This window comes from Marinovum sp. E3, from assembly GCF_055755275.1.
On record NZ_CM146908.1, the window covers coordinates 2621824 to 2676705 of the forward strand.

At 65.3% G+C, this 54882-nt stretch carries 55 protein-coding genes and 1 riboswitch (2 of these 56 cut by a window edge); of the genes, 23 read left to right on the plus strand and 32 right to left on the minus strand.

Going from position 1 to position 54882, the window contains the following annotated elements:
* Nucleotides 1-480, plus strand: partial view of a ribosome modulation factor gene (locus AC0J5K_RS12805; protein WP_244526474.1) — the 3' portion only. The gene continues 78 nt to the left of window position 1, outside the view; the window shows 480 of its 558 coding nt (coding positions 79-558); the start codon falls outside the window, past its left edge; it ends in the stop codon at nt 478-480.
* Nucleotides 481-483: 3 nt separating this feature from the next.
* Here AC0J5K_RS12805 and AC0J5K_RS12810 read toward each other — a convergent pair whose 3' ends face one another.
* A complete protein-coding gene (locus AC0J5K_RS12810; RefSeq protein WP_274565958.1) occupies nt 484-966 on the minus strand; it encodes a DUF2938 domain-containing protein in 483 nt (160 codons plus the stop codon).
* Between the two features lie 75 nt (nt 967-1041).
* Nucleotides 1042-1464: a thioredoxin family protein gene (locus tag AC0J5K_RS12815; RefSeq protein ID WP_274565959.1), complete on the minus strand. Its 423-nt coding sequence runs from the start codon at nt 1462-1464 to the stop codon at nt 1042-1044.
* A 162-nt stretch (nt 1465-1626) separates the two neighbouring features.
* On the opposite strand from AC0J5K_RS12815, the gene AC0J5K_RS12820 reads away from it, so the two are divergent.
* The 4 genes from AC0J5K_RS12820 to AC0J5K_RS12835 all read left to right on the plus strand — a co-directional run bounded on the left by AC0J5K_RS12820 (nt 1627) and on the right by AC0J5K_RS12835 (nt 4264).
* The gene (locus AC0J5K_RS12820) at nt 1627-1830 is read left to right on the plus strand and encodes a hypothetical protein (RefSeq protein WP_074836394.1); all 204 of its coding nucleotides are present in this window, start codon (nt 1627-1629) and stop codon (nt 1828-1830) included.
* Nucleotides 1831-1948: 118 nt separating this feature from the next.
* The gene (locus tag AC0J5K_RS12825; RefSeq protein WP_074836392.1) at nt 1949-2509 is read left to right on the plus strand and encodes a L,D-transpeptidase; all 561 of its coding nucleotides are present in this window, start codon (nt 1949-1951) and stop codon (nt 2507-2509) included.
* Between the two features lie 66 nt (nt 2510-2575).
* A complete protein-coding gene (locus AC0J5K_RS12830; protein WP_274565960.1) occupies nt 2576-3739 on the plus strand; it encodes a geranylgeranyl reductase family protein in 1164 nt (387 codons plus the stop codon).
* A gap of 318 nt (nt 3740-4057) precedes the next feature.
* The gene (locus AC0J5K_RS12835) at nt 4058-4264 is read left to right on the plus strand and encodes a cold-shock protein (RefSeq protein WP_048532637.1); all 207 of its coding nucleotides are present in this window, start codon (nt 4058-4060) and stop codon (nt 4262-4264) included.
* Between the two features lie 62 nt (nt 4265-4326).
* Here AC0J5K_RS12835 and AC0J5K_RS12840 read toward each other — a convergent pair whose 3' ends face one another.
* Nucleotides 4327-5001: an arylesterase gene (locus tag AC0J5K_RS12840; RefSeq protein WP_274565961.1), complete on the minus strand. Its 675-nt coding sequence runs from the start codon at nt 4999-5001 to the stop codon at nt 4327-4329.
* Between the two features lie 19 nt (nt 5002-5020).
* Between AC0J5K_RS12840 and AC0J5K_RS12845 the strand changes: the two genes are divergently transcribed.
* The 3 genes from AC0J5K_RS12845 (at nt 5021) to AC0J5K_RS12855 (ending at nt 9265) form a co-directional block, all read left to right on the plus strand.
* Nucleotides 5021-5713 (plus strand): ABC transporter ATP-binding protein, encoded by a 693-nt coding sequence (locus AC0J5K_RS12845; protein ID WP_048532641.1) that lies wholly within the window; start codon nt 5021-5023, stop codon nt 5711-5713.
* The gene (locus tag AC0J5K_RS12850; RefSeq protein ID WP_074836383.1) at nt 5710-8226 is read left to right on the plus strand and encodes an ABC transporter permease; all 2517 of its coding nucleotides are present in this window, start codon (nt 5710-5712) and stop codon (nt 8224-8226) included. The genes AC0J5K_RS12845 and AC0J5K_RS12850 overlap by 4 nt, the downstream gene beginning before the upstream one ends.
* Before the next feature lie 139 nt (nt 8227-8365).
* Nucleotides 8366-9265: an inositol monophosphatase family protein gene (locus tag AC0J5K_RS12855; protein ID WP_274565962.1), complete on the plus strand. Its 900-nt coding sequence runs from the start codon at nt 8366-8368 to the stop codon at nt 9263-9265.
* A 96-nt stretch (nt 9266-9361) separates the two neighbouring features.
* Here AC0J5K_RS12855 and gcvP read toward each other — a convergent pair whose 3' ends face one another.
* The 4 genes from gcvP to AC0J5K_RS12875 form a co-directional block, all read right to left on the minus strand.
* Complete coding sequence (gene gcvP, locus AC0J5K_RS12860; RefSeq protein ID WP_274565963.1) at nt 9362-12211, minus strand: aminomethyl-transferring glycine dehydrogenase; 2850 nt, start codon at nt 12209-12211, stop codon at nt 9362-9364.
* A gap of 91 nt (nt 12212-12302) precedes the next feature.
* Nucleotides 12303-12665: a glycine cleavage system protein GcvH gene (gcvH, locus tag AC0J5K_RS12865; protein ID WP_048532646.1), complete on the minus strand. Its 363-nt coding sequence runs from the start codon at nt 12663-12665 to the stop codon at nt 12303-12305.
* Between the two features lie 18 nt (nt 12666-12683).
* Nucleotides 12684-13820 carry a glycine cleavage system aminomethyltransferase GcvT gene (gene gcvT / locus AC0J5K_RS12870; protein ID WP_274565964.1) on the minus strand — a complete coding sequence of 379 codons (1137 nt, stop codon included), beginning with the start codon at nt 13818-13820 and terminating at the stop codon, nt 12684-12686.
* 164 nt (nt 13821-13984) lie between these two features.
* A riboswitch (glycine riboswitch) is annotated at nt 13985-14071 on the minus strand.
* A gap of 44 nt (nt 14072-14115) precedes the next feature.
* Nucleotides 14116-14565 (minus strand): RrF2 family transcriptional regulator, encoded by a 450-nt coding sequence (locus AC0J5K_RS12875; protein ID WP_074836376.1) that lies wholly within the window; start codon nt 14563-14565, stop codon nt 14116-14118.
* Between the two features lie 92 nt (nt 14566-14657).
* Here AC0J5K_RS12875 and AC0J5K_RS12880 point away from each other — a divergent pair, with 92 nt between their 5' ends.
* Both AC0J5K_RS12880 and AC0J5K_RS12885 read left to right on the plus strand, forming a co-directional pair.
* Nucleotides 14658-15230, plus strand: coding sequence for a gamma-glutamylcyclotransferase (locus AC0J5K_RS12880; RefSeq protein WP_074836374.1), 573 nt, complete (start codon nt 14658-14660; stop codon nt 15228-15230).
* Entirely contained in the window at nt 15227-16417 is a 1191-nt protein-coding gene (locus AC0J5K_RS12885) for a DUF2254 domain-containing protein (RefSeq protein ID WP_074836372.1), read from the plus strand. The genes AC0J5K_RS12880 and AC0J5K_RS12885 overlap by 4 nt, the downstream gene beginning before the upstream one ends.
* Here the strand turns inward: AC0J5K_RS12885 and AC0J5K_RS12890 are convergent.
* On the minus strand, nt 16414-17007 hold the full coding sequence (locus AC0J5K_RS12890; protein ID WP_274565965.1) for a thymidine kinase: 594 nt from the start codon (nt 17005-17007) through the stop codon (nt 16414-16416). The two genes, AC0J5K_RS12885 and AC0J5K_RS12890, sit on opposite strands and share 4 nt — an antisense overlap.
* A 280-nt stretch (nt 17008-17287) precedes the next feature.
* On the opposite strand from AC0J5K_RS12890, the gene AC0J5K_RS12895 reads away from it, so the two are divergent.
* Nucleotides 17288-17746 carry a hypothetical protein gene (locus tag AC0J5K_RS12895; protein ID WP_048532651.1) on the plus strand — a complete coding sequence of 153 codons (459 nt, stop codon included), beginning with the start codon at nt 17288-17290 and terminating at the stop codon, nt 17744-17746.
* Here the strand turns inward: AC0J5K_RS12895 and rimO are convergent.
* From rimO to AC0J5K_RS12930, 7 genes are all read right to left on the minus strand, one after another.
* Nucleotides 17743-19116, minus strand: coding sequence for a 30S ribosomal protein S12 methylthiotransferase RimO (gene rimO / locus AC0J5K_RS12900; protein ID WP_048532652.1), 1374 nt, complete (start codon nt 19114-19116; stop codon nt 17743-17745). The genes AC0J5K_RS12895 and rimO overlap by 4 nt on opposite strands.
* Nucleotides 19117-19157: 41 nt before the next feature.
* Entirely contained in the window at nt 19158-20684 is a 1527-nt protein-coding gene (locus AC0J5K_RS12905; RefSeq protein ID WP_048532653.1) for an ATP-dependent DNA helicase, read from the minus strand.
* Nucleotides 20685-20816: 132 nt separating this feature from the next.
* Nucleotides 20817-21449 carry an acyl-homoserine-lactone synthase gene (locus AC0J5K_RS12910; RefSeq protein ID WP_274565966.1) on the minus strand — a complete coding sequence of 211 codons (633 nt, stop codon included), beginning with the start codon at nt 21447-21449 and terminating at the stop codon, nt 20817-20819.
* Nucleotides 21450-21533: 84 nt separating this feature from the next.
* Entirely contained in the window at nt 21534-22229 is a 696-nt protein-coding gene (locus AC0J5K_RS12915; RefSeq protein WP_048532655.1) for a helix-turn-helix transcriptional regulator, read from the minus strand.
* Entirely contained in the window at nt 22192-22407 is a 216-nt protein-coding gene (locus AC0J5K_RS12920) for a hypothetical protein (RefSeq protein ID WP_048532656.1), read from the minus strand. The genes AC0J5K_RS12915 and AC0J5K_RS12920 overlap by 38 nt, the downstream gene beginning before the upstream one ends.
* A gap of 211 nt (nt 22408-22618) precedes the next feature.
* Entirely contained in the window at nt 22619-23911 is a 1293-nt protein-coding gene (gene ccrA / locus AC0J5K_RS12925) for a crotonyl-CoA carboxylase/reductase (protein ID WP_074836364.1), read from the minus strand.
* Between the two features lie 132 nt (nt 23912-24043).
* On the minus strand, nt 24044-25384 hold the full coding sequence (locus AC0J5K_RS12930) for a 1-acyl-sn-glycerol-3-phosphate acyltransferase (RefSeq protein ID WP_074836362.1): 1341 nt from the start codon (nt 25382-25384) through the stop codon (nt 24044-24046).
* A 137-nt stretch (nt 25385-25521) separates the two neighbouring features.
* Between AC0J5K_RS12930 and AC0J5K_RS12935 the strand changes: the two genes are divergently transcribed.
* Entirely contained in the window at nt 25522-27489 is a 1968-nt protein-coding gene (locus AC0J5K_RS12935; RefSeq protein WP_274565967.1) for a protein meaA, read from the plus strand.
* 9 nt (nt 27490-27498) lie between these two features.
* Here AC0J5K_RS12935 and AC0J5K_RS12940 read toward each other — a convergent pair whose 3' ends face one another.
* Nucleotides 27499-28953 carry a putative bifunctional diguanylate cyclase/phosphodiesterase gene (locus tag AC0J5K_RS12940; protein WP_274565968.1) on the minus strand — a complete coding sequence of 485 codons (1455 nt, stop codon included), beginning with the start codon at nt 28951-28953 and terminating at the stop codon, nt 27499-27501.
* Between the two features lie 148 nt (nt 28954-29101).
* Between AC0J5K_RS12940 and deoD the strand changes: the two genes are divergently transcribed.
* Entirely contained in the window at nt 29102-29809 is a 708-nt protein-coding gene (deoD, locus tag AC0J5K_RS12945; protein WP_274565969.1) for a purine-nucleoside phosphorylase, read from the plus strand.
* Between the two features lie 47 nt (nt 29810-29856).
* Here the strand turns inward: deoD and AC0J5K_RS12950 are convergent, their stop codons facing one another.
* Nucleotides 29857-30309 (minus strand): SH3 domain-containing protein, encoded by a 453-nt coding sequence (locus AC0J5K_RS12950; protein WP_244526479.1) that lies wholly within the window; start codon nt 30307-30309, stop codon nt 29857-29859.
* A 176-nt stretch (nt 30310-30485) separates the two neighbouring features.
* Here AC0J5K_RS12950 and AC0J5K_RS12955 point away from each other — a divergent pair, with 176 nt between their 5' ends.
* The 4 genes from AC0J5K_RS12955 (at nt 30486) to AC0J5K_RS12970 (ending at nt 34582) form a co-directional block, all read left to right on the plus strand.
* Entirely contained in the window at nt 30486-31472 is a 987-nt protein-coding gene (locus tag AC0J5K_RS12955; protein ID WP_048532665.1) for a 2-hydroxyacid dehydrogenase, read from the plus strand.
* A 123-nt stretch (nt 31473-31595) separates the two neighbouring features.
* Nucleotides 31596-32465, plus strand: coding sequence for a DUF4339 domain-containing protein (locus AC0J5K_RS12960; protein WP_074836354.1), 870 nt, complete (start codon nt 31596-31598; stop codon nt 32463-32465).
* 107 nt (nt 32466-32572) lie between these two features.
* Complete coding sequence (locus tag AC0J5K_RS12965) at nt 32573-33145, plus strand: hypothetical protein (RefSeq protein ID WP_074836352.1); 573 nt, start codon at nt 32573-32575, stop codon at nt 33143-33145.
* 81 nt (nt 33146-33226) lie between these two features.
* Nucleotides 33227-34582: a serine hydroxymethyltransferase gene (locus tag AC0J5K_RS12970; RefSeq protein ID WP_074836351.1), complete on the plus strand. Its 1356-nt coding sequence runs from the start codon at nt 33227-33229 to the stop codon at nt 34580-34582.
* A 36-nt stretch (nt 34583-34618) separates the two neighbouring features.
* On the opposite strand, the gene AC0J5K_RS12975 is transcribed toward AC0J5K_RS12970, so the two are convergent.
* From AC0J5K_RS12975 to AC0J5K_RS13040, 14 genes are all read right to left on the minus strand, one after another.
* Nucleotides 34619-35467 (minus strand): urea carboxylase-associated family protein, encoded by an 849-nt coding sequence (locus tag AC0J5K_RS12975; RefSeq protein ID WP_074836349.1) that lies wholly within the window; start codon nt 35465-35467, stop codon nt 34619-34621.
* A gap of 147 nt (nt 35468-35614) precedes the next feature.
* Nucleotides 35615-36814, minus strand: a complete 1200-nt coding sequence (locus AC0J5K_RS12980; protein WP_274565970.1) for a type III PLP-dependent enzyme — start codon at nt 36812-36814, stop codon at nt 35615-35617.
* Between the two features lie 248 nt (nt 36815-37062).
* Nucleotides 37063-37191, minus strand: coding sequence for a hypothetical protein (locus AC0J5K_RS12985; RefSeq protein ID WP_274565971.1), 129 nt, complete (start codon nt 37189-37191; stop codon nt 37063-37065).
* 105 nt (nt 37192-37296) lie between these two features.
* Nucleotides 37297-38001 carry a hypothetical protein gene (locus AC0J5K_RS12990; protein ID WP_274565972.1) on the minus strand — a complete coding sequence of 235 codons (705 nt, stop codon included), beginning with the start codon at nt 37999-38001 and terminating at the stop codon, nt 37297-37299.
* A gap of 415 nt (nt 38002-38416) precedes the next feature.
* Complete coding sequence (locus tag AC0J5K_RS12995; protein WP_048532678.1) at nt 38417-39196, minus strand: succinate dehydrogenase iron-sulfur subunit; 780 nt, start codon at nt 39194-39196, stop codon at nt 38417-38419.
* Nucleotides 39197-39206: 10 nt separating this feature from the next.
* Nucleotides 39207-39539 (minus strand): hypothetical protein, encoded by a 333-nt coding sequence (locus AC0J5K_RS13000; RefSeq protein WP_048532679.1) that lies wholly within the window; start codon nt 39537-39539, stop codon nt 39207-39209.
* Between the two features lies 1 nt (nt 39540).
* Nucleotides 39541-39801, minus strand: a complete 261-nt coding sequence (locus tag AC0J5K_RS13005) for a hypothetical protein (protein ID WP_074836343.1) — start codon at nt 39799-39801, stop codon at nt 39541-39543.
* Nucleotides 39801-41609 carry a succinate dehydrogenase flavoprotein subunit gene (gene sdhA, locus AC0J5K_RS13010; RefSeq protein ID WP_048532683.1) on the minus strand — a complete coding sequence of 603 codons (1809 nt, stop codon included), beginning with the start codon at nt 41607-41609 and terminating at the stop codon, nt 39801-39803. The genes AC0J5K_RS13005 and sdhA overlap by 1 nt, the downstream gene beginning before the upstream one ends.
* A gap of 26 nt (nt 41610-41635) precedes the next feature.
* Nucleotides 41636-42007 carry a succinate dehydrogenase, hydrophobic membrane anchor protein gene (gene sdhD, locus AC0J5K_RS13015; protein WP_274565973.1) on the minus strand — a complete coding sequence of 124 codons (372 nt, stop codon included), beginning with the start codon at nt 42005-42007 and terminating at the stop codon, nt 41636-41638.
* Nucleotides 42008-42018: 11 nt separating this feature from the next.
* Entirely contained in the window at nt 42019-42408 is a 390-nt protein-coding gene (gene sdhC, locus AC0J5K_RS13020) for a succinate dehydrogenase, cytochrome b556 subunit (RefSeq protein WP_048532686.1), read from the minus strand.
* Nucleotides 42409-42737: 329 nt separating this feature from the next.
* Nucleotides 42738-43784 carry a MaoC family dehydratase gene (locus AC0J5K_RS13025; protein ID WP_048532688.1) on the minus strand — a complete coding sequence of 349 codons (1047 nt, stop codon included), beginning with the start codon at nt 43782-43784 and terminating at the stop codon, nt 42738-42740.
* Complete coding sequence (locus AC0J5K_RS13030) at nt 43784-43987, minus strand: DUF1737 domain-containing protein (RefSeq protein WP_048532691.1); 204 nt, start codon at nt 43985-43987, stop codon at nt 43784-43786. The genes AC0J5K_RS13025 and AC0J5K_RS13030 overlap by 1 nt, the downstream gene beginning before the upstream one ends.
* A 4-nt stretch (nt 43988-43991) precedes the next feature.
* The gene (locus tag AC0J5K_RS13035; RefSeq protein ID WP_074836333.1) at nt 43992-44540 is read right to left on the minus strand and encodes an NnrU family protein; all 549 of its coding nucleotides are present in this window, start codon (nt 44538-44540) and stop codon (nt 43992-43994) included.
* A gap of 4 nt (nt 44541-44544) precedes the next feature.
* Nucleotides 44545-45402, minus strand: coding sequence for an HpcH/HpaI aldolase/citrate lyase family protein (locus AC0J5K_RS13040; protein WP_274565974.1), 858 nt, complete (start codon nt 45400-45402; stop codon nt 44545-44547).
* A 203-nt stretch (nt 45403-45605) separates the two neighbouring features.
* On the opposite strand from AC0J5K_RS13040, the gene AC0J5K_RS13045 reads away from it, so the two are divergent.
* On the plus strand, nt 45606-45926 hold the full coding sequence (locus AC0J5K_RS13045) for a hypothetical protein (protein WP_274565975.1): 321 nt from the start codon (nt 45606-45608) through the stop codon (nt 45924-45926).
* 17 nt (nt 45927-45943) lie between these two features.
* On the opposite strand, the gene AC0J5K_RS13050 is transcribed toward AC0J5K_RS13045, so the two are convergent.
* Entirely contained in the window at nt 45944-46699 is a 756-nt protein-coding gene (locus AC0J5K_RS13050) for a sulfite exporter TauE/SafE family protein (RefSeq protein WP_048532698.1), read from the minus strand.
* Between the two features lie 160 nt (nt 46700-46859).
* Here AC0J5K_RS13050 and mdh point away from each other — a divergent pair, with 160 nt between their 5' ends.
* From mdh to odhB, 5 genes are all read left to right on the plus strand, one after another.
* Nucleotides 46860-47822 (plus strand): malate dehydrogenase, encoded by a 963-nt coding sequence (mdh, locus tag AC0J5K_RS13055; RefSeq protein ID WP_048532699.1) that lies wholly within the window; start codon nt 46860-46862, stop codon nt 47820-47822.
* A 339-nt stretch (nt 47823-48161) separates the two neighbouring features.
* Nucleotides 48162-49355: an ADP-forming succinate--CoA ligase subunit beta gene (sucC, locus tag AC0J5K_RS13060; RefSeq protein WP_048532700.1), complete on the plus strand. Its 1194-nt coding sequence runs from the start codon at nt 48162-48164 to the stop codon at nt 49353-49355.
* Between the two features lie 85 nt (nt 49356-49440).
* Nucleotides 49441-50328, plus strand: coding sequence for a succinate--CoA ligase subunit alpha (sucD, locus tag AC0J5K_RS13065; RefSeq protein WP_074836327.1), 888 nt, complete (start codon nt 49441-49443; stop codon nt 50326-50328).
* Nucleotides 50329-50425: 97 nt separating this feature from the next.
* A complete protein-coding gene (locus tag AC0J5K_RS13070) occupies nt 50426-53398 on the plus strand; it encodes a 2-oxoglutarate dehydrogenase E1 component (RefSeq protein ID WP_048532704.1) in 2973 nt (990 codons plus the stop codon).
* Nucleotide 53399: 1 nt separating this feature from the next.
* Nucleotides 53400-54882, plus strand: the 5' portion of a protein-coding gene (gene odhB / locus AC0J5K_RS13075; RefSeq protein ID WP_274565976.1) for a 2-oxoglutarate dehydrogenase complex dihydrolipoyllysine-residue succinyltransferase. Its footprint extends 68 nt past the window's final position; the window shows 1483 of its 1551 coding nt (coding positions 1-1483); it begins with the start codon at nt 53400-53402; the stop codon falls past the right edge of the window.

The window sequence follows — 54882 nt, forward strand, 5'->3', positions numbered from 1 at the left end:
GCCGCCGCCAAGGGCCCGGTGACCCTCGACAGCTGTTCCGACCGGCTCGACGCGCTGTTTCGCCAGGCCGGCAAACCGCCCGGCCTGCCCGAGGACGAACGAAGGGTCAAACTCGCCCGCCAGCTCGACCACCTGCGCATCGCGCGCATTCTCGAGGCCGGAGAAGACGGCGCCCTGCACCTGACGGATCGCGGCCGGCAGGCGTTCGAGGATTACCCCGACGGGCTCGACCAGACCGTGCTGGTGAAATACCGCGAGTTCGCCGAGCACCTGCAAAAGACGGCGCATCATTCCGCCGGCATGGACCCGCGGATGGGCTCTTATGACGAAGGCTACATTGCCCGGCAGGAGGGCATCTCGTTCCAGGCCAACCCCTATTCCGAGAACACCGTCGACCATCAATCCTGGGAAAACGGCTGGATGCAGGCGCAGGAACAGGACACCCGCGCCGCGCCGCTGCGGCCGGCCTCGGAGCGCTGAGCCTCAGGGCGCCGCCAGAAGCGCCACCGCATACATGCCGAGGCCAAAGACCGTATGGCCGATGAGGCCCATCAGCCGCACCTTCCAGGGGTTCGGCGTGCGGGCGGCGGCCCACCCAAGCCCCATGCCGGGCTGCAACAGGAACCAGCCGGCTCCGACGGTGACAATCGCGAAAATCCACAGCGGCAGGAAGCTCGGCGCATCCAGCCAGGCCGCGCCGGCGAGCAGCGCGAAGATCACGCCATAAGCGATCCCCACGAAATAATGCACACCCCAGCCCAGCGCCTCTTCGCGGCGCACCGGAGCAACCGCGCCGATATCGTCGTGAAAGACCTGCCCGGCCGGAAGCTGTGCCGCCCAGCGGCCGATCCGCCCCCAGGCCGGGCGCGGCTGTCCAAAGCCGCGGGCCAGAACCTCGGACCAGATGTCCATCGCCAACGTGCCGCCCAGCCCCATGACGATACCGGCCCAGATCAATTCACTCATCACTGTCACTCCTGCCTTGCGCGCCGCGACGCTCGCAGAAGCCGCCGCGACCTGCAAGAAAAAGCGACCGGCGGGTCAGCCGATCCAGCGCAGGATCTGCTCGGACTTCATCATGCCCGACTGGCGCGCCGCCTCGCGGCCCCGATGAAACCGGATCATCGTCGGAATGCCACGAATGTTGTAGGCCCCGGCCGCCTGCGCCTCGTCCTGGGTGTTCAGCTTGACCAGCCGCGCCCGGGTGCCGGCCTGGCCGGCCGCACGGTCGAACTCGGGGGCCATCATCTTGCAGGGCCCGCACCAGGGCGCCCAGAAATCCACGACCAGCGGCACCTCGTCATGGCGCGCCGCCTTTCGCAGGGTGGCCGGGTCGATCGCCACCGCCTTGCCCGGCATCAGCCGGGCACCGCAGGTGCCGCATTTCGGCCCGGCGTCAAGCCGCGCCTCGGGCACCTTGTTCACCTGTCCGCAGTCGAGGCATGTCAGTTTCCGTGCCGTCATATCACCAACCTGTCCTTGATTTCGTGCTTGCGCCTATCTGGGGGCGGCGCGCGCTGGCGGCAAGCCCCGGCCGGCCCGTGCCCGAAATTGCACAGAAGGTGCCGCATTGCCGCCCCAATTTCCGCGCCTACTTGGTCCGATCCAGAGGGACAGGAGACCGTTATGGCCAGTATCGCACTCATCTGCGGCAGTACGCTCGGGGCGTTGACCGGTCTGCTCGGCTGGCTGGTCTTCGGAATGAGCGCCACCATGGCGCTCGAGCTTTACCTCGCGCTCGGCCTGATCGTTCCCGCCGTCGCAACCCTCGCGGCCCGGCCTCGCCGGCAGAGCGAGGACGCTGCCGGCACCGACCCCGTCACCGCCTGAGAGCCAAACGTTGCCCCCGGCCCACGCCTGCCCGACGCCTGCCCGGAGTAACGGATTCCTGACTCCCGCTTGCCGGGGGCCTGCCATATGATTCTTTTGCTCATCGCTGGAGGGACATATGAGGATTTCACGCCGCGCCTTTTTCGGCACTGCCGCCGCTGCCCTGGCCCTGCCGTCGCTTGCCCGGGCCCAGGTCCGACTCGATCCGAAATTCGCACCGCAATATGTGCGCGTCCGGGCCGACATGGCGCCGGGCCAGATCGTGGTGTTGCAGAAATCGCGCTTTCTCTACTTCATCGAAGACCCCGGCCGAGCGCTGCGCTACGGCATCAGCGTTGGGCGCACCGGGCTGGAATTTTCGGGCACCGGCGTGATCCAGGCCAAGAAGGAATGGCCGACGTGGCGCCCCACCGACGCGATGATCGAACGCGAGCCGCAGACCTATGGCCGCTTCAAGGGCAACGATTACGTCCAGCCCGGCGGGCCGGGCAATCCGCTGGGCGCGCGGGCGATGTACCTGTTCCAGAACGGCGTGAACACCTTTGCCGCCATCCACGGCACCGACAATCTCGCCTCGATCGGCAAGGCGGCCTCGAACGGCTGTTTCCGCATGGCCAATGACCACGTGATGGATCTCTATCCGCGCATCCCCCTCGGCACCACGGTCACCGTGCTCTGATCCGGGGCGCCGCGTGGTTTCGTTTTGCCCCTTGACCATGGGCAGGCCAGCGGGGAAAGAGCGCGCATGTTGTTCGATGTTATCGTCATCGGCGCGGGCCCTGCCGGCGCCGCCGCCGCCCGCACCGCTGCCAGCGCCGGGCTGCGCACCGCCTTGGTCGACAAGGCGCGCTTTCCGCGTGACAAGCTCTGCGGCGGCGGTTTCACCGGCCGCGCGGCGCGGTACTATCGCGAAATTTTCGAGACCGATCTGCCCGAGACCTTTGACAGCAAATCTGCGGTAACCCTTTATGGTTTCGGCGAAAAGCTTGGCGTGATCGAAAATATCCCGCCGGTCTACCTGACCATGCGCCTGTCGCTCGACGCCCATCTGGTGGCGCTTGCCCTGGCCGCCGGCGCGGAGGATTTCACCGGCACGCGGATTGCCGAACTGGCGCCCGAGGCCGGCCGCGTGACGCTGGCCGATGGCACCCGGCTCGAGGCGCCGGTGGTGATCGGCGCCGATGGTGTCACCAGCGCCACCGCCCGCGCGCTTTTTGGCCGGCCGTTCGACCCGGCCCGCATCGGCTTTGCGCTCGAGGCCGAGGGCCCCGCCCTGCCCGCCGACGCCCCGCTGCGCATCGACATGGGGGCGGCGAACTGGGGTTACGGCTGGTCGTTCCCGAAAAGTGGCAGCCACACGGTGGGCGTGGGCGGCGTGCACAGCCGCAATCCCGATCTCAAGACGATCATGCGCGCCTATATGGCCGATCTGGACGTGCCGGCCGAAACCCGCGTCAAGGGCCAGTACCTGCCCTTCGGCAAGGCCCGCCGCGCACCCGGGCGCGACAACGTGCTGCTGGCCGGCGATGCCGCCTGGCTGGTCGATCCGGTCACCGGCGAAGGCATCGCCTATGCGATGAAATCCGGCCAGCTTGCCGCCCTCGCGGCGCGCGACGCGCTGGCCCGTCACGAGCCGGATGCGGCGCTGCGGCTCTACCGCCAGCGGCTGCGGCCGATTCTCACCGCCATGCGCCACGCCAACATGGTGCGCCTGCTGCTCTACTGGGGGCCGTTCAAGACCGGATTCGTCCGGGCGGTGCGCAAGTCCGGTCATCTGCGCCACGATTACATGCGGCTTCTGGGCGGCGAGATCGAATATCCCGATCTGATGCGCGCGCTGGTGCGGCGATTGCCCAACTATCTGATGCGCGCACTCGGCAGCGCGAAAGTTCAAGGCGATTCCCCTTGAAACCCTTGCGATCGCTCCGGAACTGAGCCGCCTCCGTCATCGTCTGCTCGGCCTCAGGCGGTCCGCCTCGGGCGCAGCACACCGGGGGTCGCGCCGGGGTTTCATCGCGCCATCGGCCGGCCCGCCTGCCCCGGCGTGACCTTGCCGACGCCCCGGCAGATTGCGAAGAATTCCCCTTGAAATGGCGCCCGCTTCCCCGCATATCTTTCTTGCGAAGTTATCTATCGACCGCTGCTCCTCTACGGCTCAGTCCTTCGATCTGCACTGACTAAGCCGACCTGCCGCAATTCCGCGGGCAGTAACACTAGGAGTAGACACATGGCCACTGGCACTGTGAAATGGTTCAACACCACCAAAGGCTTTGGTTTCATCGCACCCGACGGCGGCAGCAAAGACGTGTTCGTGCACATCTCGGCCGTTGAGCGCTCGGGCCTGACCGGCCTCGCCGACAACCAGAAAGTCACCTTCGACATCAAGCCGGGCCGTGACGGCCGCGAAGCCGCCGAGAACATCGCGCTGGCCTAAGGCTTCTGCCTCGAAGAAATGGAAAGGCCCCGCCATCCGGTGGGGCTTTTTGCTTTCCGGGCTCAGGACGCGCCCGGAACCTCCGCGATCAGCCGTTCCACATGCGGGCCGATCCCCTCGACAATCCGCGCCACACCCTCCGCATTGGGATGGATGCCGTCGCCCTGCATCAGATCCGCGGCGCCGGAAGGATCGCCCCCGTCCGGCAGCAGGATGTCAAAGAACGCCGGCGCCTCCAGCGCGCCATGCTCGGCCGCCAGATCGGCATACATGCCGTCGAACGCCGCCTTGTAGTCGGGCCCGTAATTGCCGGGCGCCCGCATCGGCACAAGCAGCACCGGCATCTCGCGCGCCGCCGCCACCCTGAGAATCCCGTCGAGGTTGTCCCGCGACACCGCCGGATCGAGCCCGCGAAGCACGTCGTTGCCCCCCAGCGCCACGATCATCGCGTCCACCCCGGGGCTCAGGCTCCATTCAACCCGCGCCAGGCCGCCGGCGGTTGTGTCGCCCGACACGCCGCCGTTTATCAGCGTCACATCATGGCCTTGCGCCTCCAGCCAATCCTGCATCTGCGGCACAAACCCCTCATCGGCCATCAGCCCGTAGCCCTGGATCAGACTGTCGCCCAGCGCCAGGATCTCGAGTTCTTCCGCCGCCGCCGGCGCCGCCAGCGTCAAAACAATTGCGCACGCCTTGCTCAACCGCGCGCATACCCCATATGTGAAAAGCTGATACATTGCCCGAAAGGCCCTTTGCATGATTGATCCCGTCCTGTCGCTTAAAGATGTGCATCTGGCGCTCGATGGCAATGCCGGCAGGGTCGAGATCCTGCATGGTATTTCGCTTGATGTCGCCAAAGGCGCCTCGATCGGCCTCATCGGCCCTTCGGGCTCGGGCAAATCCTCGCTGCTGATGCTGATGGGCGGGCTGGAGCGCGCCACCGGCGGCAGCGTCACGGCCCTGGGCGAAGATTTCGGCGCGATGAACGAGGATGCGCTGGCGCGTTTCCGGCGCGATCACATGGGCGTGGTGTTTCAGAGCTTTCATCTGATCCCGACAATGACGGCGCTGGAAAACGTCGCCACGCCGCTGGAGTTGGCCGGCCACCGCGACGCCTTTGAGCGCGCCGAGGCCGAGCTCGAGACCGTGGGCCTCGGCCATCGCGCCGGCCATTATCCCGCACAGATGTCGGGCGGCGAACAGCAGCGGGTGGCGCTGGCCCGGGCCTCGGCGCCACGGCCGCACATCCTGCTGGCGGATGAGCCCACCGGCAACCTCGACGAGGCCAATGGCGGCGCGATCATGGATCTGCTGTTCCATCTCCGCGACCGCCATGGCGCGACACTTGTGCTGGTCACTCATGCCCCTTCGCTGGCCGCGCGCTGTGACCGCGTGGTGCGGCTGCGCGACGGACGGATCGACGCACAGGCCCGCGAGGCGGCGGAATGAGCCTCACCACGGCCGCCCGCTTTGCCCGGCGCGAACTGCGCGGAGGCCTGCGCGGCTTCCGCATCTTCCTCGCCTGCCTGGCGCTGGGTGTCGCCGCGATTGCCGGCATCGGCATGGTGCGCACCTCGATCGCGCTGGGGCTGGAGGAGAAAGGCGCCGAGCTTCTCGGCGGTGACGCCGAGCTGCGCTTCACCTACCGCTTTGCCACGCCCGAGGAACGCGCCTGGATGCAGGATCGCGCCACGAAGGTATCCGAGATCACCGATTTCCGCTCGATGGTGGTGGTCGACCGTAACGACAGCACCGAACGCGCCCTGACCCAGGTGAAATCCGTCGACAGCGCCTATCCGCTGATCGGCGCGGTCACGCTCGAGCCGCCGATGCCGCTGGATGCGGCGCTGGCAGGCACCGGTGCCGTCATGGCCCCGGTTCTGGCCGAACGGCTGGCCCTCTCGCCTGGCGACGATTTCCAGCTCGGCACCGAGACCTTCACGCTTTCTGCCTTGATCGCGCTCGAGCCGGATGATGCCGGCGGCGGCTTTGCGCTCGGACCCCGCACCCTGGTGCGCACCGAGGCGCTGGCAAACTCCGGCCTGCTTCAGCCCGGCACGCTCTTCGAAACCCATTACCGTCTGACCCTGCCCGCCGGCACAGATCTCGACAGTTTCCAATCCGAGGCCAGAGACCGCTTCACCGAAGTCGGCGGGCGCTATCGCGACGCCCGCAACGGCGCGCCGGGGATCGCACGCTTTGTCGACCGGTTGAGCAGTTTCCTGATCCTCGTCGGCCTGTCGGGGCTGGCGGTGGGCGGCGTCGGCGTCTCGGCGGCGGTGCGCGCCTATCTGGCCTCCAAGACCTCGGTCATCGCCACGCTGCGCACGCTGGGCGCCACGCGACAGGTGATCTTTCTCACCTACTTCCTTCAGATCGGCGCGCTGAGCCTGCTGGGCATTGCGCTGGGGCTCACCCTCGGCGCGCTGGTGCCGCTGGCCCTGGGACCGCTGCTGCAAGCGCTGCTGCCGGTGCCGGCGGTCTTTGCCATCCACCCCGGCCCGTTGCTGGAGGCGGCGCTTTACGGCGGCCTCACCGCCTTGATCTTTACCCTCTGGCCGCTGGCCCGCACCGAAGAGATCCGCCCGGCCGCGCTGTTCCGCGATGCCCTGGGCAGTGCCGGCCTGCTGCCGCGCTGGCCGCATGTGCTGGTGATCCTCGCGCTGATCGCCACTCTGCTGGGCGCGGCGGCGCTGTTTTCCGGCTCGTCGATGCTGACACTCTGGACCGCCGGCGGCATCCTCGTGGCGCTCACCGTGCTGGCGCTGGCCGCCGCGCTGATCCGCTGGGCCGCCCGCCGGTCGGGCCGCGCTGCGCGCCACCGGCCGGCGCTGCGCTGGGCCCTTTCGGCGATCTCCGGCGCTCAGGAAGGTGCCGCCTCGACCGTGCTCTCGCTGGGGCTCGGGCTGTCGGTGCTGGCCGCGGTCGGCCAGATCGAAGGCAACATGCGCGCCGCGATCCAGACAGACCTGCCCGACGTGGCGCCCTCGTTCTTTTTCGTCGACATCCAGAAAGACCAGATGCCGGGCTTCCGCGCCCGGCTCGGCGACGACCCCGCGGTGAGCAAGGTGCAGAGCGCGCCGATGCTGCGCGGCATCATCACCCGGATCAATGGCCAACCCGCGCGCGAGGTGGCCGGCGATCATTGGGTGATCCGGGGCGACCGGGGGGTGACCTATTCCGCCGCCCTGCCCGAGGACACGACGCTCACCGCCGGCACCTGGTGGGAACCCGACTACGCCGGCCCGCCGCTGGTCAGCTTTGCCGCCGAGGAAGCGGCCGAGATCGGCCTGCATCTTGGCGACGATATCACCGTCAACATCCTGGGCCGCGACATCACCGCAACCATCGCCTCGTTTCGCGAGGTGGATTTCTCGACCGCCGGGATCGGCTTTGTGATGTCGATGAACCCGGCCGCGCTCGAGGCCGCGCCGCACAGCTTCATCTCGACGGTCTATGCCGAAGAAGCGGCCGAAGCGACGATCCTGCGCGATCTCACCTCAACCTACCCAAATATCACCGCGATCCGCGTGCGCGACGCCGTCGACCGGGTGGCCGAGATCATGGGCGGCATTGCCCAGGCCACCGCCTGGGGCGCGGCGGCAACGCTGCTGACCGGCTTCCTGGTGCTGATCGGCGCGGCGGCGGCGGGCGAACAGGCCCGCACCTACGAGGCGGCAGTGCTCAAGACCCTGGGGGCGGCCCGCGCCCGCATCCTGCAAAGCTTCGCCCTGCGCGCCGCGCTGCTCGGCGCGGCGGCAGGGCTGGTGGCACTGGGGGCCGGGGTGGCCGGGGGCTGGGCGGTGATGACCTATCTGATGGAGGTGGATTTCGCGGTGCAATGGTCCTCGGCGCTGCTGATCGTGCTGGGCGGGGTGCTGGCCACGCTGCTGGCCAGCCTCGGCTTTGCCTGGCGGCCGCTGGCGGCCCGTCCGGCGCGGGTGCTGCGGGCGCGCGAGTGAGGCGCGCCCAGAACCCCTTCAGCCGCCGCTCCACCGCCCCTGGCCCGCGCCCGTACAGGCCGAGCTGCGCCAATCCTGCACTTGATCCCCCTCCCGTGGGCTGGCACACCCTGCGCAACCCCAATGACTCGGAGTTCCCATGTCGGACAACCTGCCCATGGCCGTGCACGCGCCGCTGACGCGCGCGCAGAAAACCTCGCTTCTGAACCTCGTCCGCCGCGCCGCCAAGGCCGAGATCCTGCCGCGGTTTCGGGCGCTCGATCCGTCGGAGGTGACCGAAAAGACATCCAAGCTCGATCTCGTCACCGCCGCCGACGAAGCGGCCGAGGCGATGATCACCCGCGGGCTGCAAATGGCCTTTCCCTCGGCGGTGATCGTCGGGGAAGAGGCGGCGTCGCGCGATCCCAGGATCCTCGACGCCTTGGGCGATGCCGAACTGGGCTTCCTGATCGACCCGGTCGATGGCACCTGGAATTTCGCCCATGGGCTGTCGCTCTTCGGCACGATGGTGGCGGCGACACGGTTTGGCAAACCGGTCTATGGCATGATCTACGACCCGCTCAACGATGACGTGGTGGTGGCCGACGAGGACAGCCTCACCACCTGGACCGGCCCGCGCGGCCGCCGCCGCACGCTCTCCACCGCCGACGCAAAGCCGCTGTCGGAGATGGTCGGCTACATCCACATGAAGCTGATGCCGGCCGAGGTCCAGCCGCTGGTCGCGGCGCTTTATCCCAAGATCGGACGGCCCGACGCGCTGCGCTGTTCGGCGCATGAATACCGACTGCTGGCCGAGGGCCATTGCGATTTCGTGCTGTCGTGCAAGATGACGCCCTGGGACCATGCCGCCGGCGTGCTGCTCTGCCAGAAGGCCGGCGGGCATATCGGTTTCCTTGACGGCCGAGAGTATTCCGCCGCCGAGAAAGAGGGTTATTTGCTCTGCGCCGGCTCCGAGGCCACCTGGAAAACCGTGGCCGACGAGCTTGGTTTCCTGCTCGGGCCGAAGCCCGAGAGCGAAACACTTTCCGACGAGGGATAGGATCAGACGCGGTGGGGTTTCCCCCCACCGCGCCCTCAGACAAGCCGGGCCGACGGCGGCCTGCGGCCTTGTTCCGGGCCGTGGCCGAGCCGGCCGCTACTCCGCCGCTTCGGCATATTCCTCCATCGGCGGGCAGGTACACACCAGGTTGCGGTCGCCAAAGACGTTGTCGACGCGGTTCACCGGCGGCCAGTACTTGTCCACCCGGAAGGCGCCGGGCGGAAAACACCCTTGCTCGCGGCTGTAGGGGCGGTCCCACTCGCGCACCAGGTCTTCCATCGTATGCGGCGCGTTCTTCAGCGGATTGTTGGCGCGGTCCATCCGGCCCTCCTCAATCTCGCGGATCTCTTCGCGGATCGCCAGCATCGCATCGCAGAACCGGTCCAGCTCGGCCTTGGTCTCGCTCTCGGTTGGCTCCACCATCAATGTCCCGGCCACCGGCCAGGACATGGTCGGCGCGTGAAAACCGCAATCTGCCAGCCGCTTGGCGATGTCGTCGACCGTGACATCCGCGCTCTCGGCAAAGGGCCGGGTGTCGATGATGCATTCATGCGCCACCCGGTCGCCGCGCCCGCGATAGAGGATGTCATAGGCCCCTTCCAGCCGCTTGGAGATATAATTGGCGTTCAGGATCGCCACCCGCGTCGCCTGGGTCAGCCCCTCGCCGCCCATCATCAGGATGTACGCCCAGGAGATCGGCAGGATCGAGGGCGAGCCATAAGGCGCGGCGCTCACCGGCCCCTCTTCGCCGCCCACCTCAGGGTGTCCCGGCAGATGCGGCACCAGATGCGCCTTGACGCCGATCGGCCCCATGCCGGGGCCGCCGCCGCCATGCGGGATGCAGAAGGTCTTGTGCAGGTTCAGGTGGCTGACATCGCCGCCCAGATCGCCGGGCCGTGACAGCCCCACCATGGCGTTGAGGTTGGCGCCATCGATATAGACCTGACCGCCGTGCTCATGGGTGATCTTGCAGACGTCCTGCACGGTTTCCTCGAATACCCCGTGGGTCGAGGGATAGGTGATCATGCAACCGGCCAGCGCTTCGGCATGTTTCTCTGCCTTGGCGCGGAAATCCTCGAGATCGATATCGCCGTTCCTGGCCGATTTCACCGGCACCACCTTCCAGCCGACCATCTGCGCGCTGGCCGGGTTGGTGCCATGCGCCGACATCGGGATCAGGCAGACATTGCGGTGCCCCTCGCCATTGGCGCGGTGGAAGGCCGCAATCGTCAACAGCCCGGCATATTCGCCCTGCGCGCCGGAATTGGGCTGCATCGAGAAATCGTCGTAACCGGTAATGGCACAGAGCTTTTGGCTCAGGTCACTCACCAGATGCGTATAGCCCAGCGCCTGATTGGCCGGCGCAAAGGGATGCAGCGAGGAAAACTCGCGCCAGCTCACCGGCATCATCTCGGCCGCCGAATTGAGCTTCATCGTGCAGGACCCCAGCGGGATCATTGCCCGGTCCAGCGCCAGGTCACGGTCGGCCAGCCGCCGCATGTAGCGCATCATCTCGGTCTCGGCCCGGTTCATGTGAAAGATCGGGTGGGTGAGATAATCCGAACTCCGAAGCATGTCCTCGGGCATCTTGTAGACCGGGGTGTAGTCGTCGTCCTTGCGGGTAATGCCGAAGGCGCGCCAGACCGCTTCGATGTTCGACGGCCGGGTGCATTCGTCGAGCGTGATGCCGACCCGGTATTCGCCGACGCGGCGCAGGTTCACGCCCTCGTCGCGGGCCGATTTCAGCACCGCCGATTGCAGCGTGCGCACATCGACGGTGATGGTGTCGAAATAGGCCTGCGGATCCACCTTGAAGCCGGCCTCCTCGAGCCCGCGCGCCAGCCGAACGGTCTTGCGGTGAATGCGCTGGGCAATCGCCTTGAGCCCCTCGGGCCCGTGAAACACCGCATACATGCCGGCCATGACCGCCAGCAGCGCCTGCGCGGTACAGACATTCGAGGTGGCCTTCTCGCGGCGGATATGCTGCTCGCGGGTTTGCAGCGAGAGCCGATAGGCGCGGTTGCCATGGCTGTCCACCGAGACGCCGACAATCCGCCCCGGCATGGCGCGTTTATAGGCGTCGCGACAGGCCATATAGGCGGCATGCGGCCCGCCATAGCCCATCGGCACGCCAAAGCGCTGGGTCGAGCCGACGGCGATATCGGCGCCCATCGCGCCCGGCTCTTTCAGGACCGTCAGCGCCAGCGGATCGGCGGCGACGATACCCACCGCATTGGCGGCGTGCAGCGCCTCCAACTGTTCCGTGAAATCGCGCACATGGCCATAGGTGCCCGGATATTGGAAGATCGCGCCGAAGACCGCCTCGGGGTCGAGCTTCTCGGGGTTGCCGACAATCACCTCGATGCCCAGCGGCTCGGCACGGGTCTTCATCACGGCGATGTTCTGCGGATGGCAGTCGCGGTCGACAAAGAACCCCTTGGCCTTGGATTTCGCCACCCGCTGCGCCATGGTCATCGCCTCGGCGCAGGCGGTGGATTCATCGAGCAGCGAGGCATTGGCCACCTCCAGCCCGGTGAGATCGCTCACCATGGTCTGGAAATTCAGCAGCGCTTCGAGCCGACCCTGGCTGATTTCCGGCTGGTAGGGCGTATAGGCGGTGTACCAGGCCGGGTTTTCCAGGATGTTGCGCTGGATCGCCGGCGGCGTCACCGTGCCGTGGTAGCCTTGGCCGATCATCGAGGTCAGCACCCGGTTCTTGGCCGCAACCTCGCGCATGTAGCGCAGCAGCTCGCGTTCCGACTTGGGCTTGCCGAAATTCAGCGGCGTTTCCTGACGGATCGCCTTCGGCACCGTCTCGTCGATCAGCGCGTCCAGGTCCGCCACCCCCAGCACCTCGCACATATCGGCCATTTCGGACGGCGAAGGCCCGATATGCCGCCGGTTGGCGAAATCATAAGGCAGATAATCGGTCGGTGTGAAAGTCATGCGAAGCCCCCTGCTTCATCTTGCCAAGAAATTGCCCGCCGAGGGCTGCGGCCCTTGCCCGCAACAACCGCAGCCACTCGGGCGGAAAAGCCTATCCGATAAAGGACTTGTAGGCCGCTTCATCCATGTAATCGTCCATCTGGCCAAGCTCTTCGGCCTTGATCTTGAAGAACCAGGCGTCGCCCTCGGGATCGTCGTTCACCTTGCCCGGCTCGCTGACGATGGCCTCGTTGACCTCGACGATCTCGCCGTCGATCGGGGCGAGGATGTCGCTGGCCGCCTTGACGCTCTCGATCACCACGATCTCGTCGTCCTTGTTGACCGATGTGCCGACCTCGGGCAGTTCGACAAAGACCACGTCGCCCAGCTGTTCGGCGGCATGGGCGGTGATGCCCACGGTTACCACGCCTTCGTCATCGGCCTCGAGCCATTCATGTTCTTCGGTGTATTTCATGGTCGTCTCCTGTTGGACCTATCTCTTGAAACCTTGCGCCACGAAGGGCAGCTTCGCCACCTTGACCGGCAGCCGCTTGCCGCGCACCTCGCCATAAAGCAGCGTGCCCTCGGCGGCGAGCGCTGTCGAGACATAGCCCATCGCCACCGGCCCGCCCACCGTCGGGCCAAAGCCGCCCGATGTCACCCGACCGACCGCCTCGCCACCGCTTTCCGCGGCAAATATCTCCACACCCTCGCGCATCGGCGCGCGGCCCTCGGGCCGCAGACCGACCCGGCGCTGCGCGGTGCTTTCGGCCAGATCGCCGAATATCTCGGCGGCACCGGGAAAGCCGCCTTCGCGGTCGCCACCGGGGCGGCGCACCTTCTGCATCGCCCAGACCAGCCCGGCCGAGACCGGCGTGGTGTCGGCGTCGATGTCATGGCCATAGAGGCACAGCCCGGCCTCGAGCCGCAGGCTGTCGCGGGCGCCAAGCCCGATCGCCTCCACCTCGTCATGCGCCAGCAGGGCGCGGGCCAGATCGACCGCCGCCGCCTCGGGCACCGAGATCTCGAAGCCGTCCTCGCCGGTATAGCCCGACCGCGAGATCCAGCATTCCGCGCCGGCGATCGGCAGCGTTTCGACATCCATGAACTTCATCTCGCGCACGCCCGGATGATGTTCGGCCAGCACCGCCTCGGCCGCCGGCCCCTGCAAGGCCAGCAGCGCGCGGCTGGTGATCTCCTTGACCGTCACCTCGGGCTCGAGCGCCGCGCGCATCCGCGCGATATCGGCTGCCTTGCAGGCGGCATTCACCACGACAAACAGGTGGTCGCCACGGTTGGCGATCATCAGGTCGTCTTCGATCCCGCCGTAATCATTGGTGAAAAACCCATAGCGCTGCCGGCCCTCGGCCAGCCCCAGCACATCCACCGGCACCAGCCGTTCCAGCGCGGCGCGGGCCATCTCGGGCGTCTTGGAGCGCAGCACCACCTGCCCCATGTGGCTCACGTCGAACAGCCCGGCGCGGGCGCGGGTGTGCTGATGCTCTTTAAGCACGCCCAGCGGATATTGCACCGGCATCTCATAGCCGGCAAACGGCACCATCTTGGCGCCGAGGCTCACATGCAGATCATATAGCGGCGTGCGCTTCAGCGCCCCATCCTCGTCAGACACTCATCCATCTCCCGTTGCGGGCCGGAGTGTCCTTGCTCGGATACATCCCGGCATCCCCATGAACCGACCCAACAGGTCAGCCCGGCGATGCCCCATCTGTCCTTCTGCCTGAGATCGTTATCCCTTCGGCGCCCCGGACATGGCCGGGATCTCTCCAGATTTTTGCGACATCGACGGTCCTCGGGGCCTGAGAGTTTCCGGGGCGGTTGCTCCTTCGGCACCGGCATGGCCGGTTCTCCCGTCGAGTCGCGGGGACTTTATGCGAAGGGCCAAGCAATTGACAATGGTAAAAATTTCAAGCGCGCGATGGCGATGTCGGCGCAATCATGTCCATCAATGGCCTGCTGTCGCCGACCAGCATGTCCAGCATGACCCCGTCAAGCTGTTCGAAAAACGCGGTATAGGCATCGTCCAGCGCAATTCGCAATTGACGGGCGGCAACCAAAGGGAAACTGGTGTCGGCCGCGGAAAAACTGTCGGACATCGGCACCGGTGCCTCGACCGCGCGAAACACTTCGCCAATACGGATGTCGGCGGGCGCGCGCGCCAGTTCCAGCCCGCCATTCCGGCCACGGTGCGTTTCAATAAAACCGAGCTGTCCCAATTGATTGACCACTTGGGCCACATGGTTTTCAGAGGAATTGCACTGCTTTGCTATTTCGGATTTTGTCACCAATCGGTCGGAATTGGAGGCGCAATACATCAATACACGTATAGCGATATAAGTACGCTTCGTAACACGCATAGATTTAATCCCCGATAACAATATGGCGCGACCCTGCCACAAAACTCGAAAGGAGAATTTGACATCCGTCACTGCGCGGGCACCTTTATGGCATGAACGATCCATTTTTTTTCGGATACGGGTCGCTGGTCAATACCGCGACTCACGACTTTCGACAGATCCGCCTCGCCCGGGCCCGCGGATGGCGCCGCGCGTGGCGGCACACCGATCTCAGACCGGTGTCGTTTCTCACCGCCGTGCCGGATAACGATTGCACCATCGACGGGGTGATCGCCGCCGTGCCGGGCGCCGACTGGCTCGCGCTCGACGAACGCGAACACGCCTATGACCGGATCGCGGCCAGCGCGCAGATCGACCATGACGCGCCGCATCCGCTCGATATCGCGATCTATGCCATACCGTCCGACCGTCATCGCCCGCCAAGCGACGCCAGCCCGATTCTGATGTCCTATCTGGAATGTGTGCTGCAAGGCTATCTGCATCGCTTCGGAGTTGAGGGTGTCACCGGCTTTGTCGCCACCACCGACGGCTGGGAGGCGCCGATCCTCGATGACCGCGCCATGCCGCGCTATCCGCGCCATCAGGTATTGGCCGCCGAAGAGCGCACGATGGTCCGCGATGTGCTCACCGATGCCGGGGCCCGTATCCTGATGAGCCTCGCATGATCTCGAAACTGCTGTACCTGGCCCAGCACATCTGGCGAACGCTCTGGGTTCGGGTGGTGCTGATCTCGGTCTTCTCGCTTCTGGCGCTGGCAATCGCGCCGCTGTTGACGCCCTTCATCCCGGAAAACATCCGGCTCCAGCTTGGCCGCGAGGCGGTGCTGCCGGTGCTGACGATCCTGGCCAGCGGCATGCTGGCGGTGACGACCTTTTCGCTCAACGTCATGGTCTCGGCCTATCGCGCCGCCTCGTCGATGGCGACGCCGCGCGCCTATCGCCTGCTGCTCGACGACACCATCACCCAATCGGTGCTGGCCACTTTTGTCGGCGGCTTCGTCTACAGCCTGAGCGCGGTGATCCTGTTTCACGCCAAGGTCTATTCCGAAGATGCCGCCGTGGTGGTCTTTGCCTTCACCATGGTGGTCGTCACGCTGATCGTGCTGGCGATCCTGCGCTGGATCGACCACCTGTCACATCTCGGCAGTATGGATCATACGCTGCAAATCATCGAGAAACGCGCCCGCGAGTCGATGCATGCCCGCGCCCGCCGCCCCTCGCTCGGCGCGCGCCGCATGCTCGACGACGACGTCGTGCCGGACACCGCCGGCAGCATCTGCTCGCGCAAGAGCGGCTATGTCCGCTTTATCGATGTCGCGCGGCTCAACGAACTGGCCGAGGACACCGACTCCCAGGTCTTTGTCACCAGCGTGCCGGGTGAATTCGTACTGCGCGGGTCTGTCATCGGCACGCTGTCGCGCAGCGACGCGGAACTGCGCTCACGTGCCGCCCGCGCCTTCGACATCGGCGACGTGCGCACCTTCGAGCAGGATCCGACGCTGGGGCTCACCATCCTCGCCGAAACCGGGCAGCGTGCGCTTTCGCCCGGGATCAACGATCCCGGCACCGCGATCGAGGTGCTCGGCCGGATCGAGCGGCTGCTCTGGGAGGAAGTCCCGAACGAGCCGCAATCCGAAACGGATTACACCCCGACCTTTGCCCGGGTCTCGCTGCCGGTGGTGCGGGCCCGTACCCTGCTCGATTGCGCCGTTCTGCCGATCTCGCGCGATGGCGCCGACAACCCCGACGTCACCCAGCGGATATACGAGCTGCTCAGCCGGATCTCGGCGCATCCGAATTCCGCCATGGCCAAGGCCGCCGCCGACATCCGGGATCAACTCGGAAGCCGCTAGCCGCGCGCCTGCCCCGCGCCGGTGGCGGCGCGCCAATGCTTGCGGCAGAGGCTCACATAGGTCTCGTTGCCGCCGATCTGGACCTGGGCCCCCTCGGTCAGCACCTTGCCCTGTTCGTTCTGCCGCACCACCATGGTGGCCTTCTTGCCGCAATGGCAGATGGTGCGCACCTCGCGCATCTCGTCGGCCAGCGCCAAAAGCGTGGCCGAGCCGGGAAAAAGCTGGCCCTGGAAATCCACCCGCAAGCCGTAGCACATCACTGGCACCTTGAGGTCATCCACCACATGCGCCAGCTGCCAGACCTGTGCCGGTTCGAGAAACTGTGCCTCGTCGAGAAAGATACAGGCCAGCGGCCCCTCGGCCAGACGCGCCTCGACATGCGCCAGCAGGTCCTCGCCCGGCGCATAGGTCACCGCGTCGCAGCCGATGCCGATGCGCGAGCCGATGCGCGCCGGGCCGGCGCGACTGTCAAGCTGCGCGGTCATCAGATAGACTTCCATGCCGCGTTCGCGATAGTTGTGCGCCGCCTGAAGCAGCAGGGTCGATTTCCCCGCGTTCATCGTGGAATAGTGAAAATAGAGCTTGGCCATGGCGCGATGCTATGCCGCGCCGCGGGGACGGAGGCAAGTGCCGGCCCCGCAGAAGCCACCGCGCAGACAAGCCGGGCGCCACCTCATCGGGCTGCCGGTTTCGCCGCCCGAACCGGCAGAGCTGTTGCGCTTTTCACATCGCCGGGGCTGCGCCTCCGGTTATGCGTGAAAGCCGATTGGGGTGTTTCATCGATGGCAAAAGCTGCTAAACCTCGTAATGGGAAAAAAGTCGGGGATTTCCCCGACTTCTGGGGCGAAGGCGGCAAAGCCAGGAGTGGGCATGGACAGTGTCGGAAGTTATCTCAAGAAGCACACCGAAGCGCTTGTAAAGGACGTGGGGATAGAACCCGCCTGCGAGGTGACCGGCAAGTCGAAGGCGACGCTGGGCCGTTATTATTCCGAGCACGAGGAACATTCCGACCGTTTCATGCCGGTCGACGCCGTGGCCGCGCTCGAGGCGGCCGCCTCCTATCCGCATGTCACCGCCGCCTTGTCAGAGCTGCGCGGCATCACCCTGTCGTTTGACAACCGCCGCGACAACGCCGAACGCAGCGGTGGCGTGAATGCCGACGTTGTGGCGCTGAGCCAGCGTTTTGCCATGCTGATGACCGAATATTCCCAGTCGATCGAAGACGGCATCATCACCGTCAACGAGGCCAAGCGCATGCTCAAGGAGACCATCGCCCTGCAACAGGTGCTGATCGACATGAAGCTGCACCTCGAGGATGGCTCGCTCTAGGCGGTCAGCCGCCCCCAGAGATCGTATTCGCCGGCCTCGTCGACCTCGACGGTGACGATATCGCCCGGCTTCAACGCCTCGGCCCCTTCGTCGATGAACAGGTTGCCGTCGATTTCCGGTGCGTCCGCCATGGTGCGGCAGGTGGCAATGCCGTCTTCGTCGAGGTCATCGACGATCACCGGCAGGGTCTTGCCCACCTTGGCGGCGAGCCGGGCCTCGGAGATTTCCTGCGCCTTCGCCATGAACCGGTCCCAACGTTCCTGCTTGACCTCGGGCGCCACATGATCTGGCAGATCGTTCGACCGCGCACCGGCAACATTCTCGTATTGGAAACAGCCGACCCGGTCGAGCTGCGCCTCGTCTAGCCAGTCGAGCAGATAGTCGAACTCGGCCTCGGTCTCGCCGGGGTAGCCCACGATGAAGGTCGACCGCAGGGTGATCTCGGGACAATCGGCCCGCCAGGCGGCGATCTCGTCCAGCGTCCGGGCCGAGGCGGCGGGCCGCGCCATGCGCTTCAACACCTCCGGGTGGCCATGCTGAAACGGGATGTCGAGATACGGCAGCACGCCGTTGGCCGGATCGGCCATCAACGGGATCAGCTCGCGCACATGCGGGTAAGGATAGACGTAATGCAGGCGCACCCAGGCGCCCAGGCTGCCGAGATCCCGCGCCAACGGCAGGATCGGCGCCTTGACCTCGCGGTCCTTCCAGTCGGTGCCAAAGGCCGAGGTGTCCTGAGAGATCACCAGCAGCTCCTTGACGCCGCTCTCGACCAGCTTCTCGGCCTCGCGCAGCACCGCGCGCGCCGGCCGCGACTGCAACCGCCCGCGCATGTCGGGAATGATGCAGAACTTGCACTTGTGATTGCAGCCCTCAGAAATCTTCAGATAGCTGTAATGTCGCGGCGTCAGCGTCACCCCCGAGGCCGGCAGCAGATCGACAAACGGATCGGGATCGGGCGGCACCGCCCCATGCACCGCATCCAGCACCTGTTCGTATTGATGCGGTCCGGTGACGGCCAGAACCTTGGGGTGTACCCCGGTGATATACTCGGGCTCGGCCCCGAGACAGCCGGTGACGATCACCTTGCCGTTCTCCTGCAAGGCCTCGCCGATCGCCTCTAGGCTCTCGGCCTTGGCGCTGTCGAGAAAGCCGCAGGTGTTGACGATCACCGCATCGGCGCCGGCGTAATCCGGCGAGATGCCATACCCCTCGGCGCGCAGCCGCGTCAGGATGCGCTCGCTGTCAACCAGCGCCTTGGGGCAGCCGAGCGAGACCATGCCGATGGTCGGCCCGCCCCGGCGGGCCTGCGCCTCCGGCAGGGTCATATGGGCAAGATCGGGGCGGAGGTTGGGCGGATTGGATGTCATCCGCGCGCTATAGCCGAGCGCGGCGGCCGTGGGAAGAGGCGCTACTCGCCCTGCATCTCCAGGGTCAGCGCCTGCTGCGGCACCGGCAGATCATCGATCCTGAGCGGATAAGTGGGCTTTGACAAGCGGTTGCGCACCACCCAGATCAGCCGCTCCTGCGCCCGGGTGATCGCCACATAGGCCAGACGTTTCCACAGGGGCTGGCCGGCCTCGACCCGGCCCATCCGCGCGGCGACAAAAAGATCGGGGGCAAAGACCTGCACCGAATCCCATTGCGAGCCTTGCGCCTTGTGGATCGTCACCGCTGCTCCGTGCAGAAAGGTGGCGCCCATCCGCGCGGCAAAGGGGATAAAGGGCTCTTCCTCGTCGAGCATCTCGATCTTGACGATCGAGGCGGCCGAGACCCGCGGATCCTCGGCCCCCATTACGTGCAGGCGCGAAAATCCGGGCCGCTTGCCCTCGCCCAGAAAAATCACCTGTGCGCCCTTGATCAGCCCGCGCGCCTCGAGGTCGAGCCGCTTCTTGCGGTGTTTCAAGGGCAGCTCGATACCGTCGCAGATCAACGGCTCGCCCTCGAGCAGCCGGTCCTCCGGCGCGTCATGCACTTTGCGAAAGGCGTTGATCAGTCGGATCCGCGTGGCATTGCGCCAGACCAGCACCGGCGAGCGCGCCATCAGATCCACCTCGACCCGCTGGCCCCAGACCACCCGCTCGTCGGCTCGCGCCTTATCCTCCACCATCCGCTCAAAATCGTGGAATTCGAGCTGCGGATCAGCCAGCGCATGCGCGAGATCGAGGATCGGATTGTCCGCCTCCTGACGGTGAATGCGGCGCAGCGACAGAACTTCCGGTTCGGCCAGCTTGTCGAATACCATCGTGCCCGACTGGTTAACCGGCGCCAGCTGCGCCGGATCGCCGAACATGCAGAGCGTGGGGAAAATCTCGCGCAGATCCTCGTATTGCCGGTCGTCCAGCATCGAGGCCTCGTCAACGAAACCGATGTCGAGCGGCTCGTCCCGCCGCTTCCAGCCGGTGATGAAATCCGAGCCGCGCAGCCCGGCCGCCGCCAGCGCCCCGGGGATCGAATTGTTCGACTGATAGAAGCTGTGGGCTCGGTCCAGTGCCGCCTCGGTCAGCCCCTCGATCTCGGGCCGCTCGCCCTGCCCGGCCAGCCATTCGGCAATGCGCTCGTACTCGGGGTCATAGACCGGGGTATAAAGGATGCGGTGGATCGTCGTTGCCGGCACGCCGCGCATCCTGAGCACGCTGGCCGCCTTGTTGGTCGGCGCCAGAATCGCCAGCGTGCGCCGGTCTTTCTTGCGCTTGCCCTCCCAGTCGCCCGAAACGATATCGACGCCGGCCTCTTTCAGCGCCTTGTAAAGCTCGGCCAACAGCAAGGTCTTGCCCGAGCCGGCCTTGCCGATCACCGCCAGCACGCCGGATCGCCCCTCGCGCGGCGGCGCCACATGGCCCGCGTCCAGATCCACACCCACCCCGCGCAGCGCGGCGCTGACGCGGTCAAAGGCTTCGGCCTGGTCTTCGGAAAATCTCAGCGCGGGCAAGGTCATGCGCGGACCCTACAAGCCCCGCCAAACAAGCACCAGAGCGATAGAGCCGCCGCTCCCCTGCTTCTTCCGCTCACAGCTACCGTGAAGGGCAACCGCGCGTCGGGGAACAGCGTTCCCCAAACGCTGCCCGCCTCAGGCGCTGACCGCCAGAGGTGGTGGGCCGCCAAAGGCCCGGTCGAACCAATGCGCCGATTGCGTCGTCGAAAGTCCCGCGCTCGTCGCCACCTGCGCCCGCGCGGCTTCCGAGAATTCCCAGAGCCCGACGCTGACCCGCTTCCGACCGGTGCCGGCGCTGCCCAGCACCTCGGGCGAGGCGCCGATCCGGCGATAGATCCGCACCATGCGCGCATCGAACACCCCGACAAAATGGCGCAGGCCAAAGTTACGCATGATCTCGCCGCCTGCCAGCATCAGCGCGGCCGCCACTTGCCCGCCCGCACCTTGCGACAGGCAGAAGCGGGTGCATTCCCAGATCAGCGGACTCTCGATCCGCCCGCCGCCGGTCAGATGGGAAAAATGATCGTTCACCATGGTTCGACCGGTGGTTGGCAAAAACCGCATTGAGCCGCCATGGCCACCATCGGCCGACTGCCAGAGCACGTAAAGCGGATGCTCGCCATCATAGGCATCGCGCTCCTCTCCCTGGCTATCCACCGTCACATTCCAGCCCAGCCTCCGGCCGAATTGATCGGCCCGGTCGCGGAACATCTCGTGCTGCAAGGCAGGCTCGCGGGCCAGCTGGTCGGCATAAAGGTAACGGATCATCGCGCCTCTCCTCTCGTGTCTCGAGAGAAGGCTGCGATCTCCGCCGTTAAACCTGCCGGACCAGAGCGTTGCCCGGATTAACCCTCAGACAACGATCAACCCCCGACTGAGCGCGCGGGCCACCGCATGGGTGGTGTTCAGCGCCCCGAGCTTGAAGCGCGCGGATTCGATATAGACCCGCAGCGTGTGTTCGGAAATCTCCAGCGCTTTGGCCGCCTGCGCCCGGCTGTAGCCCACCGCCAGCAGGGTCATCGCATCCACCTCTCGCGGGCTCAGCGCATGTCCCTGTTCCGGCAGGCGCCCGGGTTCGAACTCGAGCGCCTTCTGATTGAAGAAATGTGCCACCAGAATGAGATCGCGCCGCGAGGAGACGCAGAATTCCGCCCAGGCCTCGTCGTCGCAGCTGTGGCTTACGGTAAACAGCGCGAACTGCCCGTTGGGCCCCCGGATCGGGATCGAATATCCTTGGTTTCCGACGCCGTAAGCAATCGCTTCCTTCTGGAAGGCCCGCGCGGCCTTGGATGACCAGTCGAGCTGTTTCCAGTCTACCGGGTGGAACCGCTGAAAACAGCCCAGCACCACCGGATCGATCCGCAGATAGCCCTGATCGAGGTAACGTTGGACCCAGGCCGGATCATAGGTGCCGCAGCCGTATTGGTCGCCGTTGCCGTTGACCCAGTGATAAACCAGATGATTGACGCCGAATGCGTCGCGCAGCTCGGTGATGAAATCCTGTAACGCCTCAAGCGCGTCGGATTGCTCCAATCGCCTGAGCACCATGTCCAGTTTCGGCTGTGCCGCCTCGAACCCCAATGCCCGTCCCCTCCGTGCACGACGCCTGCTCGGCCATCGCAACGATGCGCGCATCGTCGAGCTGTTCGGCCAGGGCCGGCAGCCCGTTGGACAGGGCGAAGGTTTTGAGGTCGGCCAGTACGTCGAGTATCCAGTCGTGTTGCATTGTTAACTCTCATTTCGATTGGTTAACGAAGGATTAAAGCAACTCTACCACGACGCGACTTTCCAGAAAATTCACGCATTTCAACTCCCCCAAAACAGCGAGGCGGAAAATGCGAAGCACTTGAAACAAGACATGCGGGCCTCCGAACGCATTGCGGCCCGCAGCGCCCTCTGGGGGCAGCGCGGGCCGCAGCCTGGGGTTTCGGCGGGCCTCAGCCCTTCGGGCCGGCCTCCAGCGCGTCCTCGAAGGTGCGCAACCCGGTCCGGGGCGCCTGCACCAGCACCGACATATTGCCCGGCTTGTGCTCGTTGCGCCGCATCTTCATATGCGCCGCCGGCAGGTCGTTCCATTCGAAGACTTCCGACATGCAGGGATCGAGCCGCCGCTCGAGCATCAGCTTGTTGGCTGCCGCCGCCTGTTTCAGATGGGCAAAATGCGAACCCTGAAGCCGTTTCTGGTGCATCCACATGTAACGCACATCAAAGGTCAGGTTGAAACCTGTCGTGCCGGCGCAGATCACCACCATGCCGCCCTTTTTCACCACGAAGGTCGAGACCGGAAAGGTCGCCTCGCCGGGGTGTTCAAAGACCATGTCGACGTTCACGCCCTTGCCGGTGATGTCCCAGATCGCCTTGCCGAACTTGCGCGCTTCCTTGAACCACTCGGCATATTCCGGCGTGTTCACCGTGGGCAGCTGGCCCCAGCAATTGAAATCCTTGCGGTTGAGCACGCCCTTGGCGCCGAGGCTCATGACGAAATCGCGCTTGCTCTCGTCCGAGATCACGCCGATGGCATTGGCGCCGGCGGTATTGATCAACTGGATCGCATAAGAGCCGAGGCCGCCCGAGGCGCCCCAGACCAGCACGTTCTGGCCCGGCTTGAGGTCATGCGGCTCGTGGCCGAAGAGCATCCGGTAGGCAGTGGCCAGCGTCAGCGTGTAACAGGCCGCCTCTTCCCAGGTCAGATGCTTGGGCCGCGGCATCAGCTGCTGCGCCTGCACGTTGGTGAACTGGGCAAAGGAGCCATCCGGCGTCTCGTAGCCCCAGATCCGCTGGCTGGAGGAATACATCGGGTCGCCGCCGTTGCATTCCTCGTCGTCACCGTCGTCCTGGTTGCAGTGGATCACCACCTCGTCGCCGACCTTCCAGCGCTTGACCTTGTCACCCACTGCCCAGACGATGCCCGAGGCATCCGAGCCGGCGATGTGATACGGTGCCTTGTGGCCGTCGAACGGGCTGATCGGCTGGCCGAGCGAGGCCCAGACGCCATTATAGTTCACGCCCGCCGCCATCACGAGAACCAGCACTTCGTTGCTGTCTAGCTGCGGCACGTCGACGACTTCGAGCTGCATCGCCGTGTCCGGCTCGCCGTGGCGTTCCTTGCGGATCGCCCAAGCGTACATCTGCTTGGGCACAAAGCCCAGCGGGGGCATTTCGCCCAGTTCATACAGGTCCTTTTCAGGCGCCTCATAGGCGGCAATGCCGCCGTGCGTGTCCAGTGCCATAGGGGCCTCCTTGGTCAAATCGTGCCGCAACGCAGAATCGCGGGCTGTTTGTATGAAATACGCACGGCTGCGCAACATTGCAACACACAATGTCGCAGTTTTGTAATTTTATAACCGAGCCGATGCAGAAATTTACTGTGCAGCCGCAGAACCCGACAGTTCCAGATGGGCGATGGAATTGGCGTAGAAATGCACCGCATCGGCCTGTTCGGGCAGCATCTGATAGCCCTCGGGCGTTTCGCGGATGAGCTTGCGGGTAAGCATGCCGGCGATCCCGGCCTGCACCAGATCGCCCGTGTCCCTTGGCGCGATGCCTTCGGCGGCGGCGGTGATTTCGGCCATGCTGCGCGCCCTGCCGTCACGCAGCACCTGCGCCACCAGAGGCACCGGCAGCACCGGCATTGCTTCCGCGATCCGGCCCATCAGAAGCGCCGCCAGCGCTTCCGGCCTGCGGCCCCGCTCGCGCACGAAATCGCGCAGGCCCAGCGGCGGGCCAAAGCTCACTGCGGCGCAGCCGAACCGGCGAAAACGGCCGGTGATGCGCAGCCAGACATGCCGGCCGAGAAAGGCCAGGGCCTCGCCCAGCTTGCCGCGAAAGCGCCGCTCACCGGACTGGCCGGCGGCGATCAGCACCCGGTCCTCGAGCACCCGGTCATAATTCAGCGCCACCGGCACAAAGACCACGTCGCGCCCCTCGGCATCCCAGCCATCGACGATGTATTTCAACAACCCCACCCGGGGCGGCGCCAGCGCGCCATCGAGGCTCAGCCCGCCCTCGGGGAACATTGCCTGATTGATGCCGCCCGCCGTCGCCATCGCCACGTAACGCGCCAGCACCCGGCGATAGAGATCGTCGCGCGACTTGCGCCGGATGAAATAGGCCCCCATCGACCGGATCAGCCCCGAGAGCGGCCAGACCCGCGCCCATTCGCCCACCGCATAGGCCAGAGCCGAACTTTCCGCCGCCAGGTAGGTGACCAGCACGTAATCCATGTTGGAGCGGTGATTGATCACGTAGACCACTGTCGCCTGTGGATCGATCTCGGCCAGCGCCCCCCTGTCGGCGCGGTTCAGCCGCACTTCGTAGAGCGAGCGCGACAACCAGCGCGCGGCCCGGATGGCAAATCCGAAATAGGCGGTGGCCGAAAACGACGGCACGATTTCGCGGGCATAGTCGCGCGCCTTTTCGAAGGCCACGTCTTCGCGCACCCCCTGTTCACGGGCATAGTCGACGATCGCCTCGGTCACCTGGGGGTCATAGACCAGCCGCTGGATCATGTCGGTCCGCCGCGCCAGCTTGAACGGATGGATCGGCCGTTCCAGCCGCTCGTTGATGCGGGTGACGACCCGTTCCATCCTGCGGCGCAGAAACCAGCGCACCGAAGGAAAGAGAAAATGCGAGGCGAAGGTGATCGTTGCGAAGGCAAGGATCAGCAAAAACAGCCATATCGGGATTTGGACAGTGCCTGACATGGCGCGACATTTGCATTTTGCTGCATTTGCGTAAACATAAGTCGCACGCCGCAACGCAGCGAATTGACAGCGCCATATTCTTTCGCTTATCACATCCGGAACGAAACAAAATTGCGCACCCGAATCGAGAGGCCGATATGACCGAAACCAAGACAGATCGTCCCTGGCTCATCCGTACCTATGCGGGCCACTCCACCGCCAAGGCCTCGAACGCGCTCTATCGCGGCAACCTCGCCAAGGGGCAGACCGGCCTCTCCGTGGCCTTCGACTTGCCGACCCAGACCGGATACGACAGCGATCACGTGCTGGCGCGCGGTGAAGTGGGCAAGGTCGGCGTGCCGATCTGTCACCTGGGCGACATGCGCACGCTCTTCGATCAGATCCCGCTGGAAGAGATGAACACCTCGATGACGATCAACGCCACCGCCCCCTGGCTGCTGGCACTTTATATCGCGGTGGCCGAGGAACAGGGCGCGGACACGGCGAAATTGCAAGGCACGGTGCAGAACGACCTGATCAAGGAATACCTGTCGCGCGGCACCTATATCTGCCCGCCGAAACCCAGCCTCAAGATGATCGCGGATGTGGCCGAATACTGCTACACCAACATCCCCAAGTGGAACCCGATGAACGTCTGTTCCTATCACCTGCAAGAGGCCGGCGCGACGCCCGAGCAGGAGCTGGCCTTTGCGCTTGCCACGGCAACGGCGGTGCTCGACGAGCTGAAGCCGCGTATCCCGGAAGAGGATTTCCCCACCGTCGTCGGCCGCATCTCCTTCTTCGTCAACGCCGGCATCCGCTTTGTCACCGAGATGTGCAAGATGCGCGCCTTTGTCGACCTCTGGGACGAGATCTGCGCCACCCGTTATGGCATCACCGATCCCAAGATGCGCCGCTTTCGCTATGGCGTGCAGGTCAACAGCCTCGGCCTGACCGAGCAACAGCCGGAAAACAACGTCTACCGCATCCTCATCGAGATGCTGGCGGTGACGCTGTCGAAAAAGGCCCGTGCCCGGGCGGTGCAATTGCCCGCCTGGAACGAGGCGCTGGGCCTGCCCCGCCCCTGGGATCAGCAATGGTCGATGCGAATGCAGCAGATCCTGGCATACGAGACCGACCTGCTGGAATTCGACGATCTGTTTGACGGCAACCCGGCGGTCGAAGCCAAGGTCGAGAAACTGAAGGACGGCGCCCGCCACGAGTTGGCCAATCTCGACAGCATGGGCGGCGCGGTCAGCTCGATCGAATACATGAAGTCGCGGCTGGTCGATGCCAATGCCGAACGTCTCGGCCGGATCGAGAGCAACGAGACCACGGTGGTCGGCGTCAACAAATGGACCCAGACCGAACCCTCACCCCTGATGACCGCGGATGGCGGGATCATGGTGGTCGATCCGGCGGTGGAACAGGAGCAGATCGACCGCCTTGCCGACTGGCGCAACACCCGCGATGCCGTGGCGGTCGAGGCCGCGCTGGCCGATCTGCGCGCCACCGCGCGGGACGGCGGCAATATTGTTCCGCCATCGATCGCAGCGGCCAAGGCCGGGGTCACCACTGGCGAATGGGCAGCCGAGATGCGGCGGGCCTATGGCGAATATCGCGGCCCCACCGGCGTCTCGCCGTCACAATCCAATCGCACCGAAAACCTCGACGATCTGCGCAGCGCGGTGGATGCGGTCAGCGACCGGCTGGGCCGCCGGCTCAAGTTCCTGGTGGGCAAGCCGGGGCTCGACGGGCATTCCAACGGCGCCGAACAGATCGCCTATCGCGCCCGCGATTGCGGCATGGACATCTCTTACGAAGGCATCCGCCTGACGCCCGAGGAAATCGTCGCCGCCGCCGAAACCGACAGGGCGCATGTGGTCGGACTCTCGATCCTCTCGGGCAGTCACATCCCGCTGGTCGAGGACCTGATGGACAGGATGCGCGCCGCCGGCCTCGGGAATGTGCCGGTGATCGTCGGCGGCATCATCCCCGACGAGGACGCCCGCAGGCTGCTGACCATGGGCGTGGCGCGGGTCTATACGCCCAAGGATTTCGAGCTCAACACCATCATGGCCGATATCGTCACCCTAGCCGATCCACAGTCGGTGGCGGCGGAATAGCCGCCGACGTCAGGCGGTTTTGCGCAGGCAGAGGCCAGGCGACAGCGGCTGGCCAATGCGGCTTTGCCAATAGCTCACGGTTTCGGGGCGGCCCAGAAGATAACCCTGGGCATCATAGATCCCAATTTCCTGAAGGGCGCGCAGTTCCTGCTCGGTCTCGACCCCTTCGGCAATCACCGAAAAGCCCATGTCGAGCGACAGCGCATGCAGGGCCCGCAGAATGCCGCGATCGCCCTGCCCCGTACCAAGACCGTGCACGAACCGGCGGTCGATCTTGACGATATCGACCTCGTATTCCTGAAGCCGCTCCAGATTGGAAAAGCCGGTGCCGAAGTCGTCAAGCGCAATGCGGATGCCATGGGCGCGCAGCTGTTGCAGCATGTCGCGCGCACGCTCGGGATTGCGGATCGCGGCACTCTCGACCAGCTCGAGCACCACCTGCGACGGGTCGAGCCCGCGGGTCAGGCTCCGGGCAAAGTGCATGTTGTCCTCGACCGAACGTTCGAGAAAGCGCGACGAGATATTGAAGGCGCAATAAAGCCGGTCATTGGCCGGGCAGAAGCTCTGGGCCACGTCGACCGAGACGCTGTCAGGCGGCGACAGCTCGCGGTGCTGGCTGCGGGTCATCATGTCGATGAATTTGGCCGGCAAGAGCACGTCGCCATCGCTGCGCACCCAGCGGATCAGCGCCTCGACCCCCACCGCGCGACCGGCCCGCGTGTCATAGATCGGCTGAACGTAATAAGTGATCTCCTCGCGCCGGATGGCCTCGGCCAGATCCTCGGCGCGCGGCCCGGTGCGGCGGGCGATCATCGTTTTCAGGGTTTCGCCTTCGGTCGCCCGCACGCAATTTCCGCCGGCCTGCTTGGCGGCATATAGCGCCTCGTCGGCATAATAGAGCGCGCCCATCATGTCCTGCCCGGGATCGACCTGCGCCACCCCGGCGCTGGCGGTGCGGCGCACGTTGACGCCGCTGACATCGACCGATGTCTCCCGCACCACCTGCACGAAGGTGCCGGCCCGCTGCACCGCTTCGGGCAACGCGATGCCTTGCAGGTAGATGCAGAATTCATCGCCGCCATGGCGAAACAGGGTCTCGGTCTCGCGGCATTCGTCGCGCAGTGCCTGGGCGATCCGGCGCAGAAATCCGTCGCCGGCGCGGTGGCCGAAGCCGTCGTTGACGCTCTTGAATTCGTCGAGATCGACAAAGATCATCGCATTGGTGCCATCCTGCCGGGAGCGGGCAAAGAGCTCTCGCAGATAGCGGCGCGAGCGGGCGTCGGTCAGATCGTCGAATTCCACCATGTTGAGAAGCCGGGCGTTTTCCGCCACCAGCGCGCTGTTGCGTTCGCGCAGCGCCGCGGTCTCTTCCGCCGCCCGCTTCGATTGCCGGAGCGCAAGATAGAAAGCCGCGAGGGCCAGTCCCCCGGCGCCAAGGCCGAACACCAATGCTACGGTCGACATGACGTCATGCCTTCCCTTTTGCCCCCGAATTCAACTTTAAGGATAAGTCGCCCGTCTTCAATCGCTAATGCACATAATCCGCGCCACTTGTGATCCGAAAGCCCCGATGTCACTCTTTGCGCATCATAATTGCGCAGCGGAGTGTGCCATGACCATTCACATCGGGGCCAACCCCGGCGATATCGCGGAAACCGTGCTCATGCCGGGCGACCCCTACCGGGCGCGTTGGGCGGCAGAGACCTTTCTCGAAGATGCGGTCTGCATCAACGAGGTGCGCGGTATGCTGGGCTATACCGGCACCTGGAAAGGCCAGCGGGTCACCATCCAGGGCTCGGGCATGGGCATGGCCTCGCTGTCGATCTATGCCAACGAGCTGATCCGCGACTACGGCGCCAAGACCCTGATCCGCATCGGTTCCTGCGGCGCGATGCAGGAGGCGGTGAAGGTCCGCGACATCATCATCGCCATGACCTCGACTACGCTTTCGACGCCGTCGCGCGGCATCCTGCGCGAGCTGAACTTTGCGCCCTGCGCCGACTACGGCCTGCTGCGCGCCGCCGCCGATGCGGCCGAGGCGCGCGGCACGCCGACCCATGTGGGCGGCATCTATTCCTCGGATGTCTTTTATGACGAGCGCCCCGACCTGAACGAGCAGATGACCCGTCACGGCATTCTCGGGGTCGAGATGGAGGCGGCCGAGCTCTACATCCTCGCGCTGCGTCACAAGGTGCGGGCGCTGGCGGTGCTGACGGTTTCGGACCACCTGCTGACCGGCGAGGCGCTGCCCTCGGAACAGCGCGAAAAGAGCTTTGGCGACATGGTCGAGATCGCGCTGGAAGCGGCCTTCAAGGGCTGAGCGGCCCGCGCGGCCCGGCGCGGCGACCTTGGCGCCGCGTCAGGGCCTTATTCGCGGATTTCGTCCGGGGCCACGCCCCAGAGCGCGCGTTTCTCGGCCCAGCCCTTGTAGCCGCCGGAACTCACCTGGCACCATTCCAGATCGCAATCACCCAGCCGCGCGATCACACCGCGCTCCAGCCGCGCCTTGACCGGCGTGCGCCCGTCGGGGCGCACATGCAGCGCCAGCAGATCAGCATCGACAATCACCGTCCGCGACCCCGAGAGCAGCGCGTAATGCACCCAGCCGCCGGCGCCTTCGCGGTCGCGCACCCGGCGCCAGTGGCCATATTCGGCCGTCACCTCGAGCGGCATGTCGCGCCGCTTGAACACCCAGTCGATGCGGTGGCTCAACGACGGGCCGCGCCGCACGTTGCCCTCGTTCGCCTTGAGCGAGACGAACCGAGGCAAAGGCAGGTTCGTCACCGGTCCGCGCGTCTCCTGCGCGGCGGCCATCCCCATCCAGAAACTCAGTATCACCGCGCCGATAGCGCCCGTTCGCGTGGCCCGCGACACCATGTCAGTCACCTTGCACTGCCTGCCAATCGTTTATTCGCCACGGGGTTCTTGTGCCTCCGCGTGCTCTGCGGCAGTGTGCCCCCAAGACGACCCCGATGGGAAGAAGGAGCCGGGAGCACATGCCATCAAAACGCCTGAGTGTTGTCGTTACGCGACGCTTGCCCGAGGTGGTAGAAACCCGGTTGACCGAACTCTTCGACGTGCGCCTGCGCGAAGCCGACACGCCGATGAGCCGGCAGGAGCTGGCCGCCGCAATGCAAGAGGCCGATGTCATAGTTCCAACCCTGTCCGACACCATTGACGCCGGGCTGATCTCAGGCGCCGGCGAGCGGCTCAAGCTGATCGCCAACTACGGCGCCGGGGTCGATCACATCGACGTCGCCACCGCACGCAGCCGGGGCGTTCTGGTCTCCAATACCCCGGGCGTCTCGGCCGAGGACACGGCCGATATGGCGATGTCGCTGATCCTCGCCGTCACCCGTCGCATTCCCGAGGGCCTCGCGCTGATGCAGACCGGCGACTGGGGCGGCTGGTCGCCTTCGGCGATGCTCGGCGGACGGGTCGGTGGCCGCCGGCTCGGCATCCTCGGCATGGGCCATATCGGCCAGGCGGTGGCCCGCCGCGCCATGGCCTTTGGCATGCAGGTGCATTACCACAACCGCCGCCGGCTGCGCCCCGAAGTGGAAGAGCGCTTCGACGCCACCTATTGGGAAAGCCTCGACCAGATGGTGGCGCGAATGGATGTGATCTCGGTCAATTGTCCGCACACCCCCTCGACCTTTCACCTGATGAACGCCCGGCGGCTCAAGCTGATGAAACCCAGCGCAGTCATCGTCAACACCTCGCGCGGCGAGGTGATCGACGAAAACGCCATGACCCGTATGCTCAAGGCGGGCGAGATCGCCGGCGCCGGGCTCGACGTCTATGAACATGGCGCCACCATCAACCCCGACCTGCGCAACATGCCCAACGTGGCGCTGCTGCCGCATATGGGTTCGGCCACGCTCGAGGGCCGGCTCGAGATGGGCGAAAAGGTGCTGCTGAACATCAAGACCTTTGCCGATGGCCATCGCCCGCCCGATCAGGTGGTGCCCGCGATGCTCTGAGCGGACCCCGGCCCCGTCCCGGCAGTTCGCCTCTCTGACAATTTCCGTGTGCCGGCGCCGCGTCCTTTGGGAGCGGCGGCGCATCTGCTATGCTGCGGCCATTGAATCAAGGGAGTTTTAACGATGACTTGTCTCATCCGCGGCCTTTGTGCCGTCTTTCTTCTTGCGAGCCTCGCCCACTTTTCCCCGGCCGAGGCGCAGGTGACCTTCAGCACCCCCGGCCTTTTCGACAAGCTGGGTGCCGGCGCCAAACCCGCCGAAGGCGAGGCGCCGACCCCGCCGATTTCGATCACCCCGCAGCCGCCCGGAGGCGACGGCACGCCGGATGTGCCCGACACGCGTGTCACGCCGCCGCCCCCGCCCCCCGCCGATGACGACCGCAAGGCCACACCGCCGCCGCCACCGCCCGCCGACCCGGTGCTGGCGATCTATATTGCCGCCGGCGGCGCCACCACGGGGCCGTTCGCTGCCGCAGAGCTCAAGCGGAAAGTCTCCAGCGGCGAGCTGACCGGTGAGACCTATGTCTGGATGGAGGGCATGACCGAATGGAAACGCGCCAAGGAGGTGGCACAGTTGCAAGACATCCTCGCCGCCGCCCCACCGCCGGCGCCGGTCACCCCCAGCTTTGACGGCGTGGCCTTTCTCACCGGCACCTGGCGTTCCGATCCGGAACAGATGCAAATGTCGGGCGTCGAAAGCGCGCGGATCACCGGCACCACGGAATACCGCCGCGACAAGACCTATGAAGGCTATGGCCAGGTCGAGATGACCGCGCGCGGCTATACCCAGCAGCTGAACTTCACTTTCGACGGCACCTACGAGATCCAGAACGCCTCCGAGACTGACTTCGTGCTGGTCCTCAAGGGGTCGGCGACCTATTTCCTCGACACCGGCCCCTTTGTCGAAACGGTGAGCGGCGCCTTTCCCCTGCGCATCGTCGACCGCAACACGCTGGTGAACGATCAGGGCACACGGGTGCACCGCATTCGCTAGCTGCCTGCCAATGGGCAACAATCGGCCATCCGGCAAGCCCGGGTGGCTCGACAGTGCCGGTGAGTGCGCTAAAACGTGGGCCAGACCCGGCCACACGCAGGATACCCATGCCCGCCCTCACCCGACGCTTCTTTCTCATGGCGCTGCCCGCCGCCGGGCTGTCTGCCTGTGCGGCCCCCGGCACCTATGGCCCGACACTGGCCACCCCCGAAGACGAACAGGCGCTGACCCGGGCGTTGCAGATGCTGGGCCCGGAGGTCGATCCGGAAGAGGCAACTCGCGCCGCAACGGTGGCCTATTCCGAGACCTGGCGGCTGGCGAAACTCTACGAGATCGAGGATCCGCCGCTGGTCCACAATTCCAAGGTCAACCTCGGGCTGAAGCCGCGGGGCCTGTGTTATCATTGGGCCGACGATCTGGAAAAGCGCCTGAAGCAGGAACGCTTCGGTTCGCTGGAACTGCACCGCGCGGTGGCCAACTGGGACAATCTTCTGCTCGAGCATTCCACCGTCATCCTGTCGCAGCGCGGCCAGTCGCTATATGACGGCATCGTGCTCGACCCCTGGCGCCTGGGCGGCACCCTGTTCTGGGTCCAGACCCTGAAGGACAGCCGCTACACCTGGACCCCGCGTGAAGAGGTATTTCGCGTCCGCCGCGAGCGCCGCGCCGCCCGCGGCTGATGACCGCCCGGGCGATAATGGGTTTACACCGGCGACCGCGACAAGGTTGAGTGGCCGGGCAGAAAACCCACGAGGCCAAGCATGTCCGACCCCACCGCCAAACTCGCGGCCCGCGCGTGGCTGCCCGAGCGCAGCGCCACGCTGATCGACAAGATCGCCGGCCGCACCGCCACCGGCGACAGCGCCGAGATCGCCAGCCGCATTACCACGCTGGCGGCGATGAACCGGCGCATCCACGAGCGCGAGTGTTTCAACCTCAACCCTGCCACCAACGTGATGAATCCCGCGGCCGAGGCGCTGTTGTCGAGCGGCATCGGCACCCGGCCCTCGCTCGGCTATCCCGGCGACAAATACGAGATGGGGCTCGAGGCGATCGAAGAGATCGAGGTGATTGCTGCCGAACTGGCCTGCGAGGTCTTTGACGCGACCCATGCCGAAATTCGCGTGCCCTCGGGCGCAATGGCCAATCTCTTTGCCTTCATGGCGTTGTGCAAGCCCGGCGACGCGGTGATCGTGCCACCGGCCGAGATCGGCGGCCATGTCACCCATCACGATAGCGGGGCCGCCGGGCTCTACGGGCTGACGATCTACGAGGCGCCGGTCGATGCCGACGGCTACACCGTCGATCTCGCGGCGCTGGCCGATCTGGCCGAGGCGGTGGAGCCGCGGCTGATCACCATCGGCGGCAGCCTCAACCTGCTGCCGCATCCGGTGCGCGAGATCCGCGCGATCGCCGATCAGACCGGCGCCCGCCTGCTGTTCGACGCCGCGCATCAATGCGGCATCATCGCCGGCGGCGCCTGGCCCAATCCGCTCGATGACGGCGCGCATCTGATCACCATGAGCACCTACAAATCGCTCGGCGGCCCGCCCGGCGGGCTGATTGTCACCCGCGACGCCGAGATCGCCCAGCGGCTGGAGCAGATCGCCTTTCCCGGTCTCACCGCCAATTTCGACGCCGCCAAATCCGCCGCTCTCGCGGTATCGCTGCTCGACTGGCGCGATCATGGCCAGGCCTATGCGGCGCAGATGGTCACCCTGGCCCGCGCCCTGGCCCGCGACATGGCTTCGGAAGGGTTGCCGGTGTTCCGCACGTCAGATGGCGCCACCCGGTCGCATCAGTTCGCCCTGCGTGCCGAAAACTTCGGCGGCGGTCAGGCGGCCTCGAAGTCCCTGCGCAAGGCCGGTTTCCTCGCCTGCGGCATCGGCCTGCCCGGCGATCCGGTCGAAGGCGACATGAACGGCTTGCGCATCGGCACGCCGGAGCTGGTGCGCTGGGGCATGACCGACGCGCACGCGCCGGAACTGGCCCGGCTTGTCGCCAGGGCGCTTACCGCCGATGCGCCGGAAACCCTGGCCGCCGATGTCGCCGCCTGGCGCGCCAGCTTCGACCGGCTGCACTTCATCCACCAGGCAGAGGCCCCGCCCCCGTCCTGAAGCACCCGCCGCGCCGGCCTCTCGCCCCTGGACACCTCAGCCCAGCCCGTGTGTCCGGTCATAGCCGTTGGCCGGCGCCGGCTCCCACCCGGCCAGCGCCTCGGGTGCCGGCGCAAAAACTTCCACCAGCAGCGGATGGCAGGCCGCCGCATCCGAGGTGTGCTCGGCCGAGCAATCGCCACCCGGACAAGCGCTCAGCGCGCCCAGCAGGTCGATCTCGGCAAAAAGTTCGAAGTGATCGCCGGGGCGCACCGGGCTGGCCTTCATGAAATACTGCCCGGTGTCGCGGGTGAAGCCGGTGCACATGAAGACATTGAGCACGTCATGCACATGCAATTCGGCATGTTCCAGCGGCAGCCCGCGGGCCTCGGCCAGCGCCCGCGTCAGGTTGGAATGGCAGCAATGATGATATTGCACCCCCGACAGAAGGTGGCCGGTATAGGGATCGCAGCGGGTGCCGATCACGTCATGCACCGCGCCGCCGAACTCGTCGATCCCGTACCAGTCCAGCGTATCCGCCACCACCGTCGCCATCGCCCGCAGATGCGGCAGCGACGACCAGAGCCTGTCGCCGGTACTCACATGGGTGCCATGCAACGCCCTTGTCTTGCCCGAAAAGAACCGCTCACCCAGATCCTGCGCATTCCACAGGTTCAGATCACCCACCTGCGGCCCCTCGACCGAGGTGATGCGCACGAACTGCCCGGCCTTCACCTCGAAACACCGTGCCTCGCGCGGCGGCACCCGCACCTCGGAGAGCTTTTCCGCACCCGCACGGGCCGCCTGTTTCAGCGCCAGTTGCGGGTCGGGCAGCGTCTCCGGCGGGTAGCAGATCACCGGCGGGACGGCGCGGCGCTCTTCGGCATCGGCGGGCATCTGGGACATCGAGAACTCCTGTCGTTTGCCGCGATCTGACAGGGCGGGCGCAGCCTTGGCAAGCCCGCAAACGGCAAACGGGGGCAACGCCGGCCGCGTCGCCCCCGTTTACTCATCAAGTCAGCAGCTCGGTTCTTGCCCCGGGGCGCTCCCGGATCAGATCGCCACCACGTCCAGCGGCGGGAAGCCGTTGAAGCCGACGCTGGCATAGGTCGAGGTATAAGCCCCGCAGGCGCGGATCATCACCTTGTCGCCGGCGCGCAGCCCGAGCGGCAGCTGCACCGGCTGTTTTTCATAGAGCACGTCGGCGCTGTCGCAGGACGGGCCGGCAAGAATGCAGGCACCGGTTGTCTCGTGGTCGCGCTCGGTGGCGAATTGATAGCGGATCGCCTCGCCTTCGGTCTCGGCCAGGCCGGAAAAACGACCAATGTCGAGATAGACCCAGCGGTGCAGGTCATCGTCGGATTTCTTCGACACCAGCAGCACCTCGGCGGCGATCATACCGGCCTCGGCCACCAGGCCCCGGCCCGGCTCCGCCATGATCTCGGGCACGTCGCCAAACCGCTCCTGCACCAGACGCATGACCTCGGCGGCATAAAGCGCCGGCGCGTCGATCTCGCGACCGTAGAACGCCGGGAAGCCGCCGCCGATGTTCAGCAGGGTCAACTCGTGGCCCTCGGCTTTCGCAGCATGCCAGACGGCGGCCACCTGATCGAGGATCGGCGCCCACATCGCGGCGCGACGGGTCTGGCTGCCGACGTGGAACGACAGGCCGACCGGGTTCAGCCCGTAGTCCTTGGCCATCGCGATCAGCGCCAGTGCCTTGTCGCGGCCCGAACCGAACTTGCGGGTCAGCGGCCATTCGGCCTCGGTCGCATCGACGATGATGCGCAGGTAGACGCGGGCGCCGGGCGCATTGGCGGCGATCTTCTCGATCTCTTCCTCGGCATCGACGGCAAAGAGGTCGATCCCCTGCTCATGCGCCCAGGCGATATCCGACGCGCGTTTGATGGTGTTGCCGAAAGACAGCTGCTCGGGCGCGGCACCGGCATCGAGGCACATCTGAAGCTCGACCCGGCTGGCGGCATCGAAGTTCGAGCCCAGCGAGTGCAGCTTGCGCAGAATCTCGGGCGCCGGGTTGGCCTTGACGGCATAATGGATGCGCGCGCGGCCCAGGCCCTGCGCCAGCGCAGCGAATTGGCGGGCCACGGCCTCGGTGTCGATCACCAGCGTCGGGCGGGCAAAATCCTGCGCGCGGATATAAGCCTCGACGCGCGAAACGGCGGGCTGATCGGTGTTTGCAGTGGTGACAAAAGAGCTGTCGCGAGCGGTGAGCCCGGTTACATATGCGTTCATGGTCATCTCCAATCAGACCCGGCCATTCCGGTTTCCCGGCGCAGACCGCTCAGTTCCAAGGGAGACGTTACCGTCGCTACGTAACCGCGTGGGTGTTGCATTGCCCACCTCGACAGAGGCGCGTGCGTTGGCGTCTTGAAGCCGCATATGGAGCGGAAGCGGGATTCGATCAAGAGGAAATTTGCCCGCTCCGGGGATTTTTCCGCGCCCCGGCCTTTTGGCCGATCAGGGCGCGAAACTACCGGTCGTCAGGCGACCGGCGCAGCGGACGAGACCCGCGCATCAGAAGCCGGCAGCGTCTCTGGCGTGGAACAGGCCCAAGCCTGATCCAGCGCGGCCGGCGCGGGTTCTGCACCGATTTTCTCGCAGGTTTTCATGGCAGTATCTTTGGCCGCAAGGCTCCGTCCCCACCTCTGAGACAAGGCCGGGACCGCCCGGCGCAGCCCCCGCGTCCGCAAGCTCGCCATGCGCCGGGAGCAGACCTAGCCGCCGCGCTCGTGCCGCCGACGCCATTCGCGGGCATAGATCGATTCTTCGCTGTGTTTGCGGCGATGCGCCACCGCCCGGGCGGCCTGTTCGTCGACGCTCTCGGCGCGCACTTGCGCGGCACCCGTCATCGCCTTTCGTTCGTAGGGCACGACCTGAACCATCGGCGTTCCGGCGGGCAGATGCGCCTCGGCGTTCGGCGCCTGCCAGACAAAGGGCACATTCACCGGCACCTCCAGCGCGTCACAATCCACCGCTCCGGAAAACGCCCGGAAGAGCAGCTCGAAATGGTTCTGCGGATGCAGGAAGGCGGCTGACCAGCCCGCCGGCAGGATCACACGCCAGGGATTGAGGAACTTCAGCGGCTGGACGGCCTGAAACGGCGGCCGGCCGGCGCCGATCTGACCGGGGTGGTGCTGTTCGATCGGAGCGAAGGGCAGACCCTCGGCCCAGCGGAACTGCAACTGGCCGGTGTCCGGGTCGACGCCGGCGGAAATGTCGAAGGGCAGCGGGATGATCCAGCCCAGCGCCATGATGTCTGCCACCGGCAGGCAGGCCCGCACCGTCAGCCCCGGCAGCCCATGGGCATCGCGCAGGCCCATCTCGCGCGGCAGGTCGCGAAACCACCGCGGCAGGAATTTCGCCGCCGGCTGCGGATGCGGAATACGGTCGAGCAGCTCGGGCGGGCACAGGAATTGCATTGCCTCAGCCTAGCGGTGGCCCTTGATCGCGCAAGCAGAAATCCGGCGGCCTGCCCGGCGCGCCCCGGGTCTGCGCGCCGCAATAGACGCAGTGCCACTGGCTCTCCTCCGCTCCGCGTCGCTCCCGCCAGCGACACTGCCGCGTCGCGGGCCGCGCAAAGATCAGCAGCAGGATAAAAGCGATCAGAAGGCCGAGAAGGATGATCATGGGACCGCAGGTGGCTTGGCGTGCCGGATGACATCTAGCTCGCGCGGGGCGGCTGTCGACCGGCCTGCCGGTTTACGTGGCGCGGGGGAGGTCCCGGATCAGGTCCGGGACGGGGAGAGCTTGGGGCGCGAGGCCCGTCCCCTGTCGCGGTCCGGGGGCCTGCCCCGGACGTGATCCGGGGCCGCCAAGCCCAATGCGCCCCGGGGATCAGACCGCGCGTTCGACCATCATCTTCTTGATGTGGGCAATCGCCTCCGCCGGGTTCAACCCCTTGGGGCAGGTCTTGGTGCAGTTCATGATGGTGTGGCAGCGATAGAGCTTGAACGGATCCTCCAGATCGTCCAGCCGCTCGCCGGTGGCCTCGTCGCGGCTGTCGATGATCCAGCGATAGGCATGCAGCAGCGCCGCCGGCCCGAGGTATTTGTCGCCGTTCCACCAGTAAGACGGGCAGGCTGTCGAGCAGGACGCGCACATCACGCATTCATAAAGCCCGTCGAGCTTCTTGCGGTCCTCGATCGATTGCTTCCATTCCTTGGCCGGGCGATTGGTCTTGGTCTCCAGCCAGGGCATGATCGAGGCGTGCTGGGCATAGAAATGCGTCAGATCGGGGATCAAATCCTTGACCACCGGCATATGCGGCAGCGGATAGATCTTCACGTCGCCGCTGATCTCGTCGAGGCCGTAGATACAGGCCAGCGTGTTGATCCCGTCGATGTTCATCGCGCAGGAGCCGCAGATGCCTTCGCGGCACGACCGGCGGAAAGTCAGCGTCGGGTCGATCTCGTTCTTGATCTTGATCAGCGCGTCGAGCACCATCGGCCCGCATTTGTCCATGTCGAGGAAATAGGTGTCGACCGTGGGATTGCCGCCCTCTTCCGGGCTCCAGCGATAGATCTGGAACTTGCGAACATTGGTCGCGCCCTCGGGCTTGGGCCAGGTCTTGCCGGTCTTGATGCGGGAATTCTTGGGGAGGGTCAGTTGTACCATGTCGTTGCTCCTATTGCAGCAAGGCGCTGACGCCATTGGTCAGCAGGCATTGGAGGGTCTCGGGTTTGCGCGCAATCCCGGTGATGATTTCCCAGGTCGAGGCGGTGGGCCCGGTGACGCTGTCCGCCGCAAGCACCAGAATCTGCTGCGACGTGGCATTGTCGATGATGCAATCGGTATAGGGCGCGACCGGCACGCCGGGCAGCCGCTCGGCGGCGGCACGCGCCACCACGGATTTCGCCGCGCCACGGGCCAACTGGTCCTGCGACGCCGGCGTACAGGCGGCCAGCACCAGCGCCAGCGCGGCGAGGGAGATGGCCCTCGTGCCCGTCACTCCGGTCACGTCAGTGCCCCGGGCAGATCAGCGTACCGCGCTGCATCACGCCCAGCCCCATGACACAGCCGAAAGTCTCGGACGGCGCCGCGCGCACGGGCTCGACATAGACACGGGCCTCCTTGCCCGGCGCGACGTAATGATCGTCGGCGGCCACATAGGATTTGGCATCCACCTCGCCGATCCAGCCCTTTTCGCCATAAGACTGGGACAACGCGGCGACCGGAGCGACGCAGAACGCCGCGAGAGTCAGTACCTGGGTCAGCTTCATCAGAACGTCCTTTCCTTGGGCGCGATCCGTTTCAGCGCGATACCGCCCTCGTCTTCTGTGGTCAGCGGGTCCTTGACCACCGGGCGGAAGCTGAGATCGACCTTGGTGCCATCGACCGTGGCGATGGTGTGTACCCGCCAGTTCTCGTCGTCACGCTTGGGGTGATCCTCATGGGCATGGGCGCCACGGCTTTCCTTGCGCGCCTCGGCGCCGACGATGGTGGCCAGCGCATTGGGCATCAGGTTGGTCAGCTCCAGCGTCTCCATCAGATCGGAGTTCCAGATCAGCGAGCTGTCGGTGACATGCAGATCGTCAAGCTTGGCGGCGATCTTGGTCATCTTCTCGACACCCTGCGACAGGGTCTCGGCGGTGCGGAAAACGGCGGCGTCCTCCTGCATGGTCTTCTGCATTTCGAGCCGAAGCTCGGCCGTCGGCGTGCCGCCCTTGGCGTTGCGAAGCCCGTCGAACCGGTCGAAGGCCTTGTCGATCTCGGCCTTGGGCGCAGTCGGCACCGCGCTCTCGGCGTCGACCACCTTGCCGGCACGGATCGCGGCGGCGCGGCCAAAGACCACCAGGTCGATCAGCGAGTTCGAGCCGAGGCGGTTGGCGCCATGCACCGAGGCGCAACCGGCCTCGCCCACGGCCATCAGGCCGGGAACCACGCGGTTGGGGTCATCCGCGGTGGGGTTGAGCACCTCGCCCCAGTAGTTGGTCGGAATGCCGCCCATGTTGTAATGCACCGTCGGCAGTACCGGAATCGGTTCTTTCGTGACATCGACACCGGCAAAGATCTTGGCGCTCTCGGAAATCCCCGGCAGGCGTTCGGCCAGCGCCTCGGGCGGCAGATGCGACAAGTTGAGGTGGATGTGATCCCCGTCCTCACCGACGCCGCGGCCTTCGCGGATTTCCATGGTCATCGAGCGGCTCACGTAATCGCGCGGCGCCAGGTCCTTGTATTGCGGTGCATAGCGCTCCATGAAGCGCTCGCCCTCGGAGTTGGTGAGGTATCCGCCCTCGCCCCGCGCGCCTTCGGTGATCAGGCAGCCGGAGCCGTAGATGCCGGTGGGGTGGAACTGGACGAACTCCATGTCCTGAAGCGGCAGGCCGGCGCGGGCCACCATGCCGCCGCCGTCGCCGGTGCAGGTGTGGGCCGAAGTGGCGGAGAAATAGGCGCGGCCATAGCCGCCGGTGGCCAGCACCACGGTCTTGGCGTTGAAGACGTGCATGGTGCCGTCGTCGAGCTTCCAGCAGAGCACGCCCTGACAGGCGCCGTCTTCGCTCATCAACAGGTCGATGGCGAAATATTCGACGTAGAACTCGGCCTTCTGCTTCAGCGACTGGCCGTAGAGCGTGTGCAGGATGGCATGGCCGGTGCGGTCGGCGGCGGCGCAGGTGCGCTGCACGGCCGGGCCTTCGCCGAACTCGGTGGTGTGGCCGCCGAAGGGACGCTGGTAGATCTTGCCTTCCTCGGTGCGCGAAAACGGGACGCCGTAGTGCTCGAGTTCATAGACCGCCTTGGGCGCCTCGCGCGCGAGGTATTCCATCGCGTCGGTGTCGCCGAGCCAGTCGGAGCCCTTGACCGTGTCATACATGTGCCACTGCCAATGGTCGGGGCCCATGTTGGAAAGCGAAGCGGCGATACCGCCCTGTGCCGCCACGGTATGCGAGCGCGTCGGAAAGACCTTGGTCACACAGGCGGTGCGCAGGCCCTGTTCGGCCATGCCCAGCGTCGCGCGCAGGCCAGCACCGCCGGCGCCCACCACAACGACGTCATAATCATGCGTCTCGTATTCGTAAGCTGCTGTCATTGTTGTTTTCCTTCTCGCGCGGCGGATCAGAGGGCGAGTTTCAAAAGAGCGAAAAGGCCGGCCACCATCAGCGTGTAGACCAGCGCCGCCGTGGCCACGAGGGTCAGCTTGCGGGCGATGCCGTGGACGTAATCCTCGACTGCTTCGTCAATTTCCATCTTGATGTGGGTCAGGCCCACGATCAGCCCCATGGCGATCACGATCAGCGGGAACGGGCGCGAAAGGAAGGCCATGACCGCTTCCTGGCTGCGGCCGAGCGCGCTGCCAAAGACAAAGACGAACAGCGGCACCAGCACGACAAGGCTGATCGAGGTCACCATCATTTTCCAGTGGTGATGCGTGCCTTTGCGGCCCGAGCCAAGCCCTTCGGCGCGTTTGCGATCTGTCAGGTAATTCATCCTAGGCCTCCTTAAAGCACGATGGCCGTGAACAGGGCCAGACCGGTGGCGGCGATAAACATGCCCCAGCCCATCTTTTCCGAGGTCTCGAGCGAGAGCCCGTAGCCGAAATCCCAGATCACATGCCGCAGCCGGCCCAGCATGTGATACCAGATCGCCCAGGAGGCGAGCAGCAGGATCAGGTCGCCGAACCAGCTGCGCAGCAGGCCGTCGATCAGGCCGAAGGCGCTTTCCGAAGTCGCTGCCGCCAGCAGCCACCAGACCACGAGGAAGGCGCTGCCGAGCGAAGCAATGCCGGTGAGACGGACCATGATTGACGAGATCGAGGTGATCTGCGGCCGGTAATACGGTCCAATCATGAAAGGAGAGAGCGGGCGATTGCCCCGGTTCACATCAGCCATGGCGGTTCCTTTCGGTTCTCTTGACTATAGGTGATAGTGATTTTTTCCGGCGTGTCACCGGGCGCGCCCCCGTTAAGACGTGGTTTTTTGGCCCAATTGGCGGATTTTTCGGGGTTTGTGATCACAGCTTCGAAGGCAGTGATCACAAAATTGCCGCTATGCAGAAAACCCGGTGATTCGGTGCAGATCCGGGCGGCAAATACCTGCCTAAATTCATCAGGTATATGTTAGCGATCACGTCCCGGGAGGGTCTCGAAGAGGTCTCGGGAGGGGTGTGATCACGCGGTTTGGAGGGCGGGACAATGGGGCAGACCCGCCCTACCTTTGGGTCAGACGGGCATCAGCGCCCAGTAGTCGAGATCGAGCAATACATGGCTCAGGTACTTGCCGTCCGCGCCCTTGAGGGTGAAGGGATCGCCGCCGGAAGTGGCCACCAGCCGCAGCCGGATCGCGCCGACGCCGGGCGCGCCGGTCTCGGCCTTGTCGAGCACCTCTGACCAGGCCTTGACCGTCAACCCGGAATAACAGGGGTTGGCATGTGCGCCGCCGTTCAGCCCGACGATCATCTGGGCATTGGCCAGCCCGTTGAAGCTGAGCGCGCGCGCTAGCGAGATCACATGCCCACCGTAGATCAGCCGCTGCCCGTCGGGACGGAAAGTGGCATCAAAATGCACTTTGGCGGTGTTCTGCCAGAGCCGGGTGGCCAGCATGTGTTCGGCCTCTTCGACGGTGACGCCATCGACGTGATCGATGGTCTCGCCCACCACATAGTCACCCCAGCGGTGCGGCTCGCCTGCCAGATCGAAATCATAGCCGGAAAAGTCGAGCCCGTCAGGGATCACGAGATCCGCCGCCGGGATCACCTTTTGCAGTTCGGGGATCACCGTCTCCGGTGCCGGCGCCGCGAGATCGCGTTTGCGCACCATGACCCAGCGGACATAATCCAATACGATTTCGTCGCGCTGGTTGAGCCCCCGGGTGCGGACATAGACCACGCCGGATTTGCCGTTGGAGTTCTGCTTGAGCCCGATCACCTCGCTTTCCGCGCGCAGGGTGTCGCCGGGATAGACCGGAAGATGCCAGCGCCCCTCGGCATAGCCGAGGTTGGCGACGGCATTGAGCGAGATATCCGGCACCGTCTTGCCAAACACCAGATGGAACGCCGCCAGATCATCGACCGGTGCGGAAGGCAGGCCCGCGCCGCGGGCGAATTCATCCGAGGAATAAAGCGCGTGACGCGCCGGGTACAGGGCATGATAAAGCGCCCTTTCGCCGCCAGAGACGGTGCGCGGCACGGCGTGGCGGATCACCTCGCCCAGCCGGTAATCCTCGAAGAAGCGGCCCGGGTTGGTCTTGGCGGTCGTCGTCGCGGCCATTACTGCGCCCCCAGCTTCATGTCCGGCGAATACTTACCCTCGACCTCCTTGGTCACCGCCTGACCACAGCGCATGACGCCATTGGCATGGTCAAAGGCATAGGTCGGGTCGCCGTAGAGCGCCCAGCCCTTGTCGAGCGCGGCCGAGACCTTGTGACAGAATTCCGACGTGTCGTCGGCGGATAGAAAACGATAGAGTTTCATTTAGTTACCCCGGAAATGGAGACGGGCCGATCAGCCCGTGGATATAGCCGATCACACCCAGAAGCACGATCGAGGCCAGAAAGAACATGGCATCCTTGCCATAGGAGCCCGGCGCCGGCGCCACCCAGCGCGGCTCGGCCCGGTTGATCACCAGAATCTCGGCCGTGGCCCAGACCAGCAGCCCGCCAAACAGCACGATCGAGGCGACATCGCCATTGACCAGCAGATGCGCCAGCGCCCAGAGGCCGAAGCCCATCAGCATCGGATGGCGCATGCCCGAGAGCAGGCGGCCTTTCTTGGGGGCGGGCGACATCATGAAGAGCGCGATCAGCACCATCAGGTTGTTGAGATGCCGCGCCCATTCCGGCGGATACCAGACATCGACGAACGGCGCCGCGCGATAGCCCAGCACCATCAGCACCACCGAGACAACCAGCGCCAGCGCCACCGCCCCCTTGCCCTTGTCGCCCATCGCGGCGCGGCGGGCCGGGAGCAGACGTTTGAAGAAATGTGCCAGCGCCCAGAGCGCGAGACCGAGGACAAGAAGAAACATGAGGCTACTCCGATGAGAGGGCTGCAATTGCCTCTGCTTTTGCCAGTATCTCGCGTGCCGTGGCAACATGCAGGTTCTCGACGATGCGGCCATCGACGACGGCCACCCCCTGCCCCTTCGCCTCGGCCTCCTCGAAGGCGGCGATCTGGCGCCCGGCAAGATCGATGTCCTCGCCCGAGGGCGCAAAGACCTCGTTGGCGATGGCCACCTGCGCCGGGTGGATCAGCGTCTTGCCGTCCATGCCCATCTCACGGCCCTGCTGGCATTCGCTGCGCAGTCCATCGTCATCCTTGAAGGCATTGTAGACCCCATCGACAATCACCACACCATGCGCCTTGGCCGCCAGCAGGCAGAGCCCGAGCGACGCCATCAGCGGCAAGCGATCGGCGCGGAAGCGGCATTGCAAATCCTTGGCAAGGTCATTGGTGCCCATGACAAAGCCCGCGAGTTTCGGATGGGCGGCGATCTCTTCGGCGCGCAACATGCCTTGCGGCGTCTCCATCATCGCCCAAATCGGCAGGTCGCCGGTGATCTCGGCCAGAGCATCGAGATCATCGGCGGAATTCACCTTGGGCAGCAGCACCGCGTCGGGCCGCATCTCGACCACCGCCCGGGCGTCTTGGTGGCCCCATTCGGTGTCGAGCCCGTTGATCCGCACGATCCTCATCCGCGGGCCATAGCCGCCTTCGGACAGAGCCGCGGCCAGCGTCGCCCTGGCATTGGCCTTTTCCTCGACCGAGACCGCATCCTCGAGATCGAAGATGATCGCATCCACCGCCATGCCCCGCGCCTTGTCCAGCGCCCGGGTCTTGGAGCCGGGAATATAGAGAACGGAACGATAAGGGCGCGCGCGCATATCCATCGAGAGGATCCTCCTTGCAAGATTGTTGCGCGGATTAGGGTCATTAATTTCCGAAAAGTTCAAGGGGTGAAGTGCCGCAGTGCAGCAGAAACCCCGAAAACAGGCAACGTGCGCCAGGTTTACCGCGGAATTAACCCATTTGCCGCAGGCTGATCCCATCCACCGGCCGGCGTCAGACGCCCGCCCCAACCAGAGGGACCGACATGAAAAACGTCTTTGAACTGAGCCTCGGCCTTGGCGCCTGCCTGCTGGCGCTGGCCGCCGATCGGGCCAGCGCCCAGACCACCCCCAATTGCGCCCCGCGTGACGCGGTGATCGCGCGGCTGGCGGAAAAATACGGCGAAAGCCGGCAATCCATGGGCCTCGGCGGCAACAATGCGGTGATGGAGCTTTTTGCCTCGCGCGACACCGGCAGCTGGACGATCACCGTCACCACCGCCAACGGCATCACCTGCCTGATGGCCGCCGGCCAGGCCTTTGAAACCCTGGCCGAGCCGCTGCCCGCCAAGGGCAGTGACACCTGACGCCCCTGTGAACACCGCTATGCCAGGGCATCCCAGATCAGCTTCACCCCGGTGCAGCTCAGCAGCACATAGGTGACCGCGAAAAACGCCCGCTCGGGGATCATGTGATGCGCCTTCACCCCCAGCCAGGCCCCGATCAGCGCGGCGGGCGCAAGCAGGAGATCGGCAATCAGCGTCTGGATGGTGAAAATGCCGAGGAAGCTGTAAGGCACGAATTTGAACAGGTTGATCACCCAGAACACGATCACTGTGGTCGCCTGATACCGGGTCTTGTCGAGCTTGCGGCCCAGCAGAAAGACCGCCGCCGGCGGGCCGCCCGCATGGCTGACGAAGCTGGTGAACCCGGCGGTCATCCCCGACAGATAGCCGCCGCGCAACGGCAGCGGCCGCCCGCCCAGCGTGACCCAGCCGCGCGCCAGGCTGATCTGCCAGATCACGAACGCCAGCGAAATCACCCCGATCAGCAACCGGATGGCATCGTCATCGGCGATCCGGTAGAGCCAGGCCCCCAGCGCCACGCCGGGCAGCGCGCCCAGCATCAGCGCCCGTGCCTCGGGCCAGGACCAGCGCCGCCAATAGGGCCGCAGGCTGGCCAGATCGATCAGCATCAGAAGCGGCAGCATGATCCCGAGGGCAAGGCCCGGCGGCAGAACAAGCGCCAGAATCGAGGCACTTGCAAAGGACGCGCCCGAGCCGAAACCGGCCTTGGACACCCCGGCAAACACCACCGCAGGCAGCGCCACGGCGAAAAATCCGGGGGAGAATTCCAGCATCTGCGCCTCGTCTAACTGCCCTTGTTTCCCGGTCTTTATCGCTATCACCCCGGCACTTCCAGCCGTTGCGCCGTTTGGCGCCGCAGCGCAGCGCACTTGCGCCGCGCCGAATTCCGGCTTACGCAAACGGCCAAATTCAACACCGACCGGAGAAATTCCCATGGCCAGACCCAAGATTGCCCTGATCGGCGCAGGACAGATCGGCGGCACGCTCGCCCACCTCGTCGCGCTCAAGGAACTGGGCGACGTTGTCCTGTTCGACATTGCCGAAGGCACCCCCGAGGGCAAAGCGCTCGACATTGCGGAATCCGGTCCCTCCGAGGGCTTCGACGCCCGGCTCAAAGGCACCCAGGATTACGCCGACATCGCCGGCGCCGATGTCTGCATCGTCACCGCCGGCGTACCGCGCAAGCCCGGCATGAGCCGCGACGACCTGCTTGGCATCAACCTCAAGGTGATGAAATCGGTCGGCGAAGGCATCCGCGACAACGCTCCCGACGCCTTTGTCATCTGCATCACCAACCCGCTCGACGCCATGGTCTGGGCGCTGCAACAATTCTCCGGCCTGCCCGCCGAGAAGGTCTGCGGCATGGCCGGCGTGCTTGATTCGGCGCGTTTCCGTCACTTCCTCGCCTCGGAATTCGACGTCTCGATGAAAGATGTCACCGCTTTCGTTCTGGGCGGCCACGGCGACACCATGGTGCCTTCGGTGCGCTATTCCACCGTCGCCGGCATCCCGCTCCCCGATCTGGTAGACATGGGCTGGACCACGCAAGAGAAACTGGACGCCATCGTCCAGCGTACCCGTGACGGCGGCGCCGAGATCGTCGGCCTGCTGAAAACCGGCTCGGCCTTCTATGCCCCGGCCACCAGCGCCATCGAAATGGCCGAAGCCTATCTGAAAGACCAGAAGCGCGTCCTGCCCTGCGCGGCCTATTGCGACGGCGAATTCGGCCTGAACGGCATGTATGTGGGCGTGCCCACCGTGATCGGCGCCGGCGGCGTCGAGCGCATCGTCAACATCAAGCTCAACAAGCAGGAGCAAGAGATGTTCGACGCTTCGGTCAAGGCCGTGAAAGGCCTGGTCGAAGCCTGCAAGGGCATCGACAGCACCCTGGCCTGAGCCGTCCGGCCCTGCGCCCGGACAGCCGAAATGATCAAGGGCGTCCCTGCGGGGGCGCCCGTTTTCGTTTCGGCGTTTCCGGGATGGCGCGCGTCCAAGGCGGTTGCAGGATTTGCATCGCCGCCGGGGTGCCGCGGCGCCCTGCATGGCAGGTGATTCGCGGCAGTCGGCAGAGAGGCCCGGTCGGCCGCAGAGTTTGTGATCACACGCTGAAATCGTGTGATCACAAATGTCGGGTTTTCGGCGCTAACACCGTTGACGCGACAGTTTTACGTTTAGGAACCTGTTTTTAATATGCAATGGCACAATGCAATTGCAGCAAGATGGGACAGTTGATCCATGAACATTCATGAGTATCAGGCGAAGGCACTGCTTCGCTCCTACGGCGCGCCGGTATCCGATGGCCGCGTCGTTCTGAAGGCGGACGAGGCCAAGACCAAGGCTGGCGAGATGGACGGGCCGCTCTGGGTCGTCAAGGCCCAGATTCACGCCGGTGGCCGCGGCAAGGGCTCCTTCAAGGAAGAGAGCGCCGGCGAAAAGGGCGGCGTGCGGCTGGCCAAGTCGGTCGAAGAAGCCGCCGAAGAGGCCAAGAAGATGCTGGGCAAGACCCTGGTCACCCACCAGACCGGCCCGGCCGGCAAGCAGGTCAACCGCATCTACATCGAAGACGGTTCCGACATCGACCGCGAACTCTATCTCGCGCTGCTGGTCGATCGCCAGACCAGCCGCGTGTCCTTTGTCTGCTCGACCGAGGGCGGCATGGACATCGAAGAGGTGGCCGCCAGCACGCCGGAGAAGATCCTGTCGTTCAGCGTCGATCCCGCCACCGGCTATCAGCCCTATCACGGCCGCCGCGTCGCCTTTTCGCTGGGCCTCGAGGGCGCGGCCGTCAAGCAATGCGTCAAGTTGATGGGCATTCTCTACAAGGCCTTCATCGAGAAGGACATGGAGATGCTGGAAATCAACCCGCTGATCGTCATGCCCGGCAACGAGCTCAAGGTGCTCGACGCCAAGGTCGGCTTTGACGGCAACGCCATGTACCGCCAGCCCGACATCTCCGAGCTGCGCGACGAGACCGAGGAAGATGCCAAGGAGCTTCAGGCCTCGAAATACGACCTCAACTACATCGCGCTCGACGGCGAGATCGGCTGCATGGTCAACGGCGCGGGCCTGGCCATGGCGACGATGGACATCATCAAGCTCTACGGCGCCGAGCCGGCCAACTTCCTCGACGTGGGCGGTGGCGCCACCAAGGAAAAGGTGACCGAGGCGTTCAAGATCATCACCAGCGATCCGAACGTGAAGGGCATCCTGGTCAACATCTTCGGCGGCATCATGCGTTGCGACGTCATTGCCGAGGGCGTGATCGCCGCGGTCAAGGAAGTGGGCCTGAAGGTGCCGCTGGTGGTGCGTCTCGAAGGCACCAACGTCGAGAAGGGCAAGGAGATCATCAACAACTCGGATGTTGACGTGATTGCCGCCGACGACCTCAAGGATGGCGCCCAGAAGATCGTGAAAGCGGTCAAAGGGTAATCGTAGGGTGGGTTTGTAACCCACCCTCGCGGATCACGGTGGGTCGCAGACCCACCCTACGGAAACGACAAGGAGACTCCTTTCAATGGCAGTCCTCGTAGATGAAAACACCAAGGTGATCTGTCAGGGCCTCACCGGCTCGCAGGGCACCTTTCACACCGAACAGGCCATCGCATACGGCACCAAGATGGTCGGCGGCGTCACCCCTGGCAAAGGCGGTCAGACCCACCTTGACCTGCCGGTCTTCAACTCGGTGCATGAAGCCCGGGCCAAGACCGAGGCCAATGCCTCTGTCATCTATGTGCCGCCGCCCTTCGCCGCCGACTCGATCCTCGAGGCGATCGACGCCGAGATGGAGCTGATTGTCTGCATCACCGAAGGCATCCCGGTGCTCGACATGATGAAGGTGCAGCGCGCGCTCGAAGGCAGCAAGAGCCGGCTGATCGGCCCGAACTGCCCCGGCGTCATCACGCCCGACGCCTGCAAGATCGGCATCATGCCCGGCCATATCCACAAGCGCGGCTCGGTCGGCGTGGTCTCGCGCTCGGGCACGCTGACCTATGAGGCGGTCAAGCAGACCACCGACATGGGCCTGGGCCAATCCTCGGCCGTGGGCATCGGCGGCGACCCGATCAAGGGCACCGAACACATCGACGTGCTGGAGATGTTCCTCGCCGATGACGAGACCACCTCGATCATCATGATCGGCGAGATCGGCGGCTCGGCCGAAGAGGAAGCGGCGGAATTCCTCGCCTCCGAAAAGAAGAAGGGCCGTTGGAAACCGACCGCGGGCTTCATCGCCGGACGCACCGCGCCTCCGGGCCGTCGCATGGGCCACGCCGGCGCCATCGTCGCCGGTGGCAAGGGCGGCGCCGACGACAAGATCGAAGCGATGCGCAGCGCCGGCATCGTGGTGGCCGACAGCCCGGCGACGCTGGGCGAGGCCGTCAAGGAGGCCATCGACAAGGGCTGACCCCTGTCAGAGGCTGAAAACAATCCTATGGTAAGGCGGGGTCACCCCCGCCCTACCGACTAAAGACAACCGGTTCACGTCCGCCAAAGGTGCAAAGATGACCGACCAAAGCCCCAACGACATCTTCAAGGCCTCGAGCTTCATGCAAGGCCACAATGCGGAATATCTGGAACAGATATACGCCCGCTACGCCGACGATCCGGCCTCGGTCGACGAGGCCTGGCAGGAATTTTTCCGGCAGCTGGGCGACGATGATCGGGACGTCAAGAACGAGGCGAAAGGTCCCTCCTGGGCGCGCGCCGACTGGCCGCCGCAGCCCGGTGACGACGTCACCGCCGCGCTGACCGGCGAATGGCCCGCCCCGCCCCCGGCCGAGAGCCGCGCCGCCGGCAAGAAGATCGCCGACAGCGCCAAGAGCCGCGGGGTCGAACTGACCGACGACCAGATCCAGCGCGCCGTGCTCGACAGTATCCGGGCGCTGATGTTGATCCGGGCTTACCGTATTCGCGGCCACCTGGCCGCCGATCTCGATCCGCTGGGCCTGCGCCAGGACAGCCCGCACCCCGAGCTCGACCCCAAGACCTATGGCTTCACCGCCGCCGACATGGACCGGCCGATCTTCATCGACAATGTTCTGGGGCTTCAGATCGCCTCGTTGCGGCAGATCGTCGAGATCGTGAAGCGGACCTATTGCGGCACCTTCGCGCTGCAATACATGCATATCTCCGACCCTGAACAGAGCGCCTGGCTGAAAGAGCGCATCGAGGGCTACGGCAAGGAAGTGAAGTTTTCCCGCGAAGGCCGGAAAGCCATCCTCAACAAGATGGTCGAGGCCGAGGGTTTCGAGAAGTTCTTGCACGTCAAATACATGGGCACCAAGCGCTTCGGCCTTGATGGTGGCGAAAGCCTGATCCCGGCGATGGAGCAGATCATCAAGCGCGGCGGCGCGCTGGGGGTCGAAGAGATCGTCATCGGCATGCCGCACCGCGGCCGGCTCTCTGTGCTCGCCAACGTGATGAACAAACCCTACAAGGCGATCTTCAACGAGTTTCAGGGCGGCAGTTTCAAGCCCGAGGACGTGGACGGTTCCGGCGACGTGAAATACCACCTCGGCGCCTCCTCGGACCGCGAGTTCGACGGCAACAAGGTGCACCTGTCGCTGACCGCCAACCCCAGCCACCTCGAGGCGGTGAACCCGGTGGTTCTGGGCAAGGCCCGCGCCAAGCAGGATCAGCGCAACGACGCCGAACATTCCACGGTGATCCCGGTGCTGCTGCACGGCGATGCAGCCTTTGCCGGCCAGGGCGTGGTGGCGGAATGTTTCGCGCTGTCGGGCCTGCGCGGTCACAAGACCGGCGGCACCATCCACGTCGTGGTGAACAACCAGATCGGCTTTACCACCGCGCCGCACTTTTCGCGTTCCTCGCCCTACCCCACCGACAACGCGCTGGTGGTCGAGGCGCCGATCTTTCACGTCAATGGCGACGACCCCGAGGCGGTGGTGCACGCCGCCAAGGTGGCCACCGAGTTCCGCCAGAAGTTCCACAAGGACGTGGTGATCGACATCTTCTGCTACCGCCGCTTCGGTCACAACGAAGGCGACGAGCCGATGTTCACCAACCCCTTGATGTACAAGAAGATCAAGGGCCACAAGACGACGCTCTCGCTCTATACCGAGCGGCTGGTCAAGGACGGGCTGATCCCCGAGGGCGAGATCGAGGACATGAAAGCCGCCTTCCAGGCCAGGCTGAACGAAGAGTTCGAGGCCGGCAAGGATTACAAGCCCAACAAGGCCGACTGGCTCGATGGCAAGTGGTCGCATCTCGACCGGCAGAGCGACGACGATTACCAACGCGGCGAAACCGCGATCAAACCCGAGACCATGGAAGAGGTCGGAGCCGCGCTCGTCCGGGCGCCCGAAGGCTTCCCGCTGCACCGCACGGTGGGCCGGCTGCTCGAAGCCAAGCAGAAGATGTTCGAGACCGGCAAGGGCTTTGACTGGGCCACCGCCGAGGCGCTGGCCTTCGGCTCGCTGCTCACCGAAGGCTATCCGGTGCGCCTGTCCGGCCAGGACAGCGCCCGCGGCACCTTTTCGCAGCGCCACTCCGCCCTGATCAACCAGGACACCGAAGAGCGGTACTACCCGCTCAACCACGTCCGCGAGGGCCAGGCGCGCTACGACGTGATCGACAGCGCCTTGTCAGAATATGCGGTCAGCGGCTTCGAATACGGCTATTCGTTGGCCGAACCCAACGCGCTGGTGATGTGGGAGGCGCAGTTCGGCGACTTCTCGAACGGCGCGCAGATCATGTTCGATCAGTTCGTCTCGTCGGGGGAATCGAAGTGGCTGCGGATGTCGGGCCTGGTCTGCCTGCTGCCGCATGGCTACGAAGGCCAGGGCCCCGAGCACTCCTCGGCCCGGCTCGAGCGCTTCCTGCAAATGTGCGGCCAGGACAACTGGATCGTGGCCAATTGCACCACGCCGGCCAACTACTTCCACATCCTGCGCCGCCAGATGCACCGGACCTTCCGCAAGCCGCTGATCCTGATGACGCCGAAATCGCTGCTGCGGCACAAGGTGGCGGTCTCCGAGGCCGAGGAATTCACCACCGGCTCCTCCTTCCACCGCGTCCTCTGGGACGATGCCGAGAAGGGAAATTCCGAAACCAAACTGGTCGACGACAGCAAGATCCGCCGCGTCGTCATGTGCTCGGGCAAGGTCTATTACGACCTGCTCGAGGAACGCGACAAACGCGGTCTCGACGACATCTACCTGATGCGCTTCGAACAATTCTATCCCTTCCCGGCGATCTCGGCCGTGAAGGAGCTGGAGCGGTTCAAGGACGCGCAGATGATCTGGTGCCAGGAAGAGCCCAAGAACCAGGGCGCCTGGACCTTCATGGAACCCAACCTCGAATGGGTGCTCAACCGGATCAACGCCACCCACAGCCGCCCGGTCTATGTCGGCCGCGCCGCCAGCGCCTCGCCGGCCACGGGCCTCGCCTCGCAACACAAAGCTCAACAACAGGCGCTGGTCGACCAGGCGCTGACGATTGAAGGAAACGACTGATATGCCGACCGAAGTACGCGTGCCCACGCTGGGTGAATCCGTGACCGAGGCCACCGTGGCGACCTGGTTCAAGAAACCGGGCGACAGTGTCGCGGTGGACGAGATGCTCTGCGAGTTGGAAACCGACAAGGTGACGGTCGAGGTGCCCTCGCCCGCCGCCGGCAAACTGTCCGACATCGTGGCGCAAGAAGGCGAGACCGTGGGCGTCGACGCCCTGCTTGCCAATATCGCCGAGAGCGGCGAAGCCGGTGCCACCGAACCCAAGGAACGCCCGGCCGAAGCCAAGACCGAGGAAGAGACCTCCGGCGCGGCCGACGGAGCCGCCAGCGGCGGCGGCAGCGTCGATGTCATGGTCCCCACCCTCGGCGAAAGCGTGACCGAGGCGACGGTCTCGACTTGGTTCAAGAAGGTCGGCGATCCGGTGGCCCAGGACGAGATGCTCTGCGAGCTGGAAACCGACAAGGTCAGCGTCGAAGTGCCCGCCCCGGCGACCGGCGTTCTGGCGGAAATCACCGCCAAGGAAGGCGACACCGTCGAGGCCTCGGCCAAGCTGGCGGTGATCTCGTCCGAAGGCGGCGCCGCGGCGTCCGCTGACGATGCCGGGCATCCGGCCGGCGGCAGCCAGTACACCACGCCCCCCGCCGGGCGGGACGAGAACGACGTCGAGGATGCCCCCTCGGCCAAGAAGGCGATGGCCGAAAAAGGCCTCTCGCGCGATCAGGTGCAGGGCTCGGGCCGCGACGGCCGGGTGATGAAGGAAGACGTCGCCAAGGCGGTGGCCGCCACTTCCGCCGCCGCTTCGGCATCGGCCCCCGCGACCGCGCCCCGTGCGCCGGTGGCGGCCGAGGATGCCTCGCGCGAGGAGCGGGTCAAGATGACCCGGTTGCGCCAGACCATCGCCCGCCGCCTCAAGGACGCGCAGAACACCGCCGCCATCCTGACCACCTACAACGAGGTCGACATGACCGAGGTCATGGCGCTGCGCAACGAATACAAGGATCTGTTCCTGAAGAAACACGATGTGAAGCTCGGCTTCATGTCCTTCTTCACCAAGGCCTGCTGCCATGCGTTGAAAGAGGTGCCCGAGGTCAACGCCGAGATCGACGGCACCGACATCGTCTACAAGAACTTCGTGCACATGGGCATCGCCGCCGGCACGCCGCAGGGCCTCGTCGTGCCGGTGATCCGCGACGCCGACCAGATGTCCTTTGCCGAAATCGAAAAGGCGATCGGCGAAAAGGGCAAACGCGCCCGCGACGGCAAGCTGTCGATGGCCGAGATGCAGGGCGGCACCTTCACCATCTCCAACGGTGGCGTCTATGGCTCGCTGATGTCCTCGCCGATCCTCAACCCGCCGCAATCGGGCATCCTCGGCATGCACAAGATCCAGGACCGGCCGATGGTGGTGAACGGCGAGATCAAGATCCGCCCGATGATGTACCTGGCACTAAGCTACGATCACCGCATCGTCGACGGCAAGGGCG

What these genes read in the sequence shown, in the direction of transcription:
- AC0J5K_RS12810 (WP_274565958.1), bottom strand. Translation starts at nt 966, where the DNA reads ATGAGTGAATTGATCTGGGCCGGTATCGTCATGGGGCTGGGCGGCACG.
- AC0J5K_RS12815 (WP_274565959.1), bottom strand. Translation starts at nt 1,464, where the DNA reads ATGACGGCACGGAAACTGACATGCCTCGACTGCGGACAGGTGAACAAG.
- AC0J5K_RS12820 (WP_074836394.1), top strand. Translation starts at nt 1,627, where the DNA reads ATGGCCAGTATCGCACTCATCTGCGGCAGTACGCTCGGGGCGTTGACC.
- AC0J5K_RS12825 (WP_074836392.1), top strand. Translation starts at nt 1,949, where the DNA reads ATGAGGATTTCACGCCGCGCCTTTTTCGGCACTGCCGCCGCTGCCCTG.
- AC0J5K_RS12830 (WP_274565960.1), top strand. Translation starts at nt 2,576, where the DNA reads ATGTTGTTCGATGTTATCGTCATCGGCGCGGGCCCTGCCGGCGCCGCC.
- AC0J5K_RS12835 (WP_048532637.1), top strand. Translation starts at nt 4,058, where the DNA reads ATGGCCACTGGCACTGTGAAATGGTTCAACACCACCAAAGGCTTTGGT.
- AC0J5K_RS12840 (WP_274565961.1), bottom strand. Translation starts at nt 5,001, where the DNA reads ATGTATCAGCTTTTCACATATGGGGTATGCGCGCGGTTGAGCAAGGCG.
- AC0J5K_RS12845 (WP_048532641.1), top strand. Translation starts at nt 5,021, where the DNA reads ATGATTGATCCCGTCCTGTCGCTTAAAGATGTGCATCTGGCGCTCGAT.
- AC0J5K_RS12850 (WP_074836383.1), top strand. Translation starts at nt 5,710, where the DNA reads ATGAGCCTCACCACGGCCGCCCGCTTTGCCCGGCGCGAACTGCGCGGA.
- AC0J5K_RS12855 (WP_274565962.1), top strand. Translation starts at nt 8,366, where the DNA reads ATGTCGGACAACCTGCCCATGGCCGTGCACGCGCCGCTGACGCGCGCG.
- gcvP (WP_274565963.1), bottom strand. Translation starts at nt 12,211, where the DNA reads ATGACTTTCACACCGACCGATTATCTGCCTTATGATTTCGCCAACCGG.
- gcvH (WP_048532646.1), bottom strand. Translation starts at nt 12,665, where the DNA reads ATGAAATACACCGAAGAACATGAATGGCTCGAGGCCGATGACGAAGGC.
- AC0J5K_RS12875 (WP_074836376.1), bottom strand. Translation starts at nt 14,565, where the DNA reads ATGCGTGTTACGAAGCGTACTTATATCGCTATACGTGTATTGATGTAT.
- AC0J5K_RS12880 (WP_074836374.1), top strand. Translation starts at nt 14,658, where the DNA reads ATGAACGATCCATTTTTTTTCGGATACGGGTCGCTGGTCAATACCGCG.
- AC0J5K_RS12885 (WP_074836372.1), top strand. Translation starts at nt 15,227, where the DNA reads ATGATCTCGAAACTGCTGTACCTGGCCCAGCACATCTGGCGAACGCTC.
- AC0J5K_RS12890 (WP_274565965.1), bottom strand. Translation starts at nt 17,007, where the DNA reads ATGGCCAAGCTCTATTTTCACTATTCCACGATGAACGCGGGGAAATCG.
- AC0J5K_RS12895 (WP_048532651.1), top strand. Translation starts at nt 17,288, where the DNA reads ATGGACAGTGTCGGAAGTTATCTCAAGAAGCACACCGAAGCGCTTGTA.
- rimO (WP_048532652.1), bottom strand. Translation starts at nt 19,116, where the DNA reads ATGACATCCAATCCGCCCAACCTCCGCCCCGATCTTGCCCATATGACC.
- AC0J5K_RS12905 (WP_048532653.1), bottom strand. Translation starts at nt 20,684, where the DNA reads ATGACCTTGCCCGCGCTGAGATTTTCCGAAGACCAGGCCGAAGCCTTT.
- AC0J5K_RS12910 (WP_274565966.1), bottom strand. Translation starts at nt 21,449, where the DNA reads ATGATCCGTTACCTTTATGCCGACCAGCTGGCCCGCGAGCCTGCCTTG.
- AC0J5K_RS12915 (WP_048532655.1), bottom strand. Translation starts at nt 22,229, where the DNA reads ATGGTGCTCAGGCGATTGGAGCAATCCGACGCGCTTGAGGCGTTACAG.
- AC0J5K_RS12920 (WP_048532656.1), bottom strand. Translation starts at nt 22,407, where the DNA reads ATGCAACACGACTGGATACTCGACGTACTGGCCGACCTCAAAACCTTC.
- ccrA (WP_074836364.1), bottom strand. Translation starts at nt 23,911, where the DNA reads ATGGCACTGGACACGCACGGCGGCATTGCCGCCTATGAGGCGCCTGAA.
- AC0J5K_RS12930 (WP_074836362.1), bottom strand. Translation starts at nt 25,384, where the DNA reads ATGTCAGGCACTGTCCAAATCCCGATATGGCTGTTTTTGCTGATCCTT.
- AC0J5K_RS12935 (WP_274565967.1), top strand. Translation starts at nt 25,522, where the DNA reads ATGACCGAAACCAAGACAGATCGTCCCTGGCTCATCCGTACCTATGCG.
- AC0J5K_RS12940 (WP_274565968.1), bottom strand. Translation starts at nt 28,953, where the DNA reads ATGTCGACCGTAGCATTGGTGTTCGGCCTTGGCGCCGGGGGACTGGCC.
- deoD (WP_274565969.1), top strand. Translation starts at nt 29,102, where the DNA reads ATGACCATTCACATCGGGGCCAACCCCGGCGATATCGCGGAAACCGTG.
- AC0J5K_RS12950 (WP_244526479.1), bottom strand. Translation starts at nt 30,309, where the DNA reads ATGGGGATGGCCGCCGCGCAGGAGACGCGCGGACCGGTGACGAACCTG.
- AC0J5K_RS12955 (WP_048532665.1), top strand. Translation starts at nt 30,486, where the DNA reads ATGCCATCAAAACGCCTGAGTGTTGTCGTTACGCGACGCTTGCCCGAG.
- AC0J5K_RS12960 (WP_074836354.1), top strand. Translation starts at nt 31,596, where the DNA reads ATGACTTGTCTCATCCGCGGCCTTTGTGCCGTCTTTCTTCTTGCGAGC.
- AC0J5K_RS12965 (WP_074836352.1), top strand. Translation starts at nt 32,573, where the DNA reads ATGCCCGCCCTCACCCGACGCTTCTTTCTCATGGCGCTGCCCGCCGCC.
- AC0J5K_RS12970 (WP_074836351.1), top strand. Translation starts at nt 33,227, where the DNA reads ATGTCCGACCCCACCGCCAAACTCGCGGCCCGCGCGTGGCTGCCCGAG.
- AC0J5K_RS12975 (WP_074836349.1), bottom strand. Translation starts at nt 35,467, where the DNA reads ATGTCCCAGATGCCCGCCGATGCCGAAGAGCGCCGCGCCGTCCCGCCG.
- AC0J5K_RS12980 (WP_274565970.1), bottom strand. Translation starts at nt 36,814, where the DNA reads ATGAACGCATATGTAACCGGGCTCACCGCTCGCGACAGCTCTTTTGTC.
- AC0J5K_RS12985 (WP_274565971.1), bottom strand. Translation starts at nt 37,191, where the DNA reads ATGAAAACCTGCGAGAAAATCGGTGCAGAACCCGCGCCGGCCGCGCTG.
- AC0J5K_RS12990 (WP_274565972.1), bottom strand. Translation starts at nt 38,001, where the DNA reads ATGCAATTCCTGTGCCCGCCCGAGCTGCTCGACCGTATTCCGCATCCG.
- AC0J5K_RS12995 (WP_048532678.1), bottom strand. Translation starts at nt 39,196, where the DNA reads ATGGTACAACTGACCCTCCCCAAGAATTCCCGCATCAAGACCGGCAAG.
- AC0J5K_RS13005 (WP_074836343.1), bottom strand. Translation starts at nt 39,801, where the DNA reads ATGAAGCTGACCCAGGTACTGACTCTCGCGGCGTTCTGCGTCGCTCCG.
- sdhA (WP_048532683.1), bottom strand. Translation starts at nt 41,609, where the DNA reads ATGACAGCAGCTTACGAATACGAGACGCATGATTATGACGTCGTTGTG.
- sdhD (WP_274565973.1), bottom strand. Translation starts at nt 42,007, where the DNA reads ATGAATTACCTGACAGATCGCAAACGCGCCGAAGGGCTTGGCTCGGGC.
- sdhC (WP_048532686.1), bottom strand. Translation starts at nt 42,408, where the DNA reads ATGGCTGATGTGAACCGGGGCAATCGCCCGCTCTCTCCTTTCATGATT.
- AC0J5K_RS13025 (WP_048532688.1), bottom strand. Translation starts at nt 43,784, where the DNA reads ATGGCCGCGACGACGACCGCCAAGACCAACCCGGGCCGCTTCTTCGAG.
- AC0J5K_RS13030 (WP_048532691.1), bottom strand. Translation starts at nt 43,987, where the DNA reads ATGAAACTCTATCGTTTTCTATCCGCCGACGACACGTCGGAATTCTGT.
- AC0J5K_RS13035 (WP_074836333.1), bottom strand. Translation starts at nt 44,540, where the DNA reads ATGTTTCTTCTTGTCCTCGGTCTCGCGCTCTGGGCGCTGGCACATTTC.
- AC0J5K_RS13040 (WP_274565974.1), bottom strand. Translation starts at nt 45,402, where the DNA reads ATGGATATGCGCGCGCGCCCTTATCGTTCCGTTCTCTATATTCCCGGC.
- AC0J5K_RS13045 (WP_274565975.1), top strand. Translation starts at nt 45,606, where the DNA reads ATGAAAAACGTCTTTGAACTGAGCCTCGGCCTTGGCGCCTGCCTGCTG.
- AC0J5K_RS13050 (WP_048532698.1), bottom strand. Translation starts at nt 46,699, where the DNA reads ATGCTGGAATTCTCCCCCGGATTTTTCGCCGTGGCGCTGCCTGCGGTG.
- mdh (WP_048532699.1), top strand. Translation starts at nt 46,860, where the DNA reads ATGGCCAGACCCAAGATTGCCCTGATCGGCGCAGGACAGATCGGCGGC.
- sucC (WP_048532700.1), top strand. Translation starts at nt 48,162, where the DNA reads ATGAACATTCATGAGTATCAGGCGAAGGCACTGCTTCGCTCCTACGGC.
- sucD (WP_074836327.1), top strand. Translation starts at nt 49,441, where the DNA reads ATGGCAGTCCTCGTAGATGAAAACACCAAGGTGATCTGTCAGGGCCTC.
- AC0J5K_RS13070 (WP_048532704.1), top strand. Translation starts at nt 50,426, where the DNA reads ATGACCGACCAAAGCCCCAACGACATCTTCAAGGCCTCGAGCTTCATG.